The 55887-nt window shown below is 69.8% G+C and carries 58 protein-coding genes and 1 riboswitch (1 of these 59 only partly in view); of the genes, 28 read left to right on the forward strand and 30 right to left on the reverse strand.

All coding sequences use genetic code 11. The annotated features are described in order from the left end of the window. On the forward strand, positions 1-129 hold the full coding sequence (locus BLW84_RS22860) for a Fe-Mn family superoxide dismutase (protein ID WP_425441744.1): 129 nt from the start codon (positions 1-3) through the stop codon (positions 127-129). A 277-nt stretch (positions 130-406) separates the two neighbouring features. Here BLW84_RS22860 and BLW84_RS22865 read toward each other — a convergent pair whose 3' ends face one another. From BLW84_RS22865 to BLW84_RS22875, 3 genes are all read right to left on the reverse strand, one after another. After that, positions 407-1723 (reverse strand): MFS transporter, encoded by a 1317-nt coding sequence (locus BLW84_RS22865; RefSeq protein WP_245761318.1) that lies wholly within the window; start codon positions 1721-1723, stop codon positions 407-409. Between the two features lie 32 nt (positions 1724-1755). Continuing rightward, on the reverse strand, positions 1756-2190 hold the full coding sequence (locus BLW84_RS22870) for a MarR family winged helix-turn-helix transcriptional regulator (RefSeq protein ID WP_093268527.1): 435 nt from the start codon (positions 2188-2190) through the stop codon (positions 1756-1758). A 228-nt stretch (positions 2191-2418) separates the two neighbouring features. Continuing rightward, on the reverse strand, positions 2419-3885 hold the full coding sequence (locus tag BLW84_RS22875) for an NCS2 family permease (RefSeq protein WP_093268530.1): 1467 nt from the start codon (positions 3883-3885) through the stop codon (positions 2419-2421). A 60-nt stretch (positions 3886-3945) separates the two neighbouring features. Here BLW84_RS22875 and BLW84_RS22880 point away from each other — a divergent pair, with 60 nt between their 5' ends. The 5 genes from BLW84_RS22880 to BLW84_RS46415 all read left to right on the forward strand — a co-directional run bounded on the left by BLW84_RS22880 (position 3946) and on the right by BLW84_RS46415 (position 7558). Continuing rightward, a complete protein-coding gene (locus tag BLW84_RS22880) occupies positions 3946-4233 on the forward strand; it encodes a DUF2530 domain-containing protein (protein WP_093268532.1) in 288 nt (95 codons plus the stop codon). A 93-nt stretch (positions 4234-4326) separates the two neighbouring features. Continuing rightward, positions 4327-5115: an ESX secretion-associated protein EspG gene (locus tag BLW84_RS22885; RefSeq protein ID WP_093268535.1), complete on the forward strand. Its 789-nt coding sequence runs from the start codon at positions 4327-4329 to the stop codon at positions 5113-5115. 153 nt (positions 5116-5268) lie between these two features. Further along, positions 5269-5682 (forward strand): PE domain-containing protein, encoded by a 414-nt coding sequence (locus BLW84_RS22890; protein WP_093268536.1) that lies wholly within the window; start codon positions 5269-5271, stop codon positions 5680-5682. Positions 5683-5712: 30 nt separating this feature from the next. Further along, the gene (locus BLW84_RS22895) at positions 5713-6273 is read left to right on the forward strand and encodes a DUF3558 domain-containing protein (protein ID WP_177226641.1); all 561 of its coding nucleotides are present in this window, start codon (positions 5713-5715) and stop codon (positions 6271-6273) included. A gap of 46 nt (positions 6274-6319) precedes the next feature. Continuing rightward, complete coding sequence (locus BLW84_RS46415; RefSeq protein ID WP_143061062.1) at positions 6320-7558, forward strand: PPE domain-containing protein; 1239 nt, start codon at positions 6320-6322, stop codon at positions 7556-7558. 74 nt (positions 7559-7632) lie between these two features. Here BLW84_RS46415 and BLW84_RS22910 read toward each other — a convergent pair whose 3' ends face one another. From BLW84_RS22910 to BLW84_RS22925, 4 genes are all read right to left on the reverse strand, one after another. Further along, the gene (locus BLW84_RS22910) at positions 7633-9063 is read right to left on the reverse strand and encodes an outer membrane protein assembly factor BamB family protein (RefSeq protein WP_143061063.1); all 1431 of its coding nucleotides are present in this window, start codon (positions 9061-9063) and stop codon (positions 7633-7635) included. A 129-nt stretch (positions 9064-9192) separates the two neighbouring features. Next, entirely contained in the window at positions 9193-9423 is a 231-nt protein-coding gene (locus BLW84_RS22915) for a hypothetical protein (protein ID WP_093268544.1), read from the reverse strand. Positions 9424-9606: 183 nt separating this feature from the next. Further along, on the reverse strand, positions 9607-9885 hold the full coding sequence (locus BLW84_RS22920; RefSeq protein WP_093268547.1) for a hypothetical protein: 279 nt from the start codon (positions 9883-9885) through the stop codon (positions 9607-9609). Positions 9886-10012: 127 nt separating this feature from the next. Next, positions 10013-10225 (reverse strand): HC3 family zinc finger protein, encoded by a 213-nt coding sequence (locus BLW84_RS22925; protein ID WP_093268549.1) that lies wholly within the window; start codon positions 10223-10225, stop codon positions 10013-10015. A 116-nt stretch (positions 10226-10341) separates the two neighbouring features. Between BLW84_RS22925 and BLW84_RS22930 the strand changes: the two genes are divergently transcribed. Then, on the forward strand, positions 10342-11202 hold the full coding sequence (locus tag BLW84_RS22930) for a helix-turn-helix domain-containing protein (RefSeq protein ID WP_093268552.1): 861 nt from the start codon (positions 10342-10344) through the stop codon (positions 11200-11202). Next, positions 11177-11365, forward strand: a complete 189-nt coding sequence (locus tag BLW84_RS22935) for a DUF397 domain-containing protein (RefSeq protein WP_093268554.1) — start codon at positions 11177-11179, stop codon at positions 11363-11365. The genes BLW84_RS22930 and BLW84_RS22935 overlap by 26 nt, the downstream gene beginning before the upstream one ends. 5 nt (positions 11366-11370) lie before the next feature. On the opposite strand, the gene BLW84_RS22940 is transcribed toward BLW84_RS22935, so the two are convergent. Together BLW84_RS22940 and BLW84_RS22945 are read right to left on the reverse strand one after the other, a co-directional pair. Then, the gene (locus tag BLW84_RS22940) at positions 11371-14349 is read right to left on the reverse strand and encodes a sacsin N-terminal ATP-binding-like domain-containing protein (RefSeq protein ID WP_093268556.1); all 2979 of its coding nucleotides are present in this window, start codon (positions 14347-14349) and stop codon (positions 11371-11373) included. Next, positions 14346-15185, reverse strand: coding sequence for a DUF3027 domain-containing protein (locus BLW84_RS22945; protein ID WP_093268558.1), 840 nt, complete (start codon positions 15183-15185; stop codon positions 14346-14348). Before BLW84_RS22945 ends, BLW84_RS22940 begins: the two co-directional genes overlap by 4 nt. 78 nt (positions 15186-15263) lie before the next feature. Between BLW84_RS22945 and BLW84_RS22950 the strand changes: the two genes are divergently transcribed. The 4 genes from BLW84_RS22950 (at position 15264) to BLW84_RS22965 (ending at position 19383) form a co-directional block, all read left to right on the forward strand. Beyond that, positions 15264-16106: a glutaminyl-peptide cyclotransferase gene (locus BLW84_RS22950; RefSeq protein WP_245761319.1), complete on the forward strand. Its 843-nt coding sequence runs from the start codon at positions 15264-15266 to the stop codon at positions 16104-16106. A gap of 19 nt (positions 16107-16125) precedes the next feature. After that, positions 16126-16875 carry a hypothetical protein gene (locus BLW84_RS22955; protein ID WP_093268563.1) on the forward strand — a complete coding sequence of 250 codons (750 nt, stop codon included), beginning with the start codon at positions 16126-16128 and terminating at the stop codon, positions 16873-16875. 342 nt (positions 16876-17217) lie between these two features. Next, a complete protein-coding gene (locus tag BLW84_RS22960) occupies positions 17218-18897 on the forward strand; it encodes an MFS transporter (RefSeq protein ID WP_093268566.1) in 1680 nt (559 codons plus the stop codon). 9 nt (positions 18898-18906) lie between these two features. Then, positions 18907-19383 (forward strand): DUF2771 family protein, encoded by a 477-nt coding sequence (locus tag BLW84_RS22965; RefSeq protein ID WP_093268568.1) that lies wholly within the window; start codon positions 18907-18909, stop codon positions 19381-19383. Positions 19384-19413: 30 nt separating this feature from the next. Here BLW84_RS22965 and BLW84_RS22970 read toward each other — a convergent pair whose 3' ends face one another. The 4 genes from BLW84_RS22970 to BLW84_RS49945 all read right to left on the reverse strand — a co-directional run bounded on the left by BLW84_RS22970 (position 19414) and on the right by BLW84_RS49945 (position 23187). Then, a complete protein-coding gene (locus BLW84_RS22970) occupies positions 19414-20067 on the reverse strand; it encodes a response regulator (protein ID WP_093268571.1) in 654 nt (217 codons plus the stop codon). Next, entirely contained in the window at positions 20064-21050 is a 987-nt protein-coding gene (locus BLW84_RS22975; protein WP_093268573.1) for a sensor histidine kinase, read from the reverse strand. The genes BLW84_RS22970 and BLW84_RS22975 overlap by 4 nt, the downstream gene beginning before the upstream one ends. After that, the gene (locus tag BLW84_RS22980; RefSeq protein WP_093268577.1) at positions 21047-22474 is read right to left on the reverse strand and encodes a serine hydrolase domain-containing protein; all 1428 of its coding nucleotides are present in this window, start codon (positions 22472-22474) and stop codon (positions 21047-21049) included. The genes BLW84_RS22975 and BLW84_RS22980 overlap by 4 nt, the downstream gene beginning before the upstream one ends. Before the next feature lie 320 nt (positions 22475-22794). After that, positions 22795-23187: a cold-shock protein gene (locus BLW84_RS49945; RefSeq protein ID WP_093268579.1), complete on the reverse strand. Its 393-nt coding sequence runs from the start codon at positions 23185-23187 to the stop codon at positions 22795-22797. 242 nt (positions 23188-23429) lie between these two features. Between BLW84_RS49945 and BLW84_RS46420 the strand changes: the two genes are divergently transcribed. Continuing rightward, complete coding sequence (locus tag BLW84_RS46420; RefSeq protein WP_143061064.1) at positions 23430-23636, forward strand: hypothetical protein; 207 nt, start codon at positions 23430-23432, stop codon at positions 23634-23636. A gap of 1 nt (position 23637) precedes the next feature. Here the strand turns inward: BLW84_RS46420 and BLW84_RS22990 are convergent, their stop codons facing one another. Next, on the reverse strand, positions 23638-24258 hold the full coding sequence (locus BLW84_RS22990) for an HAD family hydrolase (RefSeq protein ID WP_245761320.1): 621 nt from the start codon (positions 24256-24258) through the stop codon (positions 23638-23640). A gap of 109 nt (positions 24259-24367) precedes the next feature. Here BLW84_RS22990 and BLW84_RS22995 point away from each other — a divergent pair, with 109 nt between their 5' ends. Next, a complete protein-coding gene (locus BLW84_RS22995; protein WP_093268582.1) occupies positions 24368-25342 on the forward strand; it encodes a R2-like ligand-binding oxidase in 975 nt (324 codons plus the stop codon). A gap of 42 nt (positions 25343-25384) precedes the next feature. Here BLW84_RS22995 and BLW84_RS23000 read toward each other — a convergent pair whose 3' ends face one another. Continuing rightward, positions 25385-26953 (reverse strand): AMP-binding protein, encoded by a 1569-nt coding sequence (locus BLW84_RS23000; RefSeq protein ID WP_093268815.1) that lies wholly within the window; start codon positions 26951-26953, stop codon positions 25385-25387. A 172-nt stretch (positions 26954-27125) separates the two neighbouring features. Here BLW84_RS23000 and BLW84_RS23005 point away from each other — a divergent pair, with 172 nt between their 5' ends. The 3 genes from BLW84_RS23005 (at position 27126) to BLW84_RS23015 (ending at position 28818) form a co-directional block, all read left to right on the forward strand. After that, complete coding sequence (locus tag BLW84_RS23005) at positions 27126-27914, forward strand: PhzF family phenazine biosynthesis protein (protein WP_093268584.1); 789 nt, start codon at positions 27126-27128, stop codon at positions 27912-27914. Between the two features lie 153 nt (positions 27915-28067). Continuing rightward, positions 28068-28469, forward strand: a complete 402-nt coding sequence (locus BLW84_RS23010; protein ID WP_177226642.1) for a YccF domain-containing protein — start codon at positions 28068-28070, stop codon at positions 28467-28469. Between the two features lie 79 nt (positions 28470-28548). Next, positions 28549-28818 (forward strand): hypothetical protein, encoded by a 270-nt coding sequence (locus BLW84_RS23015; RefSeq protein WP_245761321.1) that lies wholly within the window; start codon positions 28549-28551, stop codon positions 28816-28818. Here BLW84_RS23015 and BLW84_RS23020 read toward each other — a convergent pair. The 5 genes from BLW84_RS23020 to BLW84_RS23040 form a co-directional block, all read right to left on the reverse strand. Next, complete coding sequence (locus BLW84_RS23020) at positions 28808-29572, reverse strand: HAD-IIA family hydrolase (protein WP_177226646.1); 765 nt, start codon at positions 29570-29572, stop codon at positions 28808-28810. The two genes, BLW84_RS23015 and BLW84_RS23020, sit on opposite strands and share 11 nt — an antisense overlap. Positions 29573-29598: 26 nt before the next feature. Then, positions 29599-30678 carry a sulfate/molybdate ABC transporter ATP-binding protein gene (locus tag BLW84_RS23025; protein ID WP_093268590.1) on the reverse strand — a complete coding sequence of 360 codons (1080 nt, stop codon included), beginning with the start codon at positions 30676-30678 and terminating at the stop codon, positions 29599-29601. A 5-nt stretch (positions 30679-30683) separates the two neighbouring features. Further along, the gene (locus BLW84_RS23030) at positions 30684-31475 is read right to left on the reverse strand and encodes an ABC transporter permease (RefSeq protein WP_245761322.1); all 792 of its coding nucleotides are present in this window, start codon (positions 31473-31475) and stop codon (positions 30684-30686) included. A 78-nt stretch (positions 31476-31553) separates the two neighbouring features. Then, entirely contained in the window at positions 31554-32309 is a 756-nt protein-coding gene (gene modA / locus BLW84_RS23035; RefSeq protein ID WP_177226643.1) for a molybdate ABC transporter substrate-binding protein, read from the reverse strand. Next, on the reverse strand, positions 32306-32707 hold the full coding sequence (locus BLW84_RS23040) for a TOBE domain-containing protein (protein ID WP_093268822.1): 402 nt from the start codon (positions 32705-32707) through the stop codon (positions 32306-32308). Before BLW84_RS23040 ends, modA begins: the two co-directional genes overlap by 4 nt. Positions 32708-32891: 184 nt before the next feature. Here BLW84_RS23040 and moaA point away from each other — a divergent pair, with 184 nt between their 5' ends. The 3 genes from moaA (at position 32892) to BLW84_RS23055 (ending at position 35606) form a co-directional block, all read left to right on the forward strand. Then, positions 32892-33950, forward strand: a complete 1059-nt coding sequence (moaA, locus tag BLW84_RS23045; protein WP_177226644.1) for a GTP 3',8-cyclase MoaA — start codon at positions 32892-32894, stop codon at positions 33948-33950. Positions 33951-33954: 4 nt separating this feature from the next. Next, a complete protein-coding gene (locus tag BLW84_RS23050; protein ID WP_093268595.1) occupies positions 33955-34248 on the forward strand; it encodes a MoaD/ThiS family protein in 294 nt (97 codons plus the stop codon). Between the two features lie 567 nt (positions 34249-34815). Continuing rightward, positions 34816-34975: riboswitch (cyclic di-AMP (ydaO/yuaA leader) on the forward strand. A 1-nt stretch (position 34976) separates the two neighbouring features. Next, complete coding sequence (locus BLW84_RS23055) at positions 34977-35606, forward strand: transglycosylase family protein (RefSeq protein ID WP_093268598.1); 630 nt, start codon at positions 34977-34979, stop codon at positions 35604-35606. A 284-nt stretch (positions 35607-35890) separates the two neighbouring features. On the opposite strand, the gene BLW84_RS23060 is transcribed toward BLW84_RS23055, so the two are convergent. After that, on the reverse strand, positions 35891-36721 hold the full coding sequence (locus BLW84_RS23060) for an SDR family NAD(P)-dependent oxidoreductase (protein ID WP_093268600.1): 831 nt from the start codon (positions 36719-36721) through the stop codon (positions 35891-35893). 113 nt (positions 36722-36834) lie between these two features. Between BLW84_RS23060 and BLW84_RS23065 the strand changes: the two genes are divergently transcribed. Then, entirely contained in the window at positions 36835-37437 is a 603-nt protein-coding gene (locus BLW84_RS23065; RefSeq protein ID WP_093268603.1) for a TetR/AcrR family transcriptional regulator, read from the forward strand. A gap of 236 nt (positions 37438-37673) precedes the next feature. On the opposite strand, the gene BLW84_RS23070 is transcribed toward BLW84_RS23065, so the two are convergent. From BLW84_RS23070 to BLW84_RS23085, 4 genes are all read right to left on the reverse strand, one after another. Beyond that, complete coding sequence (locus BLW84_RS23070) at positions 37674-38588, reverse strand: molybdenum cofactor biosynthesis protein MoaE (RefSeq protein ID WP_093268605.1); 915 nt, start codon at positions 38586-38588, stop codon at positions 37674-37676. A gap of 413 nt (positions 38589-39001) precedes the next feature. After that, positions 39002-39475: a cyclic pyranopterin monophosphate synthase MoaC gene (gene moaC, locus BLW84_RS23075; protein ID WP_093268608.1), complete on the reverse strand. Its 474-nt coding sequence runs from the start codon at positions 39473-39475 to the stop codon at positions 39002-39004. Between the two features lie 85 nt (positions 39476-39560). After that, the gene (locus tag BLW84_RS23080; protein ID WP_093268611.1) at positions 39561-41018 is read right to left on the reverse strand and encodes an NAD-dependent malic enzyme; all 1458 of its coding nucleotides are present in this window, start codon (positions 41016-41018) and stop codon (positions 39561-39563) included. 290 nt (positions 41019-41308) lie between these two features. Beyond that, on the reverse strand, positions 41309-41512 hold the full coding sequence (locus BLW84_RS23085) for a hypothetical protein (protein WP_218157436.1): 204 nt from the start codon (positions 41510-41512) through the stop codon (positions 41309-41311). A 373-nt stretch (positions 41513-41885) separates the two neighbouring features. Between BLW84_RS23085 and BLW84_RS23090 the strand changes: the two genes are divergently transcribed. Together BLW84_RS23090 and BLW84_RS23095 are read left to right on the forward strand one after the other, a co-directional pair. Further along, the gene (locus BLW84_RS23090) at positions 41886-44138 is read left to right on the forward strand and encodes a helicase-associated domain-containing protein (RefSeq protein ID WP_093268616.1); all 2253 of its coding nucleotides are present in this window, start codon (positions 41886-41888) and stop codon (positions 44136-44138) included. Positions 44139-44275: 137 nt separating this feature from the next. Then, positions 44276-44707 (forward strand): PPOX class F420-dependent oxidoreductase, encoded by a 432-nt coding sequence (locus BLW84_RS23095; protein ID WP_093268618.1) that lies wholly within the window; start codon positions 44276-44278, stop codon positions 44705-44707. A 311-nt stretch (positions 44708-45018) separates the two neighbouring features. Here the strand turns inward: BLW84_RS23095 and BLW84_RS23100 are convergent, their stop codons facing one another. Genes BLW84_RS23100 through BLW84_RS23115 form a run of 4 tightly spaced genes read right to left on the reverse strand, consistent with a single transcriptional unit; the run spans position 45019 to position 50048 of the window. Then, complete coding sequence (locus tag BLW84_RS23100; RefSeq protein WP_093268621.1) at positions 45019-45615, reverse strand: GTP-binding protein; 597 nt, start codon at positions 45613-45615, stop codon at positions 45019-45021. Further along, positions 45596-46339: a DUF742 domain-containing protein gene (locus tag BLW84_RS23105; RefSeq protein ID WP_093268625.1), complete on the reverse strand. Its 744-nt coding sequence runs from the start codon at positions 46337-46339 to the stop codon at positions 45596-45598. The genes BLW84_RS23100 and BLW84_RS23105 overlap by 20 nt, the downstream gene beginning before the upstream one ends. Positions 46340-46371: 32 nt before the next feature. Beyond that, positions 46372-46803 (reverse strand): roadblock/LC7 domain-containing protein, encoded by a 432-nt coding sequence (locus BLW84_RS23110; protein ID WP_093268627.1) that lies wholly within the window; start codon positions 46801-46803, stop codon positions 46372-46374. Then, positions 46800-50048: a sensor histidine kinase gene (locus BLW84_RS23115; protein ID WP_245761323.1), complete on the reverse strand. Its 3249-nt coding sequence runs from the start codon at positions 50046-50048 to the stop codon at positions 46800-46802. Before BLW84_RS23115 ends, BLW84_RS23110 begins: the two co-directional genes overlap by 4 nt. A 612-nt stretch (positions 50049-50660) precedes the next feature. Between BLW84_RS23115 and BLW84_RS23120 the strand changes: the two genes are divergently transcribed. The 5 genes from BLW84_RS23120 to BLW84_RS23140 all read left to right on the forward strand — a co-directional run bounded on the left by BLW84_RS23120 (position 50661) and on the right by BLW84_RS23140 (position 55666). Beyond that, positions 50661-51680, forward strand: coding sequence for an ABC transporter substrate-binding protein (locus tag BLW84_RS23120; protein WP_093268633.1), 1020 nt, complete (start codon positions 50661-50663; stop codon positions 51678-51680). 491 nt (positions 51681-52171) lie between these two features. Next, positions 52172-53185 carry an ABC transporter substrate-binding protein gene (locus BLW84_RS23125; RefSeq protein WP_245761324.1) on the forward strand — a complete coding sequence of 338 codons (1014 nt, stop codon included), beginning with the start codon at positions 52172-52174 and terminating at the stop codon, positions 53183-53185. 10 nt (positions 53186-53195) lie between these two features. Then, positions 53196-53963: an ABC transporter permease gene (locus tag BLW84_RS23130; RefSeq protein ID WP_093268639.1), complete on the forward strand. Its 768-nt coding sequence runs from the start codon at positions 53196-53198 to the stop codon at positions 53961-53963. Continuing rightward, positions 53960-54760, forward strand: a complete 801-nt coding sequence (locus BLW84_RS23135; protein ID WP_093268827.1) for an ABC transporter permease — start codon at positions 53960-53962, stop codon at positions 54758-54760. Before BLW84_RS23130 ends, BLW84_RS23135 begins: the two co-directional genes overlap by 4 nt. A 24-nt stretch (positions 54761-54784) precedes the next feature. Continuing rightward, the gene (locus BLW84_RS23140) at positions 54785-55666 is read left to right on the forward strand and encodes an ABC transporter ATP-binding protein (RefSeq protein WP_093268829.1); all 882 of its coding nucleotides are present in this window, start codon (positions 54785-54787) and stop codon (positions 55664-55666) included. Positions 55667-55831: 165 nt separating this feature from the next. Here the strand turns inward: BLW84_RS23140 and mdlC are convergent, their stop codons facing one another. Next, a protein-coding gene (gene mdlC, locus BLW84_RS23145; RefSeq protein ID WP_093268642.1) for a benzoylformate decarboxylase crosses the window boundary here: on the reverse strand, positions 55832-55887 show its 3' portion. The gene runs 1540 nt beyond the window's last position; only the last 56 of its 1596 coding nucleotides appear in the window; the start codon falls outside the window, past its right edge — the gene reads right to left on this strand; it ends in the stop codon at positions 55832-55834.

Here is a 55887-nt window from a genome sequence, read left to right on the forward strand (position 1 = left end):
CTGCAGTACCGCAATGTGAAGGCGGACTACGTCAAGCACCTGTGGAACGTCGTCGACTGGGACGAGGTTTCCAAGCGCTTCGCCGACGCCCGCGCCGGCTACAACGGCCTCCGCCTTCCCACCGCCTGACAGGCAGAACCACCGCGCCTTCGGTTCTCGCTGGTCAGAAGCCGTGAGTGCTTTGTGTCGCCATGGCAGCACAAAACACTCACGGCCCCACCACTCGGCGGTGAGTGCTCCGACAAGCCCACTGCCGAAACTTCGGGGCCTTCCTCCGGGAGGGCCCCGAAGTCCTTTCCCGGGCCCGAATACGACCGGGCCCCGGCCTCCCGCAGGAGACCGGGGCCCGATCTGTTCCCGAACTGACTACCGCTCCCACCACGAAGCGGACGGATTTTAGGTTAGCCTAACCTTTTGACTCGGGCAACCTCGTTCGCCGCCGCCAGGCCAGCACCGCGACGCCGCCGAGCGCGGCGGCCAGCGACGCCAGCCCACCCAGCAAGATCGGCCAGCGCGGCCCGAGCACCTCGGCGAGCCACCCCGAAGCCAGCCCGCCCAGCGGTTTTCCGCCCAGGAACAGCAGCATGTAGAGGCCCATGACCCGGCCGCGCATGGTCGGCTCCACGGCCAGCTGGACGGTCGCGTTCGCGCTCGTGGTGAACGTCATCACAGCGATCCCGACCGGCACCAGCGACGCCGCGAACAGCTCGTAGGTCGGCATCAGCGCCGCCACGGCCTCCAGCACGCCGAAAACGCCGGCGCCCAGCAGCATCAGCCGCAGCCTTGGCACCCCGCGGCCGCTACGCCGGGCCGCCAGCGCTGCCCCGGTCAGCGTGCCGACCGCGAGCATGGTGATCAGCAGGCCGTAGCCGTCGGCGTCGCGCCCGAAGACGTTGCGCGCGATCACGGCGAAGGAGCTCTCGAAGTTCATCCCGAACGTGCCGATGAAGAACACCAGCACCATCACGACGATCAGGTCCGGCCGCCCGCGCACGTAACGCAGCCCGGCGCGCAGCTGGCCGCGTTCCTTCGGCGGCGGCTTGGCCCGGTGCAGCGCCGACGCGTCCATCAGCGCCAGCCCGGCGACCACGGCGACCGAGCTCAACCCGTTGAGCAGGAACACCCAGCCGGTGCCGATCGCGGTGATCAGCACCCCAGCGATGGCCGGGCCGACGATGCGCGCCAGGTTGAACGTCATCGAGTTCAGCGCGACGGCGTTGGTGAGCTGCCGGGACCCGACCATCTCGACGACGAACGACTGCCGCACCGGCGCGTCGATCGCGGCGAAGCAGCCGAGCACGAAGCACAGCAGGTAGACGTGCCAGAGCAGCACGACACCGGTGACGTCGAGCAGCCCCAGCACGAGACCGCAGACGCCGAGCGCACTTTGGGTGGCGACGAGCATGCGCCGCTTGTCGAATCGGTCGGCGATGACGCCCGCCCACAGCGTCAGCAGCAGGGTCGGGGCGAACTGCAGCGCGACCGCCACGCCCAGCGCGGCCGGGCTGCCGCCGGAGAGTTCCAGCACCAGCCAGTCCTGCGCGGCGCGCTGCATCCACGTGCCGGTCAGCGAAACGACCTGGCCGGAGGCGTAGTAGCGGTAGTTGCGCTCCCGCAGCGAGCGGAACATGCCGCCGGATCGGTCCGATGTGGACGGCGGTTCGTGGTTGGCCGGGTCCCCGCCCGGGTCGGTTCCCGTGCGTGCCGCGGATCGGTCAACCACGCTCGTGCGTACCGCCTCTCACCGGACTCCGGTCATCGGCCGGCCAACCGGTCGATGATCTCCGCCGCCTGGCACAGCACGCGGCGGTCTTCCTCGGACAGGTCCGCGAGCTGCTGGTCCAGCCAGCGCTCCCGGATCGAGACCTCTTCGTCTATGCGGGCCTGGCCCGCCTCGGTCAGTTCCACGATGGCCTGCCGGCCGTCGGTGGGGTGCGCCCGACGTGCGACCAGCCCGGCGTCTTCCAGGGCGGAGATCACCCTGGTCATCGACGGTGGCTGGACGCCTTCCCGGGCCGCCAGCTCGCCAGGCGTCAACGCGCCGGCCTTGTGCAGACAGGACAGCGCCGACAGCTGGGACAGCGTGATCTTCGAGTCGTTGCTCTGCGCGCGCAGCCGCCGGTTCAGGCGGACGACGGCGAGCCGCAGCCGACTCGCCAGGGTGCGCTCGCGCTCCGCGATATCGGACACGTCGTTAGTCTACCAAACTATTTCGGGGAATCGGACAAACTGATCAAGCCTGATCAGTGGCCGTCCACCATAGCCAGCCGACGACCCCGCACCTGGAATCGCAACCCAATCGACGCACTACTCCGAACGGCCCAAAGCCCTCGTCTCGCCCGGCCAGGCCCCGTGCGCACTTTGTGCTGCTCTGGCGACACAAAACGCGCACGGGCAATCACCTGCGCGAACGGCCGATCAGATGCCGAAGAGGGCGTGCAGCGGGCCGGAGCAGAAGTAGAGCACGAACGCCGCCGACACGACCCACATCAGCGGGTGCACGGTGCGGATGCGGCCGGTGAAGACCCGCAGCAGCACGTAGCTGATGAAGCCCGCGCCGATGCCGTTGGCGATCGAGTACGTGAACGGCATGACCACGATCGTCAGGAACGCGGGCAGCGCGATGCTGAAGTCGGACAGGTCGATCTGCCGGATCTGGGTGAGCATCATCGCCCCGACCACCACCAGCGCCGGAGCCGCCGCCTCCACCGGGATGATCTGGTAGAGCGGCGTGAAGAACATCGCCGCCAGGAACAGCAGGCCGGTGATCACGTTCGCCAGGCCGGTGCGCGCTCCCTCCGCGATGCCGGACGCGGACTCTACGAACACGGTGTTGGAGCTCGCCGAACCCAGCCCGCCGGCGACCGCGCCGACGCCCTCGACGGCCAGCGCCTTGCCGATGCCCGGCAGGTTGCCGTCCTTGTCGGCGAGCCCGCCCTCCTTGCCGAGGCCGGTCATGGTGCCCATGGCGTCGAAGAAGTTCGCCAGCACCAGCGTGAACACCAGCATCGCGGCGGCCAGCGCCGGCAGCCGCGTCCAGGCGCCGAAGGAGACGTCGCCGACCAGCGACAGGTCGGGCAGGCCGATGACCTGCTCCGGCACCGCCGGGTAGCCGAGGTTCCAGCCGTAGGGGTTGGTGCCCTTCGACGGGCCCGCGTGGAAGACCGACTCGATGATGATCGACAGCACCGTGGTGACGGCCACGCTGATCAGGATCGCGCCCCGCACCTTGCGCGCCACCAGCACCGAGGTGAGCACCAGCCCGAACACGAACACCGCGGTCGGCCAGGAGGCGATCGAGCCGTCGATGCCCAGCCCGACCGGCACCGTCGTGTTGGCCGCGTCCGGCAGGCGCCGCACGAATCCGGAGTCGACCAGGCCGACGAAGGTGATGAACACGCCGACGCCGACCGCGATCGCGGCCTTGAGCTCGGGTGGCACCGCGTTGAACACCGCGGTCCGGAACCCGGTGGCGACCAGGATCAGGATGATGATGCCGTCCACCACCACCAGGCCCATCGCCTCGGGCCAGGTGACCTGCGGCGCGATGGTCACGGCCAGCAGCGTGTTGATGCCGAGCCCGGCGGCGATCGCGAACGGGTAGTTGGCGATCAGTCCGAACAGGATCGTCATCACGCCCGCGACCAGCGCGGTGGTGGCCGCGACCTGCGAAACCGGCAGGATGTTGCCCAGCACGTCGCGCTTGGCACCGGCGTCCTCGGCGGAGGTGCTGCCGAGGATCAGCGGGTTCAGCACGATGATGTACGCCACGGTGACGAACGTGACCACGCCGCCGCGAACTTCCCGCCCTATGCTGGACCCGCGATCGGTGATCTTGAAATACCTGTCCAGCAGCGACTTCTTGGAAACGTCTCGATCCACCATCAGTACTTCCCGATCACCGCGCCTGCGCGCGCGTTCATTACCGGGAGTAGCCTGCCTGACGTGGCACAGGACAGCGAATCCACCCCCTCGGCGCCGGGTCACCGGCCGGTCCCGCCGCTGCCGCGGAGGCTGGCGGACCCCACCCCGGTGGTGCTGTTCGGCACGGCCCTGTGGTTCGCCGGCGTAGTCCTGTTCGGCATCCGCGACTGGGCCGGCATCCAGTTCTGGACCTGCCTGGCCGGGGGCGTGCTCGGCATCATCGGCTACGGCGTGTTCCGCTGGCAGCGCTCGGCGGCGCGCCGCGGTTCCCGGGGCGCCTGGAAAGGCCTGTCCGGACTCGACGGCTGAGCCTGCCCGATTCTGCTCCGAACAGCCCCGCGCCCAGTTAGTCTGCACAGTCGACATCAAGTTCCGATGCCCTAACGCGGGAGCGCAGCACCAGTGCCCAAGCTCGACGTCGACCGACTCGAATTCGCGATCCTGGCCGAACGCGCCGATCTCAGCCGGATCCCGATGATCGCGTCGTACAGCAACTACGGGACGACCGTGAAAGACATGCCTCGCGAATTCGAGGCGGCGGAGCAGCGGGTCCGCGATCGCGGCCTGATCAACCCGAGCGGCGTGAACGACCGGGTCATGGAGCTGCTCGGCATCTACGCGCACGTGACGGTCGAGTACGACCTGCGGTTCTCCTCGCAGAAGGGCAGCGAACTGCGCGCCGCGGTGTCGAAGGCGAACAAGACGGCGGTACGCACGGTCGTCGACGGTGACCGGATCATCCTGGAGCCGGTGCATCCGAACGAACTGATCCCGTCGCTGGTGTCGGTGCTCCCGGAACACCCGCCGGCCCGCATCCGACCGGCGCTGAGCGTGGACCTCGCGGAGATGCGCGCGGCCATGGCCGACGTGCGCCGCCGCGGGGACGAAGACCCGCAGGCGATCGAGCAGAGCCTGCGAGCTCGCGGCGTGAACGTGGCGAGCTTCCGGAAGATGACGCAGTTGCTCGAAGGCCCGCGGCTGGGCCTCGGCGAGGCGGGCGTCACGATCTGGGACGACCGCCGCCGCGAGCGCCGGGGAGACCAGACGCTGCGGATCATCGACCTGCAGCAGGGCCGCACGGCGGTCTACAACAGCGGCACCCAGCGGATGTTCGCGGGGGCGGACATGAGCACGTTCACCCGGGTGCTCGGGGAGCTGACGACGAAGACCCAGCGCGAAGCGGCCTGGTAGCGACCAACGTCACTCCGCCAAAGGGACTAATCCGGCAACGAGTTGGGAACCGATCCGCGCGAAGCATCGTCACACCTGTGCACGAACGGGCAACGACCTGGCAAGCTAAGCGCGACGTGTACCTGTTTCAGGGGACAAAGGGGGTAGTGAAAGGTGTCATTCTTCGACGGTGTCGCCAACACGGTGGTCACCATGGGACAGAAGGCCGTGCGGTCGGCGACGATCCACACCGCGATCAACTCGGGCGGCTCTGCGCAGTCAGCGTCGTTCACTGTCGACATCGAGCAGATTCCGGGCCTGATCACCGAGTACCAGAAGGCCCAGGACAAGCTCGGCGAAATCCTGTTGGCCGCGCAGCAGCTGAAGAAGATCGCGCCGCCCGGCGATGATGAGGTCAGCCAGCGGCTGTCCGATGCGCTTGGGGAAATGGCCGGCGAGAACGAAGGCTGCCTCTCCTGGGCCGTTAACGACGCGCGCGCTCGCATCCAGACGCAGATCGACCAGTTGAAGGCTGCGCAGGGCGGCTACCAGGCCACCGACGAAAACGCTTCGATCCGCCAGGTTTAAGGAAGAGCTCACGTGCTACGCCGCGCAACGTTGACCGCTGTCTCGCTACTCGCCGTCCTTGGAGCGTCGGCGTGTTCGCCGGGGTCTACGACTCCGCCAAAGACACCTCCGACCGAGTCGGCCACCACCACTTCCTCCGCCGCGCCGAAGGTCGAGAACCCGAAGAACCTCAAGGCGATCACTGACGCATGTCAGCTGCTGACCAAGGATCAGATCTCGCAGCTCGGAGGCGATGCGGGCTCGCAGCCTCCCGAGGAGAGCAAGTCCAAGTACGACGAGTCGCAGTGCAAGTGGCGTAGCGATGCCTTCACGGCCTACGCCGCGATCAACACGAAGGCTGGCGGCTTGGCGAAGATCATGGAAGCAGCCGAGTCGAGCGACAACTTCAAGCAGACGCAGGTCGGCGGCTACCAAGGCGCACGCGTCGACGAGCAGAGCAATCTCTGCCGGATCGAACTTGCAATCGCCGATGACCAGTCTCTTGAGGTCAACTACTTCAAGAACGCCGGCGGCACACCCGAAATGAACGACCCGTGCGGCTACGCCGAGAAGATCACCGGCGAAGCACTGAAGAACGTCCCGGACGCCTGATCGCGCCCGCATCGACCACGACCATTACTTACGAGGGGGTGTAACCATGGTTTTACCGATTCTGGTTGGCGGCTACCTGCTCACGCGTGACTCAGACCATGGCAACACGGACGAGATCATGCAGAAGGTCGGGTTCAACCACCCGGAGAAATACAAGCAGATCCACGAGGGCAAGGGCACCACGGACATGACCGGTGCCGTGACCTCGTGGCAGAAGGACATCGGGGGGCAGTTCGACGAGGTCTCTTCGATCCTCGACGCTGCGAACAAGAAGGCCAACCTGGCTTGGACCGGTCAAGCGGCGGAAGCGCACGGCTCGTCGCTCCAGCCGATGTCCCAGTTCATCCAGGACGCCAAGGGCGTCTCTGACTCCGTCGCCAACTCTGCTGAGCAGCAGGTCCAGAACTTCGGCAAGGTCAAGCACAGCATGCCCGAGCCGGTGAAGGTCGACGCGACCGACAACCTGCTCGAGAAGGGCGGCGCTTGGCTGGTCGGTGGCGAGACCGACCTGCAGAAGCAGGAACGCCAGGCCACTGAGAAGGCTCAGGAGGCCAAGCAGCACTACGACAACTACAGCAACAGCACCACGAACGTCTCGCAGAACCTGGCCTTCTACCCGAAGGCTCCGGAGATGGCGTACGACCAGGGCTCCGGCAACACCGGGACGAACCCGACCGTCGGCAGCATTCCGAACGGTTCCGGGATTCCCGGCGGCGGTCCTGGTGGTGGTGGCGGCGGTGGCGGCAGCTGGGGTGGCAGCCTCGGCGGCGGCAGCGGTAGTGGCGGCACCGGTGGCACCGGTGGGCCCGGCGACGGTGGTTACACGACTCCGTCGCAGAACACGTCGCAGTGGTCCTCGCCGCCCGTCCCCAACGGTCCCGGCCTGCCCGTCAACCCCAGCCCCAACGTCAGCACGGGCCCGAACATGGGCGGCGGCCTCGGCATGATGCCGCCCGGCGGCGGCTCCGGTTCCGGCGCAGGTGGTGCCGGTGGCGCTCGTGGGCTCGGTGCCGGTGGCGCCGGCGGCCGCGGTGCGGGCCTGGGTGCCGGTGGACGCGCCGGCCTCGGCGGTCTCGGCGGCGGTTCCGGTGCTGGTGCCGGTGGCGCTGCTGGTGCGGCCGGTCGTGGTGGCGCCGGCGGCATGGGCGCCGGTGGTGCTGGTCGCGGCCAGGGCAAGCAGGGCGAGGAAGACCAGGAGCACGAGGACAAGTACTGGGTCGACACGGACGAGGCCTGGGACGACCTGGGCCTGCCCAAGGTCGCCCCGCCGGTCTTCGGCGAGTGATCAACACCCGCTGAGGTCGACCGAAGCGAACTGGCCGCGCACCGATTCCGGTGCGCGGCCAGCGCTTTTAGGTGCTACCGCACGGCGAAGATCTGCGTTGGCGCAGTGCCGGGGCCCATGTAGGCGCCATAAACCGCGTGCTCGTCCCAATGCAGGTTGTAGTTGTCCACCAAGGTGCCCAGATCCGGGAACAGTCCGCTGATCTGCTTGGGCTTCCCACCGTTGAGCGGAATCTCGAACACCTGCGACGGATTCTCGTACGTGTGCTGGTTGATCGTAAGCACGGCGTTGTCCGTAACGGCGAACGGCATACCGACGACTTCCGGCCCGAGTTCCGCAGCCCAACGCTGCTCGCCGGTTTTCAGATCGACTGCCACGATCTTGTTGGTTTCGCGGTACGCGCTTACAGGCTTGCTCATCGTCGGAGCGATGAGCAACCCATCGGCAAGGACAACGCGATACCTCTTGCGCGATTTGTAGTCGACACGGTTGTTGATCGGCGCGATGTACAGACGCCCGGCGGGAACGTTCTCCGGAATGGCCACCGCCTGACGCCCCATCTCGTCGAAGACGAGCAGGGTTCGTGGGACCTCGTCATCATCGCTCGTCGCGATCTCGACGATCGGCGGGTCCGCGGAGATCATCCCGACCGGGCTGTGCGATTCGTACGTCGCTCGCCCGCGTTCCGCCCCGTTCGCCGGGTCCAGGAAGAGAAGTTCCTGGGCGGGGCCGTCGGTGGTGCAGTCAAGCGGGACGGCCACGGTCCTCTCGCTGATGGCCGGCCCCAACACCATGCAGCCCCGGTTCGCTTCCTGGTCGTGGCGCCAGACCTCGTTCCCGCTGGTCAGGCTCATCCCGAACACAATGTCGTGCAGGGCGAAGACCACCACGTCGCCGACGATCTCCGGATCGGTGAAGTTCGTGGTGCTCCGGTTCTCGACGATCGGCATGTCGAACTGCCGCTTGACGGCACCGGTTTTGACGTCGATGACGGCGATCGTCGAGCAGCCGGTGCCGCCGTACCAGTCCTTCTCGTACGGGCCGTAGGCGATGACGCCGAGGCCGTTCTTGACCTCGTGGCTCATGCCGCAGAACCGGCTCAGCTTGGCGTCGTCCCCGGCCCGCAGCGGCGGTTCCATGTCCCAGGCGTCTTCGCCGGAGTCCGCGTGGAACGCGTCGAGCCAGTCTTCGTGCATCACCGCGACGATGCCGTCGGAAGCCCAGCTGTTGAAGGGCTTCTCGTCCATCGTCGGGCTCTCTTTCCAGAGCAGCGTCGCCGCCTGCCGCTGGTCCTCATCCCGCGGACCGTACCTGGCGCGCAACGCGAGCCATCCGGCCACGCCGCCACCGACCAGGACGACGACGAGCCCGATGATCAGGAACGGCACCCAGGGCCGGCGCTTCTTGGGCGGCATCGCCGCCGGACCGGCCGGGTACCGCGGCGGGTACGGCTGCTGTGGATAGGGCTGCGGGCCTTGGTTTCCCGGCCAGCCTTGATGAGTCACTCGGACATGCTCCCCTCAGCATGAATGCGCTCACGCAGAACTCGGAGCGCTCCCCCAAAACGGCCTGTCATCAGGCCAGACGGCATTATGCCCGACCCCGATGCCGGAAAAGTGGCCTTCAGCCGAACGTCACGACCGCAGATCTATTCGTCCACTTCGGACTTCGATGGCGCAGACGGAGCAGGTCGGGCGGCCATCTCGGGTGGCGACGTCTTCGGGGGCTGCCATAACGCCGCACAGGGCGATCAGGTCGCTGCCCGTGCGGCGTGGGTCTTCGACCGGGATCATGTGGTTCTGGTAGCCGAAGGCCGCCCAGTAGCCGACTCGCCCTTCGGGGCCGTTCTCGGTCGATCGCGTCATCACGTTCTCCTTGAGCCGCGGGGTTTTGGCCGGTGACCGGGCGCGTGGGGTCGGGGAGGTCGCGCCCGGTCACCGGGGTGGACCGGTGCGGGTGGGGGTTGGGGGGGAGGTCACCGCACCGGCCCTGCTCGGGTCTCGTGAGTGGTTTGGATTGCTCTAGCACTCCAAACCACTCACGAGCGGCTACGTGCGCAGGTGATGCCGCCCGGTCGGCTCATCGGGGTCGGCGGTGGGGAATCCCGGTGGTATGCGGGGATGTTCGCGCTCCGCCCCGCCCTCGTCTTGTCGGGTTTCGGCTTCGACGTCGGCGATGAGATGCCAGACCGTGTAAGCACCTTCGCCGCCTCCGGCGTGCTGCCCTGTTGTCGCGAACGCGATGGCTCGTGCGGGGATCTGGGTGGTGAGCATGGCGAGGATCAGCAAGTTGAACAGGACGAACGTGCTGAGCTGAATCCAGAACATGACGAGGGGTTTCCTTCCGTGATGCGGAGGTTGGGTTTCGGGTTGTCCGATTTTGCCTAAAATTGGGGACCTCTCCGCGGCACGGAACTTTCCAATTTTAGGCAAAATCGGGAGCCCTCCTGACCGGTCAGGGGTGGGTGGTGAGGACGTGCCAGCAGCGCATGCAGGTGTCCTCGCGGACCCAGTCCACTTCGGAACGATCGTGCAGCTCCGCTGCGTCCGCTTCCGCTCCGCAGAACGCCACCACCGGCACACCCGCAGGGGTTTTCGTTGCCGTGATCGGGAAAGCGTGGCGGCCTCCCGTGACCGGGCGCCAGACGTAGGTCAAGTAGTCGGACACTGGGACCTCCTTTTTGCGGTCTCTAAGCAGATGAGACCGGTCCAACTATCTCCGATCAAGCCGGTTCACCTTTATGTGTAATGGCGCAATCTCAGGTCCTGAAATAGCGTGGGCATATGACAACTGCACGTTCACGGGGGCTGGGTGCCGAGATTCGCAAGCTCCGCAAGGAAGCTGGCCTGCGACTAGAGGAACTGGCGGAGCAGTGCGATTGGTCAAGGGCGACTCTCGGCCGGATCGAGGTCGGGGCCAAGGTTCCTTCAGAAACTGAGATAGCAATCATCCTGGGAACACTCGGCATCAAGGGGCAGAAGCGAACGCGCATCCTTGAACTCGCCGAGGACGCACACAAGCCGCACTGGTGGGAAGTGGGAAACCCAGGACTGCCACAGCAACTCGTTGCCCTGCTGGAGTTCGAGCGGAGCGCAACCGGGATCACCGACGTGTCAATTGGCTTTATCCCAGGCTTGCTTCAGATCGCCGACTACACTCGGGCGATCATGGTCGCAGGCGGACTCAAGGACAGCGATGTTGAATCCAGAGTCGCTCTGCGGCTCGGTCGGCAGAGCGTCCTAACTGGAAAGAGCCCAGTGGAGTTCCACGCCCTGATCGATGAGTCAGTCCTGCACCGTCCGGTCGGGGGCAGCGACGTGATGGGAGAGCAGCTCAGGCACATCATGCGCATGGCGCTTCGCCCACACATCACGGTCCAGGTAATCCCTTACGACCTTGGCGCGCATGTCGGCCTGAACGGCAACCAGCTGCTCATGAAGTTCCAACGGCAGCGAACCATCGTCTATTTGGAGCATCGCCGCGCTGGTACCTTCCTAGACGATCCGGCCGACACTTCCCCGTTCGTCGAGAGCGTGGCTAGTCTGGCTAAAGCAGCGTTGAGCCCTCACGAATCTGCCGATCTCATCGCTGCATGCGCGAAGAAGATGGAGGAGGGCAATGTCTCCGATCACGAACTGGCGTAAGCCCAGCTACAGCGGTGAAGAAGGCAACTGCGTCGAGATTGGTGCTGGTCCTGGTGTCGTCGGCGTTCGCGACACCAAGGATCGGGATGGTGGGACCTTGGCCTTCCGGCCGCAGGCTTGGGGCGTTTTCTTAGCCGCCGTCAAGGCCGAGCGGTTCGGGTGAACCGCTCAGCGCAGGAGGGTTGCCGCTTCCGGGTCCGCCAGCAGGGCCGTTAGGGCGAACCTCTCGTGCCAGGATCCCGATGCCCAGGCCAGGGCTCGGGCCAGGCCGTCCGGGGTTCGCTCCGCGTGGACCGTCCCCGTCCTGTCGACCCACCAGTGCACCCGCTGCTCCCCCGTCGACGACCGGACTCGCAGCGTGTCGTGGAGCCTGACCTCGCCGGTCGGCACCGTGATCCCCAGCAGCTCGCACGCCGCCGGGACGCGCGCCACCTCCGGCCAGCTCTGGGCGCGGCCCTCGTCCACCACCTGCATCGTGTTCTCTTCCGATGCCAGCGGCAGATCCAGGAGTTCCGCCAGGGATTCCGCGTCGAACTGGTCCGGGCTGCCGCCCGCGATCACCAGCGGCGCTTCCAGCACGCTCAGCATCCACGGCTCGTCGAGCACCACCGCTCGCCCGGTGCTGACCACCGCGCCCGACACCGAGCGCACCATCTCCGGGAGATCGATCTCGGCCGGGTCCACGACACCCGACGCGACCGCGTCCGCCAGCGCTTGGTGCGCGCGCAGCGCCGTTCCGGCGCGCACGGCGCGATCCGGGTCGCCGAGGCGTTCCAGCAGGTCCGCAGCGTCGTCGGAGTCGTCGATGACGAGCTCGCTGCGCACGCCCGTGATCCTCAGCTGCTCGTCGTCGAGGCCCACGTCGGGCACCGCGTCGAAGAGGCCCGCCAGTTCTCCGGCACTCGCGAGGCGCCAGTGCCTGGGCGGCTGGCCGCCGAGCAGCGCGTAGCGCGCGATCCACCAAGCCGAGTAGCTGTTCGGTTCGCGCAGGGCGCGCAGGGTTTCCGGATTCCGCACCAGCAGGCGGATCGCTGTCGGCCAGGCGTCGTCGGCGACCAGGTCCAGGTCCCGGATTCCCGCGAACCTGGCCGGTGGCCAGTTGTCGGGCTGCGCCGATTCCTGCTCCGCCCACCAGTGGCGCGAGTCCGGGAAGTCGTCGTCCGCCTCGACCGGGTCTTCCTCGACGTGCACCGCGAAGTCGTCCAGCACGCCGATCGCCCGCAGCAGCTCCGCGGGCCGCGCGGCGGCGAACGCCTCGTCCAGCACCGCGAGCGGCCCGTCCGCACCGATGTACTCGGCGTCGATGACCTCCAGCAGCGCCGCATCGGGCAGCAGGAGTTCGTCCGCACGGCGGAAGTCACCGTTCGCGTCCGGCAGCGCCAGCGCGCCCAGCCAGTCGCGCGGCTGCGCGCTCGCGACCAGCCGCAACACCGCCTCCGCCAACGGCCGCACGTCCGCTCCGGCTCGCGCGTCGGAGACGCTGCTACGCACCGCCTCCTCCAGCGACGGGGCGTCGAGCAGCTCCGCCGGGCCGGCCGGGTGCGCGCCGAGCTTCTCCAGCAGCGGATGCGTCGCTTCGGGGTGCGCGATGCGCAGGCCCGAGATGTCCAGAGTGGACAGCAGCGCCGCCGGGTCCGGGTCCGCGTCCCGGTGGCTGAGCAGGACATCCCGCACGCCCGTCACCGTTCGGCCGTCCGCCAGCGGCACGGGCAGCGCGGAGAACTCCTCGCGCGCCACGGGATCCGCGCTCTCGATCGGGACCAGCGCGTCGTAGAAGCGGTACCACCACTCCGGCGGTCGCTGCAGGCCGGTGACCGCGTCGACGATCTCCGCCGCGGCGAGCCGCCGGACCTCCAGCACGTGCAGCGACCTGCGGTGCCGGGCATCCGCGAGCTCCGCCGTGAGCAGGCCTGGGATCACGTCCTTGAGCAGGTCGGCGAGCTCCGGCGAGATGTATTCGAGGACCCGGGATTCCAGCGGCGCCACCAGATTCCCGTTCGCCGCGGGCAGCCACGCCGCGACCCGCAGCCGGTCGTTCACGCCCTGCCGCAGCTTGTCGTCCACATCGGACAGCGGGAAGCCCGGCAGCGGCACCAGCGCCGTCCGGTGCTCCACGGCGATCTTGCCGACCAGCCCGGGATAGGACTCGGCGGCGAACGTCAGCACCGCATCCGTGGCGGCCGACGCCGCCACCCGTCGCCGGTCCGGTTCCACCGGCACGCTCGCCAGCAACCGCGCAGGCAGCGACAGCCGCTCCTCGGTCGGTGTCGGCGCGTGCAGCACGTCTTCGGCCAACGGGATCGGCGTGCCGCTCTCGTCCAGCGGCACCGCCCATGCCACGCGCCACTCCGTGGCGTGCCGGGCCTCGACGCCCAGGCCGGCCAGCATCGTCTCGTTCAACGTGCCCGTCGCGCGGTGCACGAGCCACCGGTCGCTGCGGACCGGGCCGTGCACGACCAGCCGATCCGCGCCTTCGTCCACGCGCCGCCACGTCTTCTCGCCGATCCGGATCTCGGTCAGCGCGGGCAACGCGATAAGCAGGTCTGGCGCCTGGTCGGTGAACGCCGCCATCAGCGCGTCCGTGACCACGTCGGGGCGCAGCGGCAACCGCACCTCGGTGTCGAAGCCCTCCGGCGGCTCGTTGGCGACCGCCCACGGCAGTCGCAGCACCGGCACCGCGCCTTCCCGCGCCGCCATCTCCTCCGCCGGGCCTGCCAGCTCCGCCGCCGCTTCCCTGGTCCGCTCGGCGGAGAACGCGACGCCGCCGGACCTCGACAGGATCTGCGGCTCGTCGGACACCGCCAGCACTGCGGCGAACCCGACGCCGAACCGGCCGACCGAGGCGCCCTCGCGCTTGGCCGACGCGCGCAGCGAAGCCAGGCCCGCCACGCCGTCCGCGGTCAGCGGCGACCCGGTGTTCGCGACTCGCAGCTCACGGCCGACGAGCTCGACGCGCAGCACACCGTCGGCGCCCGCCGCATCTGCGGCGTTCTGCGCCAGCTCGACCAGCAGCCGGTCGCGGTAGCCGCCGAGCCTGAGGTCTTCCTCGGCGTTGGCGTCCTCGCGGAACCGGGTCGGCGAGGACTCCCAGGACTGCAGCACGGCCCGCCGAAGCTCGGCCGTACCGAACGAATCCGCTCCGCTCACCCGCGCGGCTCGAAGTCCAGGGTGGCGTCGTCGTAGACGACCTCGGCCACCGGCACCGTCGACGAGGTGTCCACCTCGACCTCCGAATGCGCGCCGCAGCCGAACTCCACGCTGACCACGCGACCGTCGGCGGGCGCGAGCTCGTTGGCGCAGACGCCGAACGCGCCGCCCATCGAACCCGCCAACTTCAGGAAGAAACCGCAGGTGCCGCAGGCTCCCGGCGCCAACTTGGCGATGTCGGCGCGCGGCCCGAAGTCGCCGCTGTGCCAGCGGTCGGCGGCCTCCAGCCGGCCCTCCAGGCTGAGCACCCGCTTGCGGCCGAGGCCGACCTCGTGGGCGACCTCCTCCACCGCGGGGTCGTCGCTGGTCAGGTAGCCGGGCGCCAGCCGCGGGTCGTCCGCGGTGGTCGGCAGCAGGTCACCCGCGCCGAGGTCGCCGGGGCGAACCCGCTGGTTCCACGGCACCCATTCCGGCGCGGTCAACGCGCTCGGGCCGGGCAGCAGCACAACCTCGCTGACCGTCACCGGCTCGCCCGGGCCGACGCTGGCGACCGTGACCGCCCAGCGCCACCCGACGTAGCCCGGGTAGTTCGACTCGAAGTAGTGCGTGACCGCGTGCGGGCCCTCGGCTTCGATGCCGACGTGCGCCCCGACCGGGGCGCCGGCCTCGGTGTCCAGGGTCAGCACCGGCGAGCCGATCGGGTCGTCCCCGGGCCGCGCCTCGTCCTCCGCCGCAGCTCGCGCGACGTCCTCGGCGGCGGCGAGCTCCGGGTTCGGCGGCACGGGCGCAGGCTGCCCCACGTCCTCGAACGGGGCATCCGCGCCTGGGCTGGTCATCGGAGCAGGCATAGGCGTCACATGCTCGATTGTGCCGTACGTGGTCGTCGCTGCCGCCGCCCGTGTCAAGCTTTCGGGGTGCGACTCCTCGCGACTCGACGTGTGCTGTGCTGCTGGGTGCTCGCCATCGGGCTGGGGTTGGTGGCGTGCACGCCGCAGGTACCAGCGCAACACGACGGCCAGGACGACCGCGAGCAAACCGATCAGGGCGTTGGGCACGCGGGAAGCCTGCCACACCTCCGAGCGGAGGTGATCTCCGTGCTCCCGCACGACCGCTCCTCATTCACTCAGGGCCTCGAACTCGCCGCCGGCACCCTCTACGAAGGCACCGGCATGCACGGTTCTTCGCTGCTCCGCGCCACCGACCTCGCCACCGGCGAGGTGCGCCGCGAAGCCCGGCTCCCGGCCGAGCTCTTCGGTGAGGGCATCACCGTCACGGGTGACCGTATCTGGCAGCTCACCTGGCAGGAAGGGGTTGCGCTGGAGCGAGATCGGAAGACGCTGGACGAGCTCCGCCGTGTGGAGTACACGGGTGAGGGATGGGGCCTGTGCTTCGACGGGTCGCGGTTGGTCATGAGCGACGGCAGCGATCGGCTCACCTTCCGGGACCCGGCGACGTTCGCGCCGGTCGGCGGCGTCGACGTGCGGCGCGGCGGATCCGCGGTGGAGAAGCTCAACGAGCTGGAGTGCGTCGGCGACCAGGTCTGGGCCAACGTCTGGGGCAGCGACGAGATCCTGCGCATCGACCCGGCGACCGGGCAGGTGACCGCGGTGGTGGACGCGTCCGGGCTGCTGAGCTCCTGGGAGCGGGCGGGCACCGACGTGCTCAACGGCATCGCCGCGATCCCCGGCACCGACGAGTTCCTGCTCACCGGCAAGTACTGGCCGACGATTTTCCGAGTTCGCTTCGTCCCGGCGTGATCGTTAGTACGGTCGCCGCATGGATGATCACGAGGATCTGGTGGAGCCGTTGCACGTGCTCTGCGTGCTCGGTACCGGCATGGACTTCGACCTGGTCGAGGCGGCCGTCCGCGCGTACGGCGGGCCGTTCTTCTCGCTGGACCGGGAGTCCTCGGAGCACGAGCACGACCCGCGGATGCCCGACGCGTTCGAGGCCTGCCTCGCGCAGTTGACCTTCACCGACGACGACTGGGCCGCGGTCGACGAGCACGACTCGGTCGCGTACGTGCTCGCGAAGGGCGGGCAGGAGCACGCTTCCTTCATCTCCGAGCGGATGCTGGCGGTGGTCGCGGAGCTGTTCGAGCGCTGCGACGCCACCGCGATCAAGAGCGAGAGCAGCGGCCTCGCCCACGGCCGGGAGACGTGGCTGGCGCTGGCCGCCGACGCCGCCGAGCCCGACGTCCTCCGCCAGGCCTGGGTGAAGCGGCCGATCCACAGCGGCGAGGTGCTCCACACCTGCGGCATGCACCTGCTCGGGGTGCCCGACGTGGAGCTGGAGGCCGAGGGGCTGCTGGACGAGGGCCGGCTCGGCGAGTGGGTCGAGCTGATCGACGGCCTGGCGGGCTACCTGCTGACCGAGCCGCGGGCGGCGGAGATCCGCGACGGCGAGGGCTTCCGGCTCACCGAGGACTCGCCGCGCTGGCTGCTGCGTCAGCAGTCGTGCGACCGCTACGACGACGAGGACATCTTCTTCAACCCCTACGGCTACTGGCGCCTCACGCCCGCCTGAACAGGCGTCGTGCTGGGCCGCTACAGCGGCTTGTTCGGGATGTGGTGACGCGGGGTTGCGGTGGGGCTCCGCTCTGCGGAGCGGCGAAGCCGCCTGTCCACACCTAGCTATCGGGGTGAACGGCCCGTTCACCTCGCCTATCGGCGCGAACGGTCCGTTCGCTCCACACGCGAGACCCGTCGAATCTTCTCGCCACCCGGGCGGGGTGGTTTCGGGCCGTTTATGTCGCTCGATGGTGTCCAGGTGTATCTGGCGGGCCGGTTCCGTCCTCTTTATTCGCGGGACCGCCGAAATCCGGCGGATGCCCGAACGGCCGGAGGCGGGTGAGGCAGGATGAACGGCATGGGTTTGCGACGCCATGACCAGCGATCGGACGCCCCACGCGGCCGATCGGGCTGGGGCGCCGGGCAGCGCGGCAAGCGCGGTTCGTACGCCGAAGGCGGCCGGGAAGCGTCGCCCGAGCACGGCCCGGAGCAGCGCGACGAGCCCCAGCGCGCCGAGCACCGGTTCGAGGCGTCGAGCAGGGACGAGCGGGCCGACCGCCGGTATCCGTGGGAGGACGACCCGGACTACGACCGGCCGCGCAGCCGCACCCGGCGATTGCCGCCGCTGCCCGAAGACCACCCGGGCCGGACCGAGGAGGAACCCGAACCCGAGCAGCCCCGGGGCACGGCACCGCCCCGGAAGCTGACGGTCACCCGGGTCGCCGCGTGGCGCAGCCGGGACCTGACGCAACGCGCGATGCGGATGTTCTTCTCGCTCGCGCACGCCGACGGCGCCGACCGGTCCGGGCTCGCGAAGTTCACCTACGCGGTGATGGGCAACTACGCGGTGGACGCCGCGATGGCGGTCGCGCTGGCCAACACCCTGTTCTTCTCCGCCGCCACCGGCGAGAGCAAGGACAAGGTCGCGCTCTACCTGCTGATCACGGTCGCGCCGTTCGCGGTGATCGCCCCAGTGATCGGCCCGGCGCTGGACCGGCTGCAGCAGGGCCGCCGCTTCGCGCTCGCCGCATCGTTCGCGGTCCGCGTGCTGCTCGCGGCCGTGATGGCGCTGAACTTCAACAGCTGGCTGCTCTACCCGGCGGCGCTGGGCTGCATGGTGCTGTCGAAGTCCTTCGGCGTGCTCAAGGCGGCGATGACGCCGCGGGTGCTGCCGACGCAGATCACGCTGACCAAGGCCAACTCCCGGTTGACCGCGTTCGGCATGGCCGCGGGCGGGATCTTCGGCGCGATCGCCTCCGGCTTCGCCTGGCTGCTGGGTTCCGAGGGCGCGCTGTGGTTCATGGCCGCGATGGCGGCCGGCGGCGTGTGGCTGTGCCTGCGGATCCCGGGCTGGGTGGAGAGCACCGAGGGCGAGGTGCCGACGTCGATCGGCTCGAACCCGGAGCAGACCAAGAAGGTTCCGCTGAGCGGGCACGTCGTGGTGGCGCTGTGGGGCAACGGCGGCATCCGGCTGCTGACCGGCTTCCTGACGCTGTTCGCGGCGTTCGTGATCAAGCAGAGCACCCAGCACGAGCCGTTCATGCAGCTCGTGCTGCTCGGCCTGATCGGCGGCGCGGCCGGGGCCGGCAGCTTCCTCGGCAACGGGCTGGGTTCGAAGATGCACTTCGGCAAGCCGGACCGGGTGATCATCGCCTGCCTGGGCAGCGCGCTGGCGGTCGCGGTCTGCGCGGCGGTGCTGGCCGGGTTCCCGCTCGCGGTGGTGGTCGGCCTCGTCGGTGCGACGGCCAGCGCCCTGGCCAAGGTCTGCCTGGACGCGGTGATCCAGCACGACATGCCGGAGCGATCGCGGGCCTCGGCGTTCGGCCGGTCCGAGACGATCTTGCAGCTCAGCTGGGTCTTCGGCGGCGCGCTGGGCGTCCTGCTGCCACCGGTCTACTGGATCGGGTTCGCGGTGGTCTCCGCCGCGCTGGCGCTGGTGCTGGCGCAGACGATCGCGGCCGGTCGCGGCGGCACGCTGCTGCCACGCCTCCGGCGCCGGTCCGCACCGGCCACCGCACGATTACGGACCAGGTCGTAGGCTCGAACCGTGCATCGTGGACTGAAGCCGCTGCTGGCGGTGGCGGGCATCGCGCTCGCCGCCGGTTGTGCCGCCCCCAGCGAACCGCAGGTCACCTTCTACTCCCACGGGAACTCGGTGACCGTCAACCCCGCCCAGTACTGCGACGCGACGGGGCAGAACTGCGTGACGCCGCCGGAGAACACGGTCGGCGACCTGCGGGTGCCCGACCGCAACCCGCTGCAGATCTCGGTGCCCGGCGAGGTCGCGGCGGCGCCGTGGCAGGTGGTGTTCATCTACCGCGGGCTGGGCGGCGAGCAGCTCGACGGCCGCAGCCAGGTCTTCCCGCCCGACTCGCGTCACGCCTACACGCTGCAGCTGCCGCCGGACGGCGGCCGGCTGGAGCACGTGGAGGTCCAGAAGTTCTCGGCGGTGCTGACGCCCGGCGCCGACGGCGGCGTCGACTTCGGCATCGGCGGCAGCTGGATCCTGAACGTCCAGCAGTGACATCCGGCGGGTCTCACCTGCCGCGCCGCGTCAGTCGTCGACCAGCCCGGCCTCGTACGCGGTGATCGCGGCCTGGACGCGGTTGTTCGCGGACAGGCGCTGCAGGATCGTGCTGACGTGCGCCTTGACGGTGCCTTCGGCCAGGAACAGCCGCCGCGCGATGTCCTGATTGGACAGTCCCGCGCCGACCAGCGCCAGGACCTCGCGTTCTCGCGCGGTCAGGGTCGCCACCCGGTCGCGGGCGGCGTTCCGCCGGGCGGCCTGGCCGCCGCGCATCCCGGCGATCACCCGCTGCGCGATCCGGGGCGACAGGTACGCCGCGCCGTCGGCCACGGCGCGAACGCCGATGAGGAGTTCGCGCGGATCGGCGGCCTTGAGCAGGAACCCGCGGGCGCCGTCGCCGAGCGCCCGCGCCACGAACTCGTCCTCGTCGAAGGTGGTGAGCACAACGACCTTGACCTCCGGCTGCGCGCGGGCCAGCTCCGCGGCGGCGGCGAGCCCGTCGAGCCGGGGCATCCGGATGTCCAGCAGGACGACGTCCGGTCGGTGCTCGGCGGCCAGATCGATGGCCTGCCGCCCATCCTCGGCCTCGGCGACCACGTCGATCTCCGGGTCGGTCGCCAGGATCGACCGGACCCCGGCGCGGATCATGGCCTCGTCATCGGCCAACAACACGCGGATCATTCGTCTTCCTTCGTCGCAGGCACAACCGGGCAGGGCAGCCGAGCGGTCACGGTGAAGCCGTCGCCGGGCTCGGCGCTGAAGGTTCCGCCGAGCAACCGGACCCGCTCAGCCCGCGCCAACAGCCCGCTGCCGTTTCCGCCGTCGACCACCGGCGGCGCGTCGACGACGGAGTTTCGCACGATGACGTTGAGCCCCTTGGGGAATCGCTCGACCCGCACGGTCACCTCCGCCCCGGGCGCGTAGCGGGCGGCGTTGGTCAGCGCCTCCTGCACCACCCGGTGTGCTGCGCGGTCCACCTCCGGCGGCACCGCGAGCGGCTCGCCGCTGCGCAGCAGCGACACCGCCATCCCGGCGCTGCGCGCGCGGTCGACCAGTGCCTCCACCGGCTCGTCCGGCGGCTCGACGCTCGGGGTGCCGTTCTCCCGCAGCACACCGATCGTCTGCCGGAGCCGGTCGGTGGCGGCGACGGCGGTGGCGCGCAGCTCGGCGGCCGCTTGCCGGTTGGCGTCGGTCATTTCCGGGGCCAGTTCGAGGGATCCGGCGCGCAGCGCGATCAGCGCCAGGTCGTGGCCGAGCGAGTCGTGCATGTCCGCGGCGATCCGGGCGCGTTCCCGCAGCCTCGCGCGTTCGGCGACGAATTCCTGCTCCCGCTCCATCTGCTCGACCCGCTGCCGACCGGCGACGATCAACTCGGCCTGCTGTCGCCGGAACTGCCCGGCCAGCCACGGCAGGACCACGAAAACGGCCAAGCACAGCAGGGAGCTGAAGCCGGCCCAGAAGTCGACGACCGCGCCGACGAGCCCGCCCAGCGCGGCGACCGAGAGCCAGGCCCAGCCTCGGCGAACCGGCAGGTGCCGGCCGTGGAGGTAACCCATCACGGCCAGCGCCACGAGCAGCAGCAGCCGCCACACCGCGCCATCGAGCCCGTAAGCGGCGAGCTCGCAAACCCCGGCGATGATCAGCAGAGCCGCACCGTTGCTCACCCGGCCGACCTTACGGCCCGCAACCGAAGCAGCCGGAACACCGCGGTGCTGAGCCCGGCGAGCGCCGCGACCAGCAGCACGACCGTCAAGGGCAGCGGGAAGTACGTCATCTGCGCCCAGGTGACCGTGCGGCCGTTGCTGATGAACGAGATCAGGCTCGGGTAGGCCAGGAACACCGCGACCGGGATCAGCACCGGCACCAGGCGCAACGCGATCCGCCAAGCCGGCCGCCCGGCGCGCTTGGCCGCCCAGCGACGGGAACGCATCGCGCCAAGTACGCCGAGCCCCACGGCCGCCAGCCCGATCAGGCCCAGCACCAGCTCGAACTGCTGCCGCACGCCGCCGGGAGCCTCGGGCGTCTTCCCCTCGCTCAGCGCCACCAGCCCGGTGAGGATGTCGTAGTAGTCGCCGTTGAGCGAAGCGTTGTTCGTCATGACGGCGAAGCCGTAACCGGTCTCCGGGATGACCATCTCCGTCGCGGCGTAGGTGAACAGGTTCCCGTCGTGCACCAGCCTTTCCGGGCCGTCGGCGGGCTTCTCGATGCCCCAGCCCATGCCGTATTCGTGCACGTCGGAAGGGCTGTGCATGGCTCGCAGGCTCTCCGGTGCGACGAGCTGGCGCCCGTGACCGCCCTGCGTGATCAGCCACTTGCCCATGTCGGCGGCGGTGGTGATGACGCCGCCGCCACCGCTGCCGTCGAGGAATCCGGGTAGCTCCGGGCGGGAGATCCACACGCCGAACAGCGAGTTGTAGCCGTTGGCGGGCCGGAGCACGTCGTCGCGAACCGCGCTGCGGCTCATCCCGAGCGGCCCGAACACGTGCTGCCGCAGGTAGTCGTCGAAGGTCTGGCCGCTGGCGACCTCGACGAGCCGGGCCGCCAGGTCGTAGTTGACGTTGCAGTACTCCCAGTGCGTGCCCGGCTCGGCGGCCGGCGAACCGGTGCTCAGCCGCGAGGTGTACTCGGCGAGCGAGCCCGCGTCCTCCAGCGCGTTGATGTCGATGGTGCGGTCGGAGAACCCGGAGGTCTGGTTCAGCAGCTGCCGCACGGTCACGGCGCGGAAGCGCGGATCGGCCATGCCGAAGCCGGGCAGCTGCTCGACGACCGGCCGGTCCAGCGCGATCTTGCCGGCGTCGGCGAGCGTCATGACCGCCATGGCCGTGAACGACTTGCTGACCGACGCGACCCGCATCGGGGTGTCGGCCGTGACCGGCCGCCCGTCGGAATCGTGGCCGTAACCGGCGGCGTGCACGATCCTGTCGTCCTTGGTGACCACCACCGAGAACCCGGGCAGGTCGGTGGATTCCAGCGCGCGGGTCAGGTAGTCGTCGATGGTCTGCGTGGTCGGTTCGGGCGCGGCGTGTGCGGTGGCGGGGCCGATGGAGACCCCGATGGCCACCGCAAGCGCGATGATCTTGGCTTTCATGCAGGTGAACCTATGGATCAGGACACCCCGGCCGGATCTGCCGACCGACCACGACCACCCCTGACGAAAGACATAAGAGGGCCGAGCGCACCGCGATGCGCCCGGCCCTCGTGGTCTGTTCAGTAAGCGGCGTCAGCCGCTTGCGGTGTGGGACGCAGCTTGCACCGCCGCGGGTTCTCAGGGGTCTTCTCGCGAGGACAGCCCCGACGTGGTGAATTGGCATTCATGATGTCGGGGATCCCACAGCGAGAAGGCACCTGAGGTTCCGCCACCCGCACCGCCACGCAAAACGCGCCTGGAAACAGTGTTTGTGCAGCTCGTCAGTTGCCCGGGTCGAGCTCCCTGGCGACCGCGCGCACTACCTCGCCGATCCGCTTCGACATCTTGCGGTCCGGGTAGCGGCCGCGGCGCAGGTCGGGCTGGATCTTCAGCTCCAAGAGCTTGATCATGTCCTCGACCATGCCGTGCAGTTCGTCGGCGGAACGCCGGTGCGCCTCCGCCACCGACGGCAGCGGGTCCAACAGCTTGACCTTGAGTGCCTGCGGGCCGCGGCGCCCCTGCGCCATGTCGAAGTCGACGCGTTGGCCCGTCTTGAGCGCCTCCACACCCGACGGCAGCGCCGAGGACCGCACGTACACGTCCTCCCCGCCGTCCTGGGTCAGGAAGCCGAAGCCCTTCTCCGCGTCGAACCACTTGACCCTGCCGGTCGGCACTGTCCTCACCGTTCCCTGTCGAATGTGCTGGCCCGGTCTCCGGGTCCTCGTCGTCCCTCTGGCTGTTCGCCGAGCGGAACCGAATGGCCCCGGCACGACGAAAGCGCCCCGAAAACGCCGCATTGTTGGGCGCGCCGGGACGCGTCACACCAAGCGTACCGCGTACCCAGCCGATAACACCCGTCCTTATCGACCAAGGCCCGCTGCGACACTCGGCGCAGTCGCTGAATACGCTGCTCAGCATGGCAGCTGCTACGCCCAGGTCCGCGATCCTCCCGGTTTCGATGATCCTGTTCGGGCTGGGCCTGCTCGCGATCATCGCGATCTTCGCGCTGTTCGCCGCCGGCTACGAGAACATGCCGGTCTGGCTCAACCTCGCGACGCTGCTGTGCCCGGCCGGGTTGATCTTCGGCGTGATCGCCACGATCCTGCGCAGCCGCAGGCGCTGATTCAGGCCCGCTGCGCGAGCCATGCCGGGAACTCGGTGAGGTCGCGCAGCGCGACGTCGGCACCGGCTGCCGCCAGCTCGTCGACGCCGTAGGGACCGGTGGCCACGCCGACCGCGACCGCGCCCGCGGCCTTCGCGCCGATGATGTCGCCGAGGTGGTCGCCCACGTAGATCGTCGCGCCCTCCTCGCGCAGCACTTCGCCCTTCGCCGCGGCGAAGACGTCACCGGCGAGCCGGTCGACGTCCCAGCCGAACGCCTTCAGGTGCAGGTCCGCGCTCGGCTCGTACTTCCCGGTGATCACCAGGATCCGGCCGCCCGCTTCGCGGACCGCGTCCAGCGCCCGCTCGGCGCCCGGCATCGGCTCGGTCAGCCCGACCACCACGGCCGGGTAGATCTCGCGGAAGTGGCCGACCAGCCGCTCGACCATCGGCTCGTCGAAGCCGTAGCCGCGCATCGTGTCGGCCAGCGGCGGCCCCAGGTGCGCCGCGACTGCCTCGCCGTCCAGCGACAACGCGAACTCCTCGTTCAGGGCCTCGATCGCGCGGACCACGCCCGGTCGCGGATCGATCAGGGTCATGTCCAGGTCGAAGCCGACCACCGGCGCGCTGCGCTGTTCTGCCACACGCACCACCCTACGTTCGGGTGACGCGCGCCCCCTTGACTCGAAACTGCGCAGTATCGAAAATCACGGTCATAATATTCCTCACAATTTGGCGAGCTGGAGTCGTTCAATGACGAGCACCACCGCGCACCCCGCCCACCGCGAAGGTTTCCACTCACTGCAGGCCAGCGGCCTGAACTGGGACTCGCTGCCGCTGCGGCTGTTCAACAAGGGCAACGCCAAGTTCTGGAACCCCGCCGACATCGACTTCAGCAAGGACGTCGAGGACTGGCAGCGGCTCGACGAGGCCGAGCAGCGCAGCGTGGCGGGCCTGTGCGCGCAGTTCATCGCCGGCGAGGAAGCCGTGACGCAGGACCTCCAGCCGTTCGTGTCCGCGATGGCCGCCGAGGGCCGGTTCGGCGACGAGATGTACCTGACGCAGTTCGTGTTCGAGGAGGCCAAGCACACCCAGGTCTTCCGGCTGTGGCTGGACGCCGTCGGGCTCACCGAAGACCTGCACGGGCTCGTCGAGGACAACCCCGGCTACCGCGAGATCTTCTACCGGGCGCTGCCCGAATCGCTGCACGCGCTGCACGCCGACCCGAGCCCGGAGAACCAGGTGCGCGCGTCGGTCACCTACAACCACGTCGTCGAGGGCACCTTGGCCCTGACCGGCTACTACGCCTGGCACAAGATCTGCGTCAGCCGCGGCATCCTGCCCGGCATGCAGCAGGTCATCCGGCGCATCGGCGACGACGAGCGCCGCCACATGGCGTGGGGCACCTTCACCTGCCGTCGCCACGTGGCCGCCGACGAGCGCAACTGGGACGTGGTGCAGGACCAGATGGCCAAGCTGCTGCCGCACGCCATCGCCCAGGTCGAGTGGATGCCGGAGGACGCGCCCGAGGTGCTGCCCTTCGAGCTGGACAAGGACGAGCTCACGGCCTACGCGTCGGACCGCGCGACCCGCCGCCTCGGCGCGATTTCCAGCGCCCGCGGCGTGCCGCTGGCCCAGATCGACGTCGACGCCTCTCCCGAGCAGCTGGAAGACCAGTTCGGCGCCGAGGACGCCGCCGAACTCGCCAAGCTCGACGCCCAGCGCTGATCCAGCGGTGGGCGCCTTCGACCGAAGGCGCCCACCGCTGGATCAGTCGAGGTCGAGGAGCTTCTTCGCGGTTTCGCGCATCTCGATCTTGCGGATCTTGCCGGTGACAGTCATCGGGAACTCGTCGACGACATGGACGTAGCGCGGCACCTTGTAGTGCGCGAGCTTGCCCGTGCAGAACTCGCGCAGCGTGTCGGCGGTCAGCGGCGTGGAGCCGTCGCGCAGCCGCACCCAGGCCATCAGCTCCTCGCCGTACTTCGCGTCCGGGACGCCGATGACCTGCGCGTCGAGGATGTCCGGGTGCGTGTAGAGGAACTCCTCGATCTCGCGCGGGTAGACGTTCTCACCACCCCGGATGACCATGTCCTTGATCCGGCCGGTGATGCTCACGTAACCGTCCTCGTCCATGACGGCGAGGTCGCCGGTGTGCATCCAGCGCGCCGCGTCCACCACCTCGGCGGTCTTCTCCGGCTGCTCCCAGTAGCCGAGCATCACCGAGTAGCCGCGGGTGCAAAGCTCGCCCGGCGTGCCGCGCGGCACGGTCAGGCCGGTGGCCGGATCGACGATCTTGATCTCCAGGTGCGGCCCGACCCGGCCCACCGTGGACACCCGCCGCTCCAGCGAGTCGTCGGCGCGGGTCTGCGTCGACACCGGCGAGGTCTCGGTCATGCCGTAGCAGATCGACACCTCGCCCATCCCCATCCGGCCGATGACCTGCTTCATCACCTCCACCGGGCAGGGCGAGCCGGCCATGATCCCGGTGCGCAGCGAGGACAGGTCGAAGGAGTCGAAGTCCGGGTGGTCGAGCTCGGCGATGAACATCGTCGGCACCCCGTACAGCGAGGTGCAGCGCTCCGCGGCGACGGCCGACAGCGCCGCCTCCGGGTCGAAGCCCTCCGACGGGATGACCATCGCCGACCCGTGGCTGGTGCACGCCAGGTTGCCCATCACCATGCCGAAGCAGTGGTAGAACGGCGGCACGATCGCTACCCGGTCGACCTCGGTGTAGCCGCACAGCTCGCCGACGAAGAACCCGTTGTTCAGGATGTTGTGGTGCGACAGCGTCGCGCCCTTCGGGAAACCGGTGGTGCCCGAGGTGTACTGGATGTTGATCGGGTCGTCGGCCGACAGCCGGATCGCCGCCAGCCGCTGCGGATCGCCGGTGCCGCCGGCCAGCTCCGCCCACTCCGGGGAGTCCAGGAACACCACCTGCTCCAGGCCCGGGCACTTCCCCCGCACCTGCTCCACCATCGCCACGTAGTCCGACGACTTGAACGACCGCGCCGACACCAGCAGCCGCACCCCGGCCTGGTTGAGCACGTACTCCAGCTCGTGCATCCGGTACGCCGGGTTGATGTTGACCAGGATCGCGCCGATCTTCGCCGTCGCGTACTGGGTGATGGTCCACTCGGCGCGGTTCGGCGCCCAGATCCCGACCCGGTCGCCCTTGCCGATCCCGGCGTCCAGCAGGCCGACCGCCAGCGCGTCCACCTCGGCGACGAACTCCCGGTAGGACCAGCGGCGCCCGGTCGCGAACTCCACGAGCGCGTCGCGGTCGGGGAAGCGCGCCGCCGTCCGGTCGAGGTTCTCGCCGATGGTGTCGCCCAACATCGGCACGTCCGAGACACCCGAGGCGTAGCTGGGCTGAGCTGGTTCGACGGCATCCACGTCGACGACCTCCCGAAACTCAGTGATGCAGGTCACCCATCTTGTCCTGGCCGGATGCCCGTCGACCACCCCCGGATGCGGGTAGTGGCGGGCCGGGGTTGAGTACCGTTCAGGGATGCGTGCTTTCGTCGTGGATTCCTTCACCGACAGCGCCTTCACCGGCAATCCCGCCGGTGTCGTGCTGCTGGACGCCCCTGCCGAGGCGGTGTGGATGCAGTCGGTCGCGGCCGAGCTGCGGCACTCCGAGACGGCGTTCGTCGTGACCGGCGGCCCGGATGACGAACCCAAGCCGCTGCGCTGGTTCACCCCCGAGACCGAGGTGCCGCTGTGCGGGCACGCCACCCTGGCGACGGCGCACGTGCTCGGCGGCGACCAGCGCTTCGACACCCGCAGCGGCGTGCTCACCTGCACCGCGCAGGGCGACGGCTGGATCGAGATGGACTTCCCGGTCGACCACGCCGAGCCGGTGGAGCCGCCCACGGCGCTGGCCGCCGGGCTGCCCGGCATCACCATCGAGGAGGCCGCGGAGGGCGAGACCAAGGTGCTGGCGCTAGCGGCATCCGCCGCGGAGGTCCGCGCGGTGCGGCCGGACTTCGCGATGCTGGCGGACGTCCCATCGCGCGGGGTGATCGTCACCGCGCCGGGAGACCGACCGGGCATCGACTTCGTCAGCCGGGTGTTCGCCCCGCAGGTCGGCATCCCGGAGGACCCGGTGACCGGCTCGGCCCACTGCACGCTGGCGAGCTGGTGGGCGGCGAAGCTCGGGAGGGACGAGCGCGACGCGACGTTCGTCGGCGAACAGGCGTCCCAGCGCGGCGGCATCGTCCAGATGGCCCTCCGAGGAAACCGCGTAGGCCTCCGCGGCCGAGCGGTCACGATCCTCAGCGGGGACCTCCTCGTCTGAGAGCGCCGTTCCGCCAGGTCAGGGCCCGTGCACGTTTCGTGTCGCCATGGCAGCACAACGCACGCACGGTCCCTGACCTGGCCAAACACCGGATCGACACTGATCCACTACCTCGGCTCCGCGGCCGGGTTGGCGGCCTGGCACCGTGGAGGCATGCGGCTACTGCTGAACATCATCTGGCTGGTGCTCTGCGGGTTCTGGATGGCCTTCGGCTACGCGGTCGCCGGGGTCGTCCTGGCGATCACGATCATCGGCATCCCGTTCTCCATCGCGTCGTTCCGGATGGCCAACTTCGCGCTGTGGCCGTTCGGCAGGCGGCTGATCGACGAGCCCACCTCGGGCGCGATGGCGGGTATCGGCAACATCCTCTGGCTGGTGCTGGCCGGCTGGTGGCTGGCGCTCGGGCACATCTTCACCGGCATCGCCCTGTGCGTCACGATCGTCGGCATCCCGCTGGGCATCGCGAACTTCAAGCTCGTCCCGGTCTCGCTGCTGCCGCTGGGCAAGCGCATCGTGGACGCCGACGACGTGTACGCGTTCATGCGCTCCAAGTGACGTACGACACATCGGCGTACGAACGATCGGCCGAATGCAGTCCCACAGTCATCGGGGAATCGGCGACTTGGGGATTCGGATGATCACGGAACTGGAGCTGGAGCGGGTCGCGGCGGCGATCGAACGCGCCTTCCGCGGTCCGGCGCGGCAGGACTGGGCGCACGTCGAACGGCTGCGGCTGCAGGCGGACCTGCTCGACCGCTTGGCGGCGGCGCAGCGCCACTGGTCCGGTTCGCTGAGCCGCCGCGCCGAGCTCGCGCGCGACGCCGCCGAACGCCTGGCCGACGAGCTCAACCAAGTCACCAGCGCCATCACCGCCGGCGACGCCGTCGTGGAGATCAGGCCTTGAACGGATCCAGGACGTGACCGGTGAGGTCGGCGATCGAGTTGATCACCTTCGTCGGCCGGTACGGGAACAGGTCCGCGGTGTGCTCGTCGGAGATCCCGGACAGCACCAGGATCGTCTGCATGCCCGATTCCAGGCCGGACCGCACGTCGGTGTCCATCCGGTCGCCGATCATCAGGGTGTTCTCCGAGTGCGCGCCCAGGTGGCGCAGCGCGGACCGCATCATCAGCGGGTTCGGCTTGCCCACGTAGTACGGCGCGCGGCCGGTCACCCGCTCGATCAACGCGGCGACGGCACCGGTGGCGGGCAGCGTGCCCTCCCGGCTCGGCCCCTTCTCGTCGGGGTTGGTGGCGATGAACCGCGCGCCGCCCTCGACCAGCCGGATCGCCTTGGTTATCGCCTCGAAGCTGTAGGTGCGGGTCTCGCCGAGGATGACGTAGTCCGGATCGCGATCGGTCAGCACGTAGCCGATGTTGTGCAGCGCCGTGGTCAGCCCCGACTCGCCGACCACGTAGGCCGTGCCGCCGGGCCGCTGCTTCTCCAGGAACTGCGCGGTGGCCAGCGCGGAGGTCCAGATCGCGCCCTCCGGGACGTCCAGCCCGGTGCGCGCCAGCCTGGCGCGCAGGTCGCGCGGGGTGTAGATCGAGTTGTTGGTGAAGACCATGAACGGGATGCCGTTCTCGCGCAGCGCCGCCACGAAGGCGTCCGCACCCGGCACCATGTGCTCCTCGTGGACGAGCACGCCGTCCATGTCCATCAGGTACGTCCAGGGGGATGGCTCAGTCACGCCCCAGATGATCCACCTGATGTGGGGTGAATTGCTACTTCGGCGGCCTTCACCACGAACCAGACCTCGTCGTCCGGGGCGAGCCGCAGGTCGGCGACGGCCGCCGGAGTCACGTCGGCGGCCAGCGAGCACTCCCGCACCACGCCGCGCACCCGCACGACGTCGCCGCGCGGTTCGAGCGCCGCCAACCGCACCGGGATCGCGTTGCGCGGGCTGCCGTGCGGGCGCTCGCGGTGCACAGCGACGGCCGACGGCGCGAACACCGCAGCAGCGGCTTCGCCCTGCTCCAGCTCCTCGGCGATCCGGCCGCTGATCGTGCTGTCGCCGAACGAAACACCGTCCGCCGCTGCTACCCCGGGCACCAGGTTCAGCCCGGCCACCCGCGCCGTGAACGCCTCCTTCGGGCGGGCCAGCACCTCGCGGGTCGGGCCCTGCTCGACGACGCAGCCGTCGAGCAGCACCAGGAGCCAGTCGGCGAGCACGACCGCGTCCAGCACGTCGTGCGTGACCAGCACGGTCGGTTTCTCCTGGCGCCGCAGCACCTGGTGCAGCAGTCCGCGCATGGCCGGAGCGGCATCGACGTCGAGCGCGGCCAGCGGCTCGTCGAGCAGCAGCAACCGCGGATTCGCCGCCAGCGCCCGGGCCAGCGCCACGCGCTGCGCCTGACCGCCGGAGAGCTGCCCGGGCTTGCGCTCCGCCAGCCCGGCGACGCCCACCTCGGACAGCCAGCGCTTGGCCGCTTCCCGCGCCTCGGCCTTGCGGACTCCGGCCGCGCGCGGGCCGAATGCGACGTTCTCCAGCGCTGTGAGGTTCGGGAACAGCAGGGCGTTCTGCGCGAGCAGCCCGACACCGCGACGGTGCGTCGGCACGCTGAGCCCGCGCTCGGTGTCCAGCCACGCGGTGCCGTCCAGCTCGACGCGCCCGCGGTGCGGAACGAGCTGCCCGGCCAGCACCGACAGCAGCGTCGACTTGCCCGCCCCGTTCGGCCCGAGCACCGCCAGGACCTCGCCGGGCGCCACCTCGAACTCCGCGCGCAGCGTGAAGTCGGGGCGCCGGAACTCGATGTCGGCGCGCATTCCGCTCACAGCCGTCCCTCCACCGCCTTGGGCCGGGCCACCACGATCACCAGCAGCGCGACCACCACCAGCAGCAACGACATCGCTACCGCAGCGTCCACATCGGACTGCGATGTGGTGTAGATGGCCAGCGGCAGGGTCCGGGTGGTGCCCTGCAAGCTACCGGCGAAGGTGATCGTCGCGCCGAACTCCCCCAGCGCCCGCGCGAAGGTCAGCACCAGGCTCGACCCGAGCGCGGGCAGCAGCAGCGGCACGGTGACGCGCCGGAAGGTCAGCCAGGGCCCGGCGCCCAGCGTCGCGGCGACCTGCTCGTACCGCCCGCCGGCGGTCCGCAGCGCGCCTTCCAGGCCGACCACGAGGAACGGCATCGCGACGAACGTCTGCGCGATCACCACGGCGGTTGTCGTGTACGGCAAGCGGATTCCCACGACGTCGAGCAGTTGTCCGATCGGCCCGGTGCGGCCCAGCAGGTAGAGCAGGGCGAGGCCGCCGACGACCGGCGGCAGCACCAGCGGCAGCAGCACGAAGGCCCGCACCACGCGGAGCCCGCGCATCCGGGACCGCGCGAGCACCAGCGCCAGCGGGCCGCCGAGGAGCAGCGCGAGCGCGGTGGAGATCAGCCCGGTGATCACCGAGAGCCACAGCGCGTCGAGCGCGGCGGGGCTGAGCAGCAGCTCCGGCAGGCGCGCGGGATCGACGCGCGTCAGCAGCCCCAGGACCGGCAGGACCACGAGGGCCAGCGCGAGCACGGCAGGCACCCACAGCACCGCCGGCACCTGGGATGCCCGCAGTTTCAATTGAAACCTCACCTCACACCCGGGTCGTCCGCAGTTTCAATTGAAACTGCGGACGGTCCACACCTGACGGAGCGCTGCTCACGGAGCGCCGAAGCCGTGCTTGCCGAGGACGTCCCGGCCGATCGGGCCGCGCACGAACGCCATGAACTCCGCCGCCAGCTGCGCCTCCGGCGCGGCGGTGACCGTCGCGATCGGATAGGTGTTGATCGCCTGCTGCGACTCCGGGAAGTCCACCGCCTGCACCTGGGCTCCGGCCGCCTTCGCGTCGGTGACGTACACCAGCCCGGCGTCCGCCTCGCCCGCAACGACCTTCTGCAGCACCGACTTCACGTCGCTCTCCTCGCTGGCGGGCTTCAGCTGCACGCCGGAGGCCTGCGCCACCTTCTGCGTGGCCGATCCGCACGGCACCTGCGGCGCGCAGACCACGACCGTCCGGCCGGGCGCCGCGAGGTCGGCGAGCGAGGCGATCCCGGCCGGGTTGCCCGGCGGGACCACGATCGTCAGCTGATTCGTAGCGAGGACCTCCGGCGTGCCGACCAGGTCCCGCACCTTGTCCATGTTCTTGGTGTCCGCCGAGGCGAACACGTCCGCGGCGCGGCCCTGCTTGATCTGCTCGGCGAGCGTCGACGAGCCCTGGTAGTCGAACTGCACCCGCACGTCGGGGTGCTGCTCGGTGAACCGGGTGCCGAGCTCGTCGAAGGACTCGGTGAGGGACGCGGCCGCGAGCACGGTCAGCGTGCGCTGCGGCTGGGCCTGCTGCCCGGCCTGCCCGCACCCGGCCAGCACCACGAGCGCGACCAGCGCGCCGATGATCATCTTGAGCTTCGACATCATCCTTCTCCCGGTGTTTCCACCACGACGTTGGTCGACTTGACCACGGCGACCGCCAGCGCCCCGGGCACCAGCCCGAGTTCGCGCACCGCCTCGGTGCTCATCAGCGAGACGATCCGGTGCGGGCCGCACTGGATCTCCACCTGCGACATGACCCGGTCCGAGATCACCTCGGTGACCAGCCCGACGAGCCGGTTGCGCGCCGACCGGCCGATGCCGGACGGGTCCGGTGTCGAGCGGGCCTGGGCGCGGGCGAACTCGGCGAGCGCGGCGCCGTCCACGGTTAGCCGGCCGGCGGCGTCCCGCTCCGAAGGGAGCTGCCCGCCTTCGACCCACCGGCGCACCGTGTCGTCGCTGACGCCGAGCAGTCCGGCGGCCTCCGAAATCCGATAGTGCGGCACAGCCGCCAACATTACTTCCGCAGCTGCGTGCAAAACCAGCTAAATCGTCCGCAAACCCGGATCTTGCAACGACTTTGTGCCTTCCTCCGACCACTCCGGACGATGCGGCGGATCACTCGGCGATTCCGCACAAATTGGGGCCGCGCGATCGAAATCCACCGCCGCTAGGCGCTAGGGTCGTGGAGTGACCGCGGTGGACCTGGGAATCCCGCTCGTGCGCCGCACGACCGACACGTCCGCACGCCCGGACACGACCCGGCTGGTGGACCGATTCGGCCGCATTGCGACCGACCTGCGCGTTTCCCTCATCGACAAGTGCAATCTGCGCTGCACCTACTGCATGCCCGCCGAGGGCCTGCCCTGGCTGAAGCGCGCGGAACTGCTCGACACCGACGAGATGAACCGGCTGATCCGCATCGCCGTGGAGGAGCTGGGCGTCACCACGGTGCGCTTCACCGGCGGCGAGCCGCTGCTGCGACAGGACCTGGTGGACATCATCGCGGCGACCGCGGCGCTGCCGAGTCGCCCGAAGACCTCGCTGACCACCAACGGCATCAACCTAGGCGGCTTCGCCGAACCGCTGATGCGGGCCGGGCTGAACCGGGTCAACGTCTCGCTGGACACCCTCGACCGCGACGTGTTCAAGCAGCTCACCCGCCGCGACCGGCTGGACGACGTGCTGACCGGGCTCGCCGCGGCGAAGGAGATGCGGATGGAGCCGGTCAAGGTCAACGCGGTGCTGATGCGCGGGATCAACGACCACGAGGCCGGCGACCTGCTGCGCTTCTGCATCGAGCGCGGCTACCAGCTGCGGTTCATCGAGCAGATGCCGCTGGACGCCCAGCACGAGTGGGACTGCAGCCAGATGATCACCGCGGAGGAGATCCTGGACCGCCTCCGCCGCGAGTTCACCCTCGCCCCGGACGTCGCCGAGCGCGGCTCCGCACCCGCGGAGCGCTGGCTGGTCGACGGCGGGCCCGCGACGGTCGGCGTGATCGCCTCGGTGACCAGGCCGTTCTGCGCGGCCTGCGACCGCACCCGGCTCACCGCCGACGGCCAGCTGCGCTCGTGCCTGTTCTCGACGACCGAGACGGACCTGCGCGGGCCGATGCGGGCCGGGGCCGAGGACGCCGAACTGATGCGGCTGTGGCAGGAGACGATGTGGGCGAAGGCCGCCGGGCACGGGATGGATTCGGGCGAGTTCGCCCAGCCGTCCCGGCCGATGAGCGCAATCGGGGGTTGAGCGGATGACGGCTCTGCCGGAGCAGATCGGGACCGTGGCGGTGCAGGTGCGCTACTTCGCGGGCGCCCGCGCCGCCGCCGGAGTTCCGGAGGAGACGGTGCACGTCACGCGCCCGGACGGCGCCGTCGTGACCGCCGCGGACGTCATCGCCGCCGCGCTCGGCCGGCACGACGAGAAGCTGGCGAACGTGCTGCCCGCGTGCAGCTTCCTGCTCGACGGAGTCGCCGTCCGGGACCGCGGCATCGCGGTGCCCGACGACGCGACCCTCGACGTCCTCCCGCCGTTCGCGGGCGGCTGAACCCCCACGTCCGCGGCCTCGCGAGGCGACACTGCATTACTGCGCGCGCGGGCGTGCGCGCGCACGCGAATACAACATGCGTTGGCGTGTCGTACACGCTCAGCCAGGTGACATTTCGGTCTCGCTTCCGACCATGTCGATCTTGACTAACGTGCCGTGTCCTTCGGCAGCCTTAACAGTCCCTGATCTGGCGACACAGATCACTACCGTGCGCATTGACGCGAATCCTCTTCGCTATCACCACGATGGGGTCGTGGCACGCCTGAGCGAAAGCCCGGACGGGTCGCCGGGGCGGCGAACCGCCGCGACGGGGGCGCCCCAGAGGGAGCAATGAGGTGACCCACGACTCACTTACGGTGATCGATATCGGCCTGGAAACGACTTGATAACGACGCTCTGATCAGCAAAAACAACCCGGATCGGAGCATTGATCCCAGTTGTTACGTGACCAGCGTCACATGATCTCAGGTTTCCGATCTCCCCGATGGTTACGTAGTGTCGCTCCTCGGTCGGCCCCGAACCGATCAGCAAGGAGCGGAAGCTCGCAGCGCCGAACCCTGTCCGGCGGGCTTCCAGACCCCGAAACGAAAAAACCGGACAGGGGCGGGGGACCCAACACCCGGGCTCCCCGAAGCCCTAGGGGTGAAGCCGGCTCCCCCGAGCCGGCCGGGCTGCCTCTCAGCCCGAACCCGACAGCTGACCTCGCAGGCGCGGCAGGAGAGAGGAACATGGCTCGCTATCTAGGCAAGCACCGCAAACCTTCCAGTACCGGCCGTACCCTGGCCCGCGTCGCCGTCGCCGGCGCGGTGGTCGCCACCCCGATGGCGATCGCCGCCCCCGCCAACGCGGCCCCGAACTGGGACAAGCTCGCCCAGTGCGAGAGCAGCGGCAACTGGAGCATCAACAGCGGCAACGGCTACTACGGCGGACTCCAGTTCAGCGCGTCCACCTGGGCCGCCTACGGCGGCACCCAGTACGCCGGCAGCGCGCACCAGGCGACCCGAGAGCAGCAGATCTCCGTCGCCGAGAAGGTCCTCGCCTCGCAGGGCGCCAACGCGTGGCCGGGCTGCACCGCCAAGCTGAACTGGACCAGCGGCGGCACCAAGGTCGCCACCAAGGTGACCACGCCGAAGCAGGTCACCACGCCGAAGAAGACCACCACGCCGAAGGTCAAGACCGAGGCACCGAAGCCGACGGTGAAGACCAACGGCGCGGACTACACGGTCCAGCTCGGTGACACGCTGAGCAAGATCGGCGAGCAGTTCGGCGTGAGCTACCACAACATCGCGCAGCGCAACTCGAACATCATCAGCGACCCGAACCTGATCTTCCCGGGCCAGCAGCTCGACATCAAGTGATCTGGTCGGCCGGCTGAGCCGGCCGGCGAGGAGTACGTGTCGTACCCCCGACACGGCACGTGCTCCGCACCTCTCGGAACCCCCACCGCACCCCCCAGCGGCGGGGGTTCCGTCTTTTCAACGAATGGAGGGGCTCGTTCTGCGTAGCGGTGCGGGTAGGTGGGCTGAGCGGCTGCGCCGCTTCAAGGACAAAGTCCGCCCTACCGCAGTCCACATGCATCCAGAGCAGCCTCTGCATCAGCCGAGAAGACTTGCGCCTCCGGTCTTGCCCGGGGCACTTCCGCCTACTCGGCCTTGCGGCTGAGGGACTCCCACTTGGCCAGCTCCGCCGTCATGGCCTTGGTCATCCCGTCGACCATGTCGTAGGCCGCCGATCCCAGGATCAGGCGCTTCGGCGGCTCTTCCATGGCCACCACCTGGAGCACCACCTCCGCCGCCTTCGCCGGGTCGAAGTCCTCCGACTCCGCCCACAGGCCGGCCAGCCACTCGCGCAGCGGCGCGTAGGCCTCGTGCTCGGTCGTCTGCGTCAGGCCGCGGGTGAACAGGTCGGTCTGGTAGCCGCCCGGCTGCAGGATCGTCACCTTGATCCCGAACCGCTCGACCTCCATCTGCAGCGCCTCGCTCATCGAGTCCAGCGCCGCCTTGCCCGCGCTGTACATGCCGGTCGCCGCGAAGCCGCCGGCCGAGCCCATCGAGGACACCTGCAGGATGTGACCCGAGCCCTGCGCCCGCAGATGCGGGACGACGGCCTGGCTCACCCACAGCGCGCCGAAGAAGTTGGTGTCCAGGTGGGCCCTCGCCAGCTCCTCGGTGACCTCCTCGACCATGCCGAGCACGACGCCGCCGGCGTTGTTCACGACGACGTCCAGGCGGCCGAAGGCCGCGATCGCCCGCTCGACGCCCGCGAAGACGGCGTCGCGGTCGGCGACGTCGAGCGGGAACGCGACCAGGCGGCCGTCGGAGGCGGCGACGAGCTCCTCCAGCGGCGCGATGTCGCGGGCGACGCCGACCACCTGATCGCCCGCCGCCAGCGCGGCTTCGGCGAACGCCCGCCCGAGGCCGCGGGAGGCGCCGGTGATGAACCAGGTGCGGGGTTCGGTGGATGCGTGTTGCACGGGCTCTCCTCACATTTCAGAGACGATACGTTCCGTCTCGTTGTTGCAGAGCATGCATCAGCTTCCGGACGGTTGTCAAGACGGACCGTCTCGTCGCGCGCTATCGTGTGGGCATGGCATCCCGGAAGACGCCGGACGCGACCCGCCGCAGCGAGCGGTCCCGGGTGGCGATCCTGACCGCCGCCCGCGAACTCATCGCCGAGGTCGGCTACGCCAAGCTGTCCATCGAGGCCATCGCCGCCCGCGCCGGAGTCGGCAAGCAGACGATCTACCGCTGGTGGCCGTCGAAGGGCGCGGTCGTCTTCGACTCCCTGCTGGTGCTCAGCGAAGGCGCGGACGGCGAGGGCATCGTGCTGCCGGACACCGGCGACATCGAGGCGGACCTCAAGACCGTGCTGCGCGCGACGGCGGCAGAGTTCGCCGACCCCGAGTTCGAGGCGCCGATCCGGGCGCTCAACAGCGAGATCATCAACGATGCCGAACTCGCCGCGATCTACCGCGAGAAGATGGCGGCGCCGGTGGAGGAAGCGAAGAAGCAGCGTCTGCGCAGCGCGCAGCGCGCGGGCCAGCTCGCGGCCGACGCGGACCTGGACCTGCTCCTGGAGGTGCTGTACGCCCCGCTGGCCCAGCGCTGGCTGCTGCGCTCCGGCCCGCTCGACGACGCCTTCGCCGACGCCCTGGTCGACGCGACGCTCCGCGCCTTCCGCCCGGAGTGACGAGGCCGCGGGGCGGCGATTTCGCGCGAAATCGGCGTCCTCGTGAGGGCTGGGCGGCGATTTCGCGCGAAATCGCCACGGTCTCAGGCGCGCCGGGGGCCCTCGGGATGAGCTGGGCGGAGCCGCTCTGGAACGACCCCTTGGGCGAAAATGGGCCCTGGTCGGCAGGTGTCGTGAGCGGGTTGGGGTGCTCTGGCGCCCCAAAGCGCTCACGGGCGTTCACCTGCCCAGCCGGCTCAGGGGCAGTTGACCCATTCTTCGGTGTTGTCCTCGAAGACCTGGCGCTTCCAGATCGGCAGCCGCCTCTTCACCTCGTCGACCAGCTCCGAACAGGCGCTGAACGCTTGCTTGCGGTGCTCCGCCGCCACCGCGCAGCCGAGCGCCACGTCGCCGATCTTGAGCAGGCCGATCCGGTGCGACACCGCGACGGCGCGCACTCCTTCGAAGCGCGCCGCGATGTCCTGGGCCACCTCGGCGATCACGTCGGACGCGCTGGGGTGCCCGACGTACTCCAGCTCGCGGACGCCGCGCCCGCCGTCGTGGTCGCGGACCACCCCGCCGAAGGTCACCACGGCGCCCGCCGCCCGGTGCTCCACCGACCTGGCCAGGTCGTCGACGTCGATCACCTGCTCGGTCACGTCGGCCCGCAGGACCTCCGCCGCCGCCCGGTTCGGCGCGGCGTGGTCGCCGCCGTGCAGCTGGTCGACGGCGTGGTCCAGGACCCCGTCCAGCACGCCGAGCCCGTCCTTGACGCCGCCGCGCGAGCCCGGCAGGTTCACGATCAGCGTCCGGCCGCTGACGCCGGCCAGCCCGCGGGAGAGCACCGCCGTCGGGACCTCCGGCAAGCCCGCCGAGCGGATCGCCTCCGCCAGTCCCGGAATCGGGTAGTCCAGGACCGCCGCCGTGACCTCGGGCGTGCGGTCGGTCGGGCTGATCCCGGTGCCGCCGGTGGTGATCACGACGTCCGCGCCGGCGGCGACCGCCCGGCGCAGCTCCTCGCCCACCGGGTCGCCGTCCGGCACCACGACGGGGTCCGGCACCTCGTAGCCGCGCCCGCGCAACCACTCGACGATCACCGGGCCGGTGCGGTCGGGGTAGACGCCGGCCGAAGCGCGGTTGGACGCGGCGATCACTCGCGCTGTCCTCGTCATGAAGACCTCCTGTGTGTTGGCGCCGGAGTCCGATCGGCGGCCGCAGGGCCATCTTCCGCGACCGACCGACACGGCCTCAAGCGCGCCCGCTCCGCGGCACCGCGCCGACCGCCCGCCCGCGATTTCCATTGAGCCTTTCTCAACCTGGTCAGCCCGCAGCCGCGAGCCGCAAAGCTGCACGTCGATGGGGTGCCGCATGCGCCGCAGGCGCATAACCCACCCACGACACCTGCACCGCCGCGGGTTCACGGCGCCTACCCCTCCGGGGTTCCCTCGGCGAGGACGGCCCTGACACCGTGGACATACATAAGTCAGGGCACCCACAGACCAGGGAGCCTCTGAGGTTCCGCCACCCGCACCGCCACGCGAACTGAGGTTGGAAAACCTCACTGAAACCGCGGATCCACGAGGGGTCAGCGGGTCCAGGTGCCGGTCTTGCCGCCTTCTTTGCGTTCCACCCGGACCTCGTCGAGGACAGCGGCCGGGTCCACCGCCTTGATCATGTCGTGCAGGGTGAGGCCGGCGCCCGCCACCGCGGTCAGCGCCTCCATCTCGACGCCGGTGCGGTCGGTGGTCTTCACCGTGGCGGTGATCCGCACCTCCGACTCGCCGAGCTCCAGCTCGACCTTGGCGCCCGAGATCGCGATCGGGTGGCACAGCGGGATGAGGTCCGGGGTCCGCTTCGCGGCCATGATCCCGGCGATCCGGGCGGTGGCGATCGCGTCGCCCTTCGGCAGCCCGTCACGGCGCAGCAGGGCGATCACCTCGGCCGTCGTGCGCACCACGCCGCTGGCGACCGCGACGCGAGCGGTGGGCTGCTTGCCGGAGACGTCGACCATGCGAGCGGCGCCCGCCTCGTCGACATGCGTGAGCTCGTCCTGCGCCATGCCCCGAGCCTAGTCCCCGCCCTCCGCGGCCCGAGAACACGAGTGCGGGGCGTCCCCGGCAGAGGACGCCCCGCACCTCGGTGGATCAGTAGTCGACGTCGTCGGCCATGGACCACGGCATGGAGGATCCGCCGCCGTTCGGCTCCGGGTCGCCGGCCTTCGACGCGATCGCCGCCTTCTTCACCGCTTCCGCGACCGCCGGGGCCACCGCCGAGTCGAACACGCTCGGCACGATGAACGAGGCGTTGAGCCGGTCCCCGTCCACGACGTCGGCGATCGCGTTCGACGCCGCGATCATCATCTCGTCGGTGATCTTGTGCGCGTGCGCGTCCAGCAGGCCGCGGAACACGCCCGGGAACGCCAGCACGTTGTTGATCTGGTTCGGGTAGTCGCTGCGGCCGGTCGCCACGATGGTGGCGTGCTTCTGCGCCTCCAGCGGGTCGATCTCCGGGTCCGGGTTGGCCAGCGCGAACACGATCGAATCGGTGTTCATCGTCGCCACGTCGTCCGCGGTGAGCAGGTTCGGCGCGGACACGCCGATGAACACGTCCGCCTCGCGCACCGCGTCGGAGAGCGTGCCGGTGCGGCCGTCCTTGTTGGTGCCCGCGGCGATGGACTGCAGGTTCGGGTCGGTGTCGCCGCGCCCGGTGTGCACGATGCCGTCGATGTCGACGGCGATGATGTCGGCCGGCTTCTTGTGCTGCAGCAGGCGGATGATCGCCGAACCGGCGGCGCCGACACCGCACACCACGATGCGGCAGTCGGCGATGTCCTTGTTCACCACGCGCAGCGCGTTGCGCAGCGCGCCCAGCACCACGATCGCGGTGCCGTGCTGGTCGTCGTGGAAGACCGGGATGTTCAGCTTCTCCCGCAGCCGGGCCTCGATCTCGAAGCAGCGCGGCGCGGCGATATCCTCGAGGTTGATGCCGCCGTAGACCGGGGCGATCAGCTCGACGGCGCGGATGATCTCCTCGGTGTCCTGGGTGTCCAGGCAGACCGGCCAGGCGTTGACGCCGGCGAACTTCTTGAACAGCGCGGCCTTGCCCTCCATCACCGGCAGCGCGGCCTCCGGGCCGATGTTGCCCAGGCCGAGCACGGCGGAACCGTCGGTGACCACCGCGACGGCGTTGCGCTTGATGGTCAGGCGGCGCGCGTCCTCGGGGTTTTCCGCGATCGCGGTGCAGACCCGGGCGACGCCGGGCGTGTACGCGCGGGAGAGGTCGTCGCGGTTGTTGAGCGCGACCCGCGAGTTGACCTCGATCTTGCCGCCGAGGTGCACCAGGAAGGTCCGGTCGGAGATCTTGCGGACCCGGACGCCGGGCAGCGTCCCGAGGACCTCGGCGAGGTCGTTGGCATGATCGGCCGACAGCGCGTTGCAGGTGATGTCGACGACGATGCGGTCGGCGTGCGACTCCACGACGTCGAACGCCGTGATGACGCCGCCCGCACGACCGATAGCGCTCGTCAGGTCGCCCGCCGCGGTCGTCGACGGCGGGGCCTCGACGCGAACGGTGATCGAATAACCCGGACCTGGAACCGGCATGGCACACCCCTGTCGAGCTGATCGGCTATGGACTTGGCGGGCGTCCGTCCTCGGGCGGCCCGGGGGCCGCAGCAGATCGCTCATCCGGGATGCAAGCCCTTCGGGCCCGCTAAGCGACCGGAACTTCACCCAGCACGAAAAAGCCTAAAACTTTCCCGAGTGTGAGCGACGTCCGGTCCCGTTACCGGCCGGTTCCCCTTGACAAAACCCGCCCCGAAGCGGCACGGCCACGACGGAGCGGGTCTACGGGCGATCGCCGATCCGCGCTGTGGCGGATGCCGGCAGGGGGGTCACTTGTTGATGCGCGTGACCGGGTGGACGTAGGGAACGGCGTCCTGGCGGAGCGGGAAGTTGCTGTCGCCGTACGGCGACAGCGCGCCCTGCAGGTCGGACAGGAGCTCGCTCACCGGGTGTTCGCCGTCGGCGACCTTCGGCCAAGACGGGTCAATGCGGTCCTTTTTGGTCTTGCCGGCCACGTCGTTCCTCCTGGGCATTCCGGCTACGGTGCACTTCCAGTTTGCCGGATCCGGCCCAGAACCTCATCCAAGGGTGCGCAGCGCAACGTTCGGCAGTGATTCTGTGCGACGGTGCAGGTGGCGGAACCTCAGGCGCCTTCTTCCGGGATCCCGACACACGTATGTCCAGTCGCGGTGCGGCTGTCCTCTCGAGAAGACACCTGAGAACCCGCGGCGGCGCAAGTTTCCAGGGTGGGCTGAACGGCTCCGCCGCTCGCGACGGCTTGGGCACGTGCGCCCCACAGCATCGCGGTTGCGGGTGCAGGCCCAGTGCGATGCATCTCTCACCGGGGCGCCCGCCCGGTATTCGAGACGCCCCGCCGCCGCTGCCCGGCTGGGTATCGTGGAGCCGATGTCATCACTGGCGGATTGGCTGCGGGAGCGCAGCGACGAACAGCTGGTCGCGCTGCTTCGCGCTCGGCCCGACCTCGCGACCCCGCCGCCGGCCGACACCTCGGTGCTGGCGACGCGGCTCGGCGTGCGCTCGTCGGTCGCGCGGGCCTGCGAGGACCTCGACTCCTTCGCCCTCGCCACGCTCGAAGCGCTGGTGCTGCTCGACGCCGATGGCGCGCCGGCGTCGCTGGACGCCGTCGCCGCGATGCTCGGCTCCGATGTCACGGTCGAGCGCGCCCGCCGGTCGGTCGCGCAGCTGCGCGACCTCGCGCTGGCTTGGGGCGAGGACGCGGAGCTCGCCGTGCCCTCGGCCGCGCGGGAGGCGCTGCCGACCTTCCCCGCCGGGCTCGGACGCCCGGCCGAAGACCTCACCGAGTCCGTCGCGGAGGCCGCGCTGGCCGAGCTCGGCGAGGAAGAGCGGCGGTTGGTCGAGAAGCTCGCGGGCGGAGCGCCGATCGGCCGCACCAAGGACGCGGCCCAGCAGGTTCCGCTGGAGCAGGCGACCAACCCGGTGCAACGGCTGCTCGCCAAGGGCCTGCTGCTGCGGCGCGACGCGGAGACCGTCGAGCTGCCGCGCCAGCTCGCGCTGGTCGTGCGCGGCGACCGGCCGATGGGCGCGGTCGAACCCGACGAGCCGATCCCGGACCTGGCGGGCTCCGATCAATCCACTGTGGACAAGACGGCCGGCGGCGCGGCGCTGGAACTGCTGCGGCACGTCGAAGGGCTGCTGAACGCCTGGGGCGAGGAGCCGCCGGACGTGCTGCGCTCCGGCGGCGTCGGGGTGCGCGACCTGCGCCGCACCGCCAAGGCCATCGAGGTCGACGAGAACCTCCTCGGCCTGCTCGTGGAGGTCGCGGTCGCGGCCAACCTCATCGCCAACAGCGAGGGCGCGGAACCGCAGTGGGTGCCGACCATCCAGTCCGACACCTGGCTGGCCTCGCCGCCCGAACAGCGTTGGGCCGCGCTGGCCCAGGCCTGGCTGGACCTGCCGCGCCTGCCGGGCCTGGTCGGTGCCCGCGACGAGAAGGACCGGCTGCTCAACCCGCTGTCCGAGGACCTGCGCCGGCCGCTCGCGCCGAAGGACCGCCGCCGCATCCTCGACTACCTCGACGAACTGCCCGGCGGGTACGGCGCCCGGCCGGACGACGTCGCCGCCGTGCTCGGCTGGCGCGCGCCGCGCCGCGGCGGTCGGCTGCGCGACGACCTGGTCCGTTGGACGCTCGCCGAAGCGACCTCTCTCGGTGTCGTGGCGCTGCACGCGCTGACCACCGCCGGACGCGTGCTGCTCGCCGACGGCGCCGCCGAAGCGGCCCGCCTGCTCGCCGACGCGCTGCCCGAACCGCTCGACCACGTCCTGGTGCAGGCCGACCTCACCATCGTCGCGCCGGGCCGCCTCGAACCCGACCTCGCGATCGAGATGAAGCTCATCGCGGACGTCGAATCCGCTGGCAGCGCAACGGTTTACCGCGTCGGCGACGGCAGCATCCGGCGCGCGCTCGACGCCGGCTACACCGCCGACGACCTGCACGCGCTGTTCCGGACCCGCTCGCGCACGCCGATCCCGCAGTCGCTGACCTACCTCATCGACGACGTCGCGCGCCGCCACGGCCGGCTCCGCGCGGGCACCGCCGCGGCCTTCCTGCGCTGCGACGATCCGTTGCTGCTGGCCGAAATCCTGGCCAAGCCCGAAGCCGAGGAACTCGAACTCCGCCGCATCGCGCCCACCGTGCTGGTCAGCCCGCTGCCGCTGGCCGACGTGGTCACCGTGCTGCGCGCGGCCGGGTTCGCGCCGGTCGCCGAAGGCCCGGACGGCAACGTGCTCGACCTCCGGGAGAGCGGGCGGCGCGTGCGCGGCAAGAGCCGCTCGGCCCCGCCGGCGGCGATCGCCGCGCCGAGCGCGGAGCAGCTCGGCGAGCTCGTGGCGCAGCTGCGAGCCGGCGACCGGGCGGGCACGGCGCGGCGCGGCAGCGCCGTGAGCCCCGAACGCGGGCGGCCGAGCGCCGAGGCGACGCTGCAGCTGCTGCGCGACGCGGCGCGTCAGCAGCGGAGCGTGTGGCTGGGATTCGTCGACACGCACGGAGTGCGGAGCCAGCGCGTGGTGCGGCCGGTGCGCGTCGGCGGCGGGATCCTGCAAGGCGTCGACACCAGCAGCGACGAGGTGGGCAACTTCCCGCTGCACCGAATCATGTCCGTCGCACTCGTCGAGGACTGATCTTCCCCTTGACCTCACACCGATGTGAAGGTCGATGATCGAGCGGTGACCACCAACCGTTCGAAGCCGAGTCTCCTGCGCGGGGACGATCGCGCGGCGATGATCGAGCGGTTCCGCAAGCTCTCGGAGGTTCGACCGTGACCACCACACCGTTCAACCCACACGCGCTGCTCGCGGAGAGCCGGCTCGGCGTGCTCGCGACGATCAAGTCGGACGGCCGCCCGCAGCTCTCCCCCGTCATGCCCTCCTACGACGAGGAGTCCGGGGTCATCCGCATCTCGACGAGGGCGGGGCTGGCCAAGACGGCGAACCTGCGCCGGGATCCGCGGGCCGCGCTGGAAGTCACCGGCCCCGACGGCTTCACGTGGGCCACCGCCGAGGGCACCGCGACGCTCACCGGGCCGGGCACCGATCCGCACGGCCCCGAGGTCGAGGCGCTGGTGGACTACTACCGCGAGGCCGCCGGGGAGCACCCGGACTGGGACGAGTACCGGTCGGTGATGGTGTCCGATCGAAGGGTGCTCATCACGATCGCGGTCGAGCGCGTGTACGGCGCCGAAATCCGCTGACAGCACGCCGAAAGCTCCGAGGCCAGAACTCGCGAGAACTCGTTCCGCGCACTGGTTCGCCCCCGCTGGCTGACGTGAGGTGAACGGCCCGTTCGCCTCGATAGGAGAGGTGAACGGCCCGTTCACCTCATCCGCCCGAGGCCGGTGGACACCGTTGGAGTTGAGGCGAACGGCCTGTTCGTCTCGATAGGCGAGGCGAACAGGCCGTTGACTCCACCGTCCGGAAGGCGCCGCCGCCCTACGGCGACCCCACTTGACGACATCCCGAACAGCCTCAGCCGCAGTCCAAGACGCTCACGAGCGCTGCGAGATCAGCGTGCCGTGGCCATGCGCTGGCGCATGGCGTGCTCCACCAGGGTGATCAGGGCGTGCTTGGTGGATTCGCGGTTCCGGGCGTCGCAGGTGATCATCGGGACCGAGGCGTCGATCGTCAACGCCTCCCGGATGTCCTCCTGGCGGTGGTGCATCACGCCGTCGAAGGTGTTCACCGCGATGATGTAGGGCAGGCCGCGGTCGTCGAAGAAGTCGATCGAGGCGAACGCGTCGGCCAGTCGCCGGGTGTCCACCAGCACCACCGCGCCGATCGCGCCGCGCACCAAGTCGTCCCACATGAACCAGAACCGGTGCTGCCCGGGCGTGCCGAACAGGTAGAGGATCAGGTCCGAATCAAGCGAAACCCGGCCGAAGTCCATCGCCACCGTGGTCGTGACCTTGCCCGGCGTCGCGCTGAGGTCGTCGACCCCGACGCTCGCCTCGGTCATGACCGCCTCGGTGGTCAACGGCACGATCTCGGACACCGAGCCGACGAAAGTCGTCTTCCCGACCCCGAAACCACCGGCGACCACGATCTTCGTCGAGGTCTTCTGGCCGGCCGCATTCGATCGGGGATCAGAGCCTGCGAAGCCCACTGAGCACCCTTTCCAAGAACTCCATGGACGGCCGATCACCCACGACCATGCCACTGTCATGAATCAGAACCAGGCCGGTGTCGGCCATGTCGCCGATCAGCACCCGAACCACGCCCAACGGCAGGCGCAGGTGCGCGGCCACCTCGGCCACCGAGCGAGCCTCCAGGCACAACTCGGAGATCGACCGGTGCTCGGACCTGGTCTGGGTCGCCTGTGTGCGACCGCGTTCGCTGGTGGTCACCAGCGTCTCGATAGCAAGATCATAATCGGTGCGGGTGCGCCCGCGCGTGCGGGCGTACGGCCGCACCAACGACCCGCCGTCGAAGCCGTCGGACTCCTCCGGGTCGATGGCCGGGATCGCCGGCATCGACCCCGAAATCGACGGCATGGACTGCGAAATCGCTGACATCGGCTGGGAAATCGACGGCATCGACTGGGAAATCGGCGACATCGACTGCGAGATCGACGGCATCGACACCGAAGGCGGCCCGCCGTCGGCCGGCCTGGGGGGACCAGCGACCTCGGGCACCGAGTTGTAGCTGGAGCCGAACAGGTCCGCGCCCGGGCCGCCGAACAGCGCTCGGTCGTACCCGCCGATCGACTCGCCGCCCTGTCCGGCGGCGCCGTCGTCGACGAAGTCGTCCTGCCAGGAATCGGCGCTCAGCCGCTTGTTGTAGAGGCGGAACAGGTCACCGTCCCAGCTGGGCTCGGAACCGGTGTTCATGGCGAGCTCCCCTCAGCGTTCCGCAACCGGACTCACCGGCGAACCATGCCTTGCAGCTGCGCCCGCAGTTCCGGCGTGAGCTGCCGGCCGACCCGCTCCACCAGCAAGGTCATCTCGTAGGCGACCAAGCCGATGTCGGCGTTCGGCGCGGCCAGCACCGCGAGGCAGGAACCGTCGCTGATGGACATCAGGAACAGGTAGCCCTGCTCCATCTCGACCACGGTCTGGGTGACCTCACCGGCTTCGAAGCAGCGCGCTGCGCCCTGCGTGAGGCTGACCAGCCCGGAGGCGACAGCGGACAACTGCTCGGCTCGGTCCCGCGGCAAACCCTGGGACCCGGCGAGCAGCAGGCCATCCGCGGAGACGACCACCGAGTGCGCCACGCCGGGGACGCGACGCACGAAGTCGGTGATCAGCCAGCTGAAGCTGTTGCTGCTCGTCGGTTGCTGCACGGACCCGTTCACTCCTGCTCCTCGGGACGGCTCGGATTCGAGCGGGGTGTTTCGGTGGAAACCGGTTCGGCCTTGGAATGCCTACCGCGTGTGACACCCTGCTGGAAGTTCGCCATCCGGCCGCGCACGGCGTCTGCCGAACGCGGGGTGGCGGGCTTGCGGCGGGGGGTCTGCGGGGTGCGCGGTGCGGCGGAGCCGGGCACCAGGTTCGTCTTGGGCACGCGCTTGGGCAGCCCGGCGGAGGTGGTCTCCTGGACCTGCTGGGTCTGCAGCAGCGCCTCGGCGGCCCGCCAGCCGTCGTCGGCCGAACCCCAGCCGGGATCCGGGGTTTTGGTGCGCGGCACCTCGTCGACGACGGTTTCTTCCAGAATGCTGGGCTGCTCCGGCTCGACCGGCGCTTCGGCCGGGACCGGGGCCGGCGGCGCGGCCGGGGTCGCCGACGCAGCCGCGGAATCGTCCACATCGGACTCGCGGAACCACTGCGAGAGCACGGCTTCGTAGATAGGCAGACGTTGAGTCGGCGCGTCGTCCATGTCCCAGGCGGCCCCTCTCGGCTCGTCGTCGGCGAACGCCGGCGCCTGGCCGTCGGTGCCTTCGACTGGGCCGCCCCCTCGGGCCCAGGACACCGAGGCCGGCTCCTGCCGGGTTCCGTTGTCCGTTGCGCCATCGGAGTCCGCGGTGCCGAAGAGGCCACCGCTCAAGCCTGATCCGTTCAGTCCGCTGCCGTTGTACGCCGGTTCGAACGGCTCGGCGGCCGGGAATTCGGCCGGCACGAAGTTGGCCGTCTTCTCCGCCTCGAACGGGCTGTGGAACAGGTCCGCCGGCCCGGTGGGCTCGACAGGTGCCCCGCACTGTCCGTCGTGGGAATCCGCGAACCGGTCCCCGGTGCTCTCCTCGCTCGGCCACTGCTCGGCGTGGACGTCGTCCGCGGGCGCCTTCGACGCGTCGTCCCACTCCGGAACGTCGGTGGCGCCGAAGGAATCGCCGCTGGACACCGTCACCGAGTACTGGGTCGACAGCTCGGTGTCGTCGACGTCCGGTTCGTCTTCCTGCTGCGGCATCGGCGTGAACGCGGTGGCCTGCTCGATGCCGGCCAGCGACGGCAGCGGCGCGCGCTCGGTGGGCGGGTCGATCCCGCGGTCGGAACCGGCGGCGCGGCCGCCGAAGGCCGCGGCCAGCCCGAGGTGCGTGCCGGTCTCGCTGAACTCCTGGCGCCGCTCCTCGGCGAGCGCCGCGCGCGGCACGTCGGGCATCGGCTTCGGGCCGTCCGGCGTCAGCTGGACGACGAGCTCGCCGGCCAGGTGCACCGTCGCGGTGACGCCGCCTTCCAGGTTGTCGTTGTTGTGCAGCTCGACCCGGATGTCGTGGCGCCGGGACAGCTGCCCGACCACGAACAGACCCATCCGGCGGGACACCGCGACGTCGATCTCCGGCGGCCGGGTGAGCCGGTCGTTGATCTCGTCGATCTCGCTGGCGTCGATGCCCACGCCGCGGTCGCGGATCTCGATGACGAGTTCCTGCCTGCGGTAGGCGGTCCGGACGGTGACCTCGGTGTCCGGGTTGGAGAACACCGTGGCGTTCTCCAACAGCTCGGCGACCAGGTGCACGAAGTCGTTGACCACGCGGCCCTGGATGGCCAGGTCGGGCGCGTCGACCACGGCGACCCGCGCGTACTGCTCGACCTCGGACACCGCGGCGCCGAGCACCTCGTTGAGCGGCACCGGGCGCATCATCCGGCGGGTCAGGTCGGTGCCGCCGAGGATCAGCAGGTTCTCGTTGTTCCGGCGCATGCGGGTCGCCAGGTGGTCCAGCTCGAACAGGCTGCTCAGCTGGTCCGGGTCCTGCTCGTCCTGCTCCAGCCGGTCGATCAGGGCCAGCTGCCGCTGCACCAGGGTCTGGCTGCGGCGCGCCAGGTTGACGAACAGGTCGTTGACGTTGGTGCGCAGCAGCGCCTGCTCGGCGGCCAGCCGCAGCGCCTGCTGGTGCACCGCGTCGAAGGTGCGGGCCACCTGCCCGATCTCCTCGCTGGAGTGCACCGGCACCGGCGGCACCGTGATCTGAGTGGCGGCGCTCGGGTTCTCGTTCACCTTCTCGATCGCTTCGGGCAGGCTCTTCTGCGCGATCTCCAGGGCCCCGTAGCGGAGGGTGCGCAGCGGCCGCAGCATCGAGCGCGCGATGTAGGCCGCGACGCCGAAGGCGACCAGCAGCAGCAGCAACAGCAGCGCCGAGTCGCGGACCACCGACCACCAGGCGGAATCGGCGAGCTCGGTGGCGTCGTCGTGGAAGTCGGCGAGCACCGAGTCCTCCACCGAGCGGACCAGGTCGGTGCGCTTGCCCGACTGCGTGCCCCACTCCAGCGGGTTGATGCCCAGCGACTGCTGCTTGCGGTCGGCCGCGATCAGCGCGCTCTGCTCGATCTGCTCCGAGTCGTCCACCTCGGCGCCGGCGACACGCGCCGAGTAGAGGGCGCGCTGTTCGGGCGTGGCGGCGTTCTCGAACTCTGCGTAGGCGGCCTCGAAGCGGGCGTTCGCGGCGCGGACCGCGTCGGTCTGCCCGGTGAGGAAGCGGTTGAGCAGCCCGGCGCTGAGCAGGATCGAGCGCTGCTGGGCCAGCTGCTCCTTGGCCCGGCCGAGCGCCTCGGCGGCCCGGGCGGTCTGGCTGACCTGGGTGTTGACCGCAGAGGTCGCGATCATCCGGTTGATCTGCAGCAGGTTGTCGAGCACCGAGTTGTAGGCGACCAACGTCTGCGGGCCGGTGAACCGGTCGTTGATGGTGGCGCGCAGGGCGCTGAGGCTGTCGAGCCGGTGGGTCGCGCTCTGGTAGGCGCTGCGGACCTCCGGCGAGAAGTCCACCACCCGGTCGTCGTAGGCGCGGAGCTGCTGGACCGCGGCGTCGACGCGCTGACCCTGCGCGGCGTAGTCGGCGCCCGCGTTGCCGCCGTTGGCGGTGGTGAACACGATCGCGAAGTCACGCTCGCGCTGCAGCTCGTGCGTCAGGTTCGAGGCCTGCTGGCCGAGTTCGACCTGCTCGACGATGGTGTTCAGCCGGGACTGGGTGGCGAGGCCGTCGTACACCCGGATACCGCCGACGCCGAGCGCGGCCAAGGTCGGGACGAGCAGGACGGCGGCCATCTTGTACCGGAGGCGCCAGTTGCGCAGCCACCACGTCTTGGACCGGCCAGCCGGTTCGGTGGCTGCGTCGGCTCCGGTAGCGGGGTCGTTGTTGAGCATCCCTGTTTCCTGCGCTGCGGCGGACATGTGCGGCACCGCCACGGCTAGCTGCCTCTCCGCGCCGCGACAGTGTTGATCCTCGTGCTGGGAACGTGCCCGCGATCCGACGCGGCGGCGCCAGGTACCCACAAGCGGGTCGGTGGTTCTCCGGCTCGCGCCAAATCCCCAGCGACCCAGACTCTGTCAGCCCGGCTTGCCATCACACTCCCTGGTCACAACGTGCATCCCCCGAAGCAGAGGCCAGTCACCTCGACGGGCGAGACTATACTTAACTGGCCGTCACAAGTCAGGCCCCCAGAGAGAGAGTTCATCACTCGGGAGAGTGGTATGACCAACACTGGGCCATCCGTGTGACCTGTGCCTAGTTACGCCCAGTTGTCGGGCTTAGTTCAACGTTCTACAGTTCATGGGCACCCGCACCCCGCCACAGCCCGGGAGACGTAAAACTTCGCACAAGGGCCGAAACACCCCCGGCGCACGCGACCGGCGGGGCTCGCCCGATTCGTGGCTCAGTCCACTGTGCACCTGCGCTCCTCCCGGACTTCTCGAGGGGTGAACTTCGCGCCGTCTCGGCAAAGCTGCGCCACCGACACCGCCGCAGCCGCCGCTCCACGTCGCACCCAATGCAAGGAGGAACAGATGAGCCCCGCCCTCGCCCACCGCTCCCTGCCACGCAGGAGTCTGCTGAAGCTCGCTGGCGGCGCCGTCACCGCTGGTGCGCTGCTGGGCACGAGCGGCTGCGGACTCCTCGGTGGATCGCAGGCGGAAAGCGGCGGAAACGGGCTGGTGGAAAAGGCGAACCTCCGCGTCGGCGCCCTGCCGATCAACGACCTCGCCCCGCTGCACCTGGCCGTCCGCAACGGCTACTTCCAGCAGGAGGGCCTGACGGTCGAGATCGTCACCGCCCCGGACGGCAGCGCCGCGCTGAACAGCACCATCGGCGGCGACTACGACATCACCTACAGCAGCTACGTACCGTTCTTCCAGGCGCAAGCCAAGGGCATCGCGGACCTGAAGATCGTCGCGGACTGCGCGTCGGCCACGTCGAACACGACCATGATCATGACCTCGCCGGGCTCCAAGGTCCACCTGCCGCAGGACCTGGCGGGCAAGAAGATCGCGATCAGCGGCCCGAACACCATCACCGAGCTGCTGGTCAAGGCCACCATGCACGCCCACGGCGTGGACTACAGCAAGGTGCAGCTGGCGCCGATCCCGTTCATCAACATGCCCGCCGCGCTGCAGCAGGGCCAGGTCGACGCCGCCATCGTCACCGAGCCCTTCCTCACCCTGGCCGCCCGCAACAGCGGCGCCGTGCCGGTGGTGGACACCGCCACCGGTCCGCTGGAGGACCTGCCGCTGACCGGCTACGGGGCGACCGCGAAGTTCTGCCAGGAGAACCCGAAGACCGTCGCGGCGTTCCAGCGTGCCTTGGACCGCGCCGTCGCCGAGGCGCAGGACCGCAGCAAGATCGAGCCGCTGCTGCCGGAATTCGCCAAGATCGACAGGGACACCGCGGCGATCATCACGCTGCTGAAGTTCAACTCGCGCGCCGACGCCACCCGCCTGCAGCGGGTGCCGCGCCTGATGAAGGATTTCGGCTTCATCACCGCCGACCTGGACGTCGCCAGCATGATCGCGACGCCGCCGCAGGCCTGACGTTCTCGCTGGTCCCGCCGCCGCGAGCGGCTCGGATCGCCGCGGCGGTCCGGAACGCTCGCGCCCGGCGGGCTCGCCGTTGGTCCAGACGACATTTCTCGTTCGCTCGAATTGCCCAGCGCTATTCAGCTCACCGTCACAATTCGCCGCCGGCCATGACCTGAGTGGCGTGAATCACCCAGCGCATGTGAGTGACTCGCGACAACGAGCTAATTACACCTGGTTGTCGCATGTGATCCGACCTTCTACAGTTCGGGAACCAAGACCCGCCACCGCACCGGGAGAAACGACGCACCGCCGCCGGGACGCGGCACCACCGTGCCCGGAGTCGTTGCTCACCAGCACTTCCTCCCGGGTCACCATCGCGACGAGACCGGCCACCCCGCACCAGAAACACCCCGTGGCAACGGAATCGACGCCGACCCGTACCGCTCCCGGCGCAGGGCACAACGGAACACCGCGCACCGCACCCCGATGCCAGGAGGATCCAGATGAGTCCCCTTCCCCGCGCCCTTCCACGCCGCAACCTGTTGAAACTCGCCGGCGGGATGGTCACGGCAGGCGCCCTGATGGGCACCAGCGGTTGCGGACTCCTGGGCGGTTCAGAGGAGCAGAAGGGCGGCAACGCGCAGGTGGAGAAGGCGCACCTGCGGATCGGCGGGCTGCCCACCAGCGAACTCGCGCCGCTGCACCTGGCGGCGAAGAACGGCCACTTCCAGCGGGAGGGCCTCACCGTCGAGATCATCAACGCGCCCGACGGCGCCACCGCGCTGAACAGCACCATCGGCGGCGACTACGACATCACCTTCAGCAGCTACGTGCCCATCTTCGCCGCCCAGGCCAAGGGCATCGCACAGCTGAAGATCGTCGCGGACTGCGCGTCGAGCAATCCGAACACCTGCATGATCATGGCGTCGCCGGAGTCCAGCGTCCGCACGCCGCAGGACCTGGCCGACAAGCGGATCGCGATCAGCGGCAGCGGCACCATCTCCGAACTCCTGGTCAAGGCATCGATGAAGGCCAACGGCGTGGACTACGACGGCGTCCAGTGGATGCCGCTGGGGTTCATCAACATGCCCAACGCGCTGCGCACCAACCAGGTCGACGCGGCGTTCGTGGTCGAGCCGTTCCTGACGCTGTCCGCCCGCGACGCGGGCGCCGTCCCGGTGGTGGACACCGTCACCGGGCCGCTGGAGGACCTGCCGCTGGGCGGCTACGTGTCGGCGGCCAAGTTCGCCGAGGAGAACCCCAAGACCGTGGCGGCGTTCCAGCGCGCCATGGACTCCGCCGTCACCGAGGCGCAGGACCGCAGCAAGATCGAACCGCTGCTGCCCGAATTCGCCAAGATCGACAAGGAGACTGCGGCGATCATCACGCTGCTGAAGATGAATTCCCGCGCCGACGCCACCCGCTTGCAGCGCATTCCGCGGCTGATGCTGGAATTCGGTTACATCGACAAGGAAATCGACGTGGCGAGCATGATCTTCGCGCCGCCGCAGAGCTGAACTCGGGGAAATGACGAAAACACTCCGGGGATTGGTCGGCCTGGTGGGCTTCCTGATTCTGTGGGAAGCCTTCAGCCGGTCCGAAATCGTCCCCCAGCAATACTTTCCGCCACCGTCCACAGTGCTCGCCCAGTTCGCCGAACTGCTCGGCGATAGCGGCTTCCTCCTCGACCTGATCGCCACCGTGCTGGCCTGGGCGATCGCGCTGGGCATCTCCATCGCCATCGCGGTGCCCGCCGGGCTGCTGCTCGGCAGCGTGCGCTGGATCCGGGTCGCGACCCGGGCGATCATCGAGTTCCTCCGGCCGATCCCGTCGGTGGCGCTGATCCCGCTGGCGATCGTGCTGGTCGGCGCGGGGCCGGAAACCAAGATCACGCTCGCGGTCTACGCCGCGGTGTGGCCGATCCTGTTCAACACCATCTACGCGTTGGACGAGATCGACCCGGTGATGGTGGACACCGCGCGCTCCTTCGGGCTGGGCCGGGGCCGGATCATGTTCACGGTGGCGCTGCCGAACGCGGCGCCGTTCGTGCTCACCGGCATCCGGATGTCCGCCGCGGTGGCGCTGATCCTGGTGGTCAGCACCGAGTTCCTGGCCGGCGGCGGCAGCGGCCTCGGCAGCTTCGTGCTCGACGCGAGCACCGGCGCCGGGCGGATGGACCTGGTGCTGGCCGGGACGCTGGTGGCGGGGATCGTCGGCTACCTCATCAACGAGGTGCTGGAACAGGTGCACAAGCGCGGCCTCCGGTGGAGCGCGGTCGATCGGGAGGCGGCGTGATCAAGATGCGCGGATTCCTGCAGCGCTGGGTGGTGTTCATCGGCGCGATCGTGGCCTGGGAGCTGCTCACCCGCGCCGCGCAGAGCCCGTTCTTCCCGACCCCGACCACGATCGTCGGCACGGCCGCGGAGAAGTGGTTCAGCGGGCCGGCGTCGTCGCTGTTCCTGACCGACGAGGCGTTCTCCGACCTGCTGGCCAGCCTCGGGCGGATCGCCGCGGGCTGGGTCATCGCCGTGGTGCTCGGCGTCGCGCTGGGCACCCTGCTCGGCCGCTCCCGCACCGCGCTGGACTACTTCGGGCCGCTGATGGCGTTCATGCGGGCCATCCCGCCGCCCGTGCTGGTGCCGGTCTTCCTGGTGCTGCTGGGCATCGGCACGCAGATGCAGATCACCGTGATCGTCTTCGGCGTGATGTGGCCGATCCTGCTGAACACCGTCGACGGGGTCCGCTCCGTCGACCAGGTCAAGGTGGACACCGCCCGCTCGTTCCGCATCCCGCGCGCGCACTGGATCTTCGGCGTGGTGCTGCCCGCGGCGACGCCGAAGATCTTCGCCGGGCTGCGGGTGAGCCTGTCGCTGGCGCTGGTGCTGATGGTCGTCTCCGAGCTAGTCGGCTCCACCAACGGCATCGGCTACCGGCTGATGTTCGACCAGCGGCAGTTCGACTTCCCCGCGATGTGGGCGGGCATCGTGCTCCTGGGCATCCTCGGATACCTGCTCAACACCCTGCTGCTCGTGGTGGAGCGCCGCGCGCTGAGCTGGCAACCCTCGCAGGCGCACCAAGTAGTCGGAGGCTGAACTTCCATGACTGAAACCAAGATCATGCTCGACGTCTCCGCGCTCGGGCACCGCTACGGCGGCGCAAACGGCCACCAGGCCATCGCCGACCTGACGTTCCAGGTGCGCACCGGCGAACTCGCCTGCATCGTCGGCCCGTCCGGTTGCGGCAAGTCCACCATGCTGCGCTCCATCTCCGGCCTGATCAAGCCGACCACCGGCGACGTCAAGCTGGGCGGCAACCCGGTGAACGGCGTGCCGGAGGACCTGGCCGTCGTGTTCCAGGACTACAGCCGGTCGCTGTTCCCCTGGCTGTCGGTGCGGTCCAACGTCGAGTTCCCGCTTCGCTCCAGGGGTTTGAGCAAGGCGGAGCGGCGCAGCCGGGCCGACGAGGTGCTCGAATGGGTCGGCCTGAGCGCGGCGGCCAAGAAGTACCCGTGGCAGCTCTCCGGCGGCATGCAGCAGCGCGTGTCGATCGCCCGGGCGCTGGCCTGCCGGCCGGCGCTGCTGCTGATGGACGAGCCGTTCGCCTCGGTGGACGCCCAGACCCGCTTCGAGCTGGAAGACCTGCTGCTGCGGGTCCGCAAGCAGTTCGACAGCACGGTCCTGCTGGTCACCCACGACATCGACGAGAGCATCTACCTGGCGGACCGGGTCTTCGTGCTCTCGAAGTCCCCGGCGTCGATCGTGGCGGACCTGGAGATCCCGCTCGGCGACGAGCGCGACCAGATCACGACCCGCGAGTCGGAGACGTTCGTCCACCTCCGCAGCGAGGTGGCCCGCCTCCTCGACGTCCGCAGCGCCCACGCCCCGGCGAAGGACGACGCCGCCCCGGCGGAGTCCGATGTGGACAACGCGGAGTCCACCGCGAAGCAGTGGGCCGAGGCGGAGAAGGCGGAGGCCGCGAAGGCCGACGCCCGCAACTGACGCAGCACGCGCGGAAAGGCGCCTCCCGCCGATCGATTCGGCCGGGGGCGCCCTTCGCGTTCACCCGCCGGTCCGATGTGGACCGGTGGTTCCGCTGGCCATGGCCCGTGTGCACTTTGTGTTGCTATAGCAGCACAAAGTGCACACGGGTCCTGAGCAGGCGGATCAGTACAGGTAGCGCTGGCCCGGGTCGACCTTGACGTGCAGCAGGGTCGGGCCGG

Origin of the sequence: Saccharopolyspora shandongensis, from assembly GCF_900106995.1 — a bacterium.
Classification (GTDB): Bacteria; Actinomycetota; Actinomycetes; order Mycobacteriales; family Pseudonocardiaceae; genus Saccharopolyspora; species Saccharopolyspora shandongensis.

Coding starts and splice junctions, on each gene's coding strand:
- BLW84_RS22875 (WP_093268530.1), bottom strand. CDS start 3,885: ATGGTGGATCGAGACGTTTCCAAGAAGTCGCTGCTGGACAGGTATTTC.
- BLW84_RS46415 (WP_143061062.1), top strand. CDS start 6,320: ATGGTTTTACCGATTCTGGTTGGCGGCTACCTGCTCACGCGTGACTCA.
- BLW84_RS22915 (WP_093268544.1), bottom strand. CDS start 9,423: ATGACGCGATCGACCGAGAACGGCCCCGAAGGGCGAGTCGGCTACTGG.
- BLW84_RS22920 (WP_093268547.1), bottom strand. CDS start 9,885: ATGTTCTGGATTCAGCTCAGCACGTTCGTCCTGTTCAACTTGCTGATC.
- BLW84_RS22930 (WP_093268552.1), top strand. CDS start 10,342: ATGACAACTGCACGTTCACGGGGGCTGGGTGCCGAGATTCGCAAGCTC.
- BLW84_RS22935 (WP_093268554.1), top strand. CDS start 11,177: ATGTCTCCGATCACGAACTGGCGTAAGCCCAGCTACAGCGGTGAAGAA.
- BLW84_RS22945 (WP_093268558.1), bottom strand. CDS start 15,185: ATGACCAGCCCAGGCGCGGATGCCCCGTTCGAGGACGTGGGGCAGCCT.
- BLW84_RS22955 (WP_093268563.1), top strand. CDS start 16,126: ATGGATGATCACGAGGATCTGGTGGAGCCGTTGCACGTGCTCTGCGTG.
- BLW84_RS22960 (WP_093268566.1), top strand. CDS start 17,218: ATGGGTTTGCGACGCCATGACCAGCGATCGGACGCCCCACGCGGCCGA.
- BLW84_RS22970 (WP_093268571.1), bottom strand. CDS start 20,067: ATGATCCGCGTGTTGTTGGCCGATGACGAGGCCATGATCCGCGCCGGG.
- BLW84_RS22980 (WP_093268577.1), bottom strand. CDS start 22,474: ATGAAAGCCAAGATCATCGCGCTTGCGGTGGCCATCGGGGTCTCCATC.
- BLW84_RS46420 (WP_143061064.1), top strand. CDS start 23,430: ATGGCAGCTGCTACGCCCAGGTCCGCGATCCTCCCGGTTTCGATGATC.
- BLW84_RS22995 (WP_093268582.1), top strand. CDS start 24,368: ATGACGAGCACCACCGCGCACCCCGCCCACCGCGAAGGTTTCCACTCA.
- BLW84_RS23000 (WP_093268815.1), bottom strand. CDS start 26,953: ATGTTGGGCGACACCATCGGCGAGAACCTCGACCGGACGGCGGCGCGC.
- BLW84_RS23005 (WP_093268584.1), top strand. CDS start 27,126: ATGCGTGCTTTCGTCGTGGATTCCTTCACCGACAGCGCCTTCACCGGC.
- BLW84_RS23010 (WP_177226642.1), top strand. CDS start 28,068: ATGCGGCTACTGCTGAACATCATCTGGCTGGTGCTCTGCGGGTTCTGG.
- BLW84_RS23015 (WP_245761321.1), top strand. CDS start 28,549: ATGATCACGGAACTGGAGCTGGAGCGGGTCGCGGCGGCGATCGAACGC.
- BLW84_RS23020 (WP_177226646.1), bottom strand. CDS start 29,572: ATGGACATGGACGGCGTGCTCGTCCACGAGGAGCACATGGTGCCGGGT.
- BLW84_RS23025 (WP_093268590.1), bottom strand. CDS start 30,678: ATGCGCGCCGACATCGAGTTCCGGCGCCCCGACTTCACGCTGCGCGCG.
- modA (WP_177226643.1), bottom strand. CDS start 32,309: ATGATGTCGAAGCTCAAGATGATCATCGGCGCGCTGGTCGCGCTCGTG.
- BLW84_RS23050 (WP_093268595.1), top strand. CDS start 33,955: ATGACGGCTCTGCCGGAGCAGATCGGGACCGTGGCGGTGCAGGTGCGC.
- BLW84_RS23055 (WP_093268598.1), top strand. CDS start 34,977: ATGGCTCGCTATCTAGGCAAGCACCGCAAACCTTCCAGTACCGGCCGT.
- BLW84_RS23065 (WP_093268603.1), top strand. CDS start 36,835: ATGGCATCCCGGAAGACGCCGGACGCGACCCGCCGCAGCGAGCGGTCC.
- BLW84_RS23070 (WP_093268605.1), bottom strand. CDS start 38,588: ATGACGAGGACAGCGCGAGTGATCGCCGCGTCCAACCGCGCTTCGGCC.
- moaC (WP_093268608.1), bottom strand. CDS start 39,475: ATGGCGCAGGACGAGCTCACGCATGTCGACGAGGCGGGCGCCGCTCGC.
- BLW84_RS23080 (WP_093268611.1), bottom strand. CDS start 41,018: ATGCCGGTTCCAGGTCCGGGTTATTCGATCACCGTTCGCGTCGAGGCC.
- BLW84_RS23085 (WP_218157436.1), bottom strand. CDS start 41,512: ATGCCCAGGAGGAACGACGTGGCCGGCAAGACCAAAAAGGACCGCATT.
- BLW84_RS23090 (WP_093268616.1), top strand. CDS start 41,886: ATGTCATCACTGGCGGATTGGCTGCGGGAGCGCAGCGACGAACAGCTG.
- BLW84_RS23105 (WP_093268625.1), bottom strand. CDS start 46,339: ATGAACACCGGTTCCGAGCCCAGCTGGGACGGTGACCTGTTCCGCCTC.
- BLW84_RS23115 (WP_245761323.1), bottom strand. CDS start 50,048: ATGTCCGCCGCAGCGCAGGAAACAGGGATGCTCAACAACGACCCCGCT.
- BLW84_RS23120 (WP_093268633.1), top strand. CDS start 50,661: ATGAGCCCCGCCCTCGCCCACCGCTCCCTGCCACGCAGGAGTCTGCTG.
- BLW84_RS23125 (WP_245761324.1), top strand. CDS start 52,172: ATGAGTCCCCTTCCCCGCGCCCTTCCACGCCGCAACCTGTTGAAACTC.
- BLW84_RS23130 (WP_093268639.1), top strand. CDS start 53,196: ATGACGAAAACACTCCGGGGATTGGTCGGCCTGGTGGGCTTCCTGATT.
- BLW84_RS23140 (WP_093268829.1), top strand. CDS start 54,785: ATGCTCGACGTCTCCGCGCTCGGGCACCGCTACGGCGGCGCAAACGGC.